The 42,900-nt window shown below is 71.4% G+C and carries 37 protein-coding genes; 12 read left to right on the top strand and 25 right to left on the bottom strand.

From position 1 onward, the window contains the following. Nucleotides 1-166 precede the first annotated feature (166 nt). Nucleotides 167-1,399, top strand: a complete 1,233-nt coding sequence (gene mgt, locus KUF83_RS15430; RefSeq protein WP_217455244.1) for a macrolide-inactivating glycosyltransferase — start codon at nucleotides 167-169, stop codon at nucleotides 1,397-1,399. Between the two features lie 251 nt (nucleotides 1,400-1,650). Continuing rightward, nucleotides 1,651-2,706: a CDP-alcohol phosphatidyltransferase family protein gene (locus KUF83_RS15425; RefSeq protein ID WP_217455243.1), complete on the top strand. Its 1,056-nt coding sequence runs from the start codon at nucleotides 1,651-1,653 to the stop codon at nucleotides 2,704-2,706. Between the two features lie 114 nt (nucleotides 2,707-2,820). Here KUF83_RS15425 and KUF83_RS15420 read toward each other — a convergent pair whose 3' ends face one another. Beyond that, nucleotides 2,821-5,100 (bottom strand): MMPL family transporter, encoded by a 2,280-nt coding sequence (locus tag KUF83_RS15420; protein ID WP_217455242.1) that lies wholly within the window; start codon nucleotides 5,098-5,100, stop codon nucleotides 2,821-2,823. A gap of 409 nt (nucleotides 5,101-5,509) precedes the next feature. On the opposite strand from KUF83_RS15420, the gene KUF83_RS15415 reads away from it, so the two are divergent. Both KUF83_RS15415 and KUF83_RS15410 read left to right on the top strand, forming a co-directional pair. Further along, the gene (locus tag KUF83_RS15415) at nucleotides 5,510-6,067 is read left to right on the top strand and encodes a DUF1697 domain-containing protein (protein WP_217455241.1); all 558 of its coding nucleotides are present in this window, start codon (nucleotides 5,510-5,512) and stop codon (nucleotides 6,065-6,067) included. Then, entirely contained in the window at nucleotides 6,060-6,455 is a 396-nt protein-coding gene (locus KUF83_RS15410; protein WP_217455240.1) for a DUF4440 domain-containing protein, read from the top strand. Before KUF83_RS15415 ends, KUF83_RS15410 begins: the two co-directional genes overlap by 8 nt. Here KUF83_RS15410 and KUF83_RS15405 read toward each other — a convergent pair. After that, the gene (locus KUF83_RS15405) at nucleotides 6,427-7,353 is read right to left on the bottom strand and encodes a transglutaminase domain-containing protein (RefSeq protein WP_217455239.1); all 927 of its coding nucleotides are present in this window, start codon (nucleotides 7,351-7,353) and stop codon (nucleotides 6,427-6,429) included. The two genes, KUF83_RS15410 and KUF83_RS15405, sit on opposite strands and share 29 nt — an antisense overlap. Nucleotides 7,354-7,517: 164 nt before the next feature. Here KUF83_RS15405 and KUF83_RS15400 point away from each other — a divergent pair, with 164 nt between their 5' ends. Continuing rightward, on the top strand, nucleotides 7,518-8,555 hold the full coding sequence (locus tag KUF83_RS15400) for a ketopantoate reductase family protein (RefSeq protein ID WP_217455238.1): 1,038 nt from the start codon (nucleotides 7,518-7,520) through the stop codon (nucleotides 8,553-8,555). A 10-nt stretch (nucleotides 8,556-8,565) separates the two neighbouring features. Beyond that, nucleotides 8,566-9,180 (top strand): TIGR03086 family metal-binding protein, encoded by a 615-nt coding sequence (locus tag KUF83_RS15395; protein ID WP_217455237.1) that lies wholly within the window; start codon nucleotides 8,566-8,568, stop codon nucleotides 9,178-9,180. A gap of 264 nt (nucleotides 9,181-9,444) precedes the next feature. Here KUF83_RS15395 and KUF83_RS15390 read toward each other — a convergent pair whose 3' ends face one another. The 20 genes from KUF83_RS15390 to KUF83_RS15295 form a co-directional block, all read right to left on the bottom strand. Beyond that, nucleotides 9,445-10,185, bottom strand: a complete 741-nt coding sequence (locus KUF83_RS15390; RefSeq protein WP_217455236.1) for a sirohydrochlorin chelatase — start codon at nucleotides 10,183-10,185, stop codon at nucleotides 9,445-9,447. Between the two features lie 6 nt (nucleotides 10,186-10,191). Further along, complete coding sequence (locus KUF83_RS15385; RefSeq protein WP_217455235.1) at nucleotides 10,192-11,082, bottom strand: ABC transporter permease; 891 nt, start codon at nucleotides 11,080-11,082, stop codon at nucleotides 10,192-10,194. After that, the gene (locus KUF83_RS15380; RefSeq protein ID WP_217455234.1) at nucleotides 11,069-11,857 is read right to left on the bottom strand and encodes an ABC transporter ATP-binding protein; all 789 of its coding nucleotides are present in this window, start codon (nucleotides 11,855-11,857) and stop codon (nucleotides 11,069-11,071) included. The genes KUF83_RS15385 and KUF83_RS15380 overlap by 14 nt, the downstream gene beginning before the upstream one ends. A gap of 36 nt (nucleotides 11,858-11,893) precedes the next feature. Continuing rightward, nucleotides 11,894-12,997, bottom strand: a complete 1,104-nt coding sequence (locus tag KUF83_RS15375) for an ABC transporter substrate-binding protein (RefSeq protein ID WP_217455233.1) — start codon at nucleotides 12,995-12,997, stop codon at nucleotides 11,894-11,896. Nucleotides 12,998-13,229: 232 nt separating this feature from the next. Beyond that, a complete protein-coding gene (locus KUF83_RS15365) occupies nucleotides 13,230-14,585 on the bottom strand; it encodes a sulfate adenylyltransferase subunit 1 (RefSeq protein ID WP_217455231.1) in 1,356 nt (451 codons plus the stop codon). A 2-nt stretch (nucleotides 14,586-14,587) separates the two neighbouring features. Next, nucleotides 14,588-15,529: a sulfate adenylyltransferase subunit CysD gene (gene cysD, locus KUF83_RS15360; protein WP_217455230.1), complete on the bottom strand. Its 942-nt coding sequence runs from the start codon at nucleotides 15,527-15,529 to the stop codon at nucleotides 14,588-14,590. After that, nucleotides 15,526-16,077, bottom strand: a complete 552-nt coding sequence (gene cysC, locus KUF83_RS15355; RefSeq protein ID WP_217455248.1) for an adenylyl-sulfate kinase — start codon at nucleotides 16,075-16,077, stop codon at nucleotides 15,526-15,528. Before cysC ends, cysD begins: the two co-directional genes overlap by 4 nt. Before the next feature lie 44 nt (nucleotides 16,078-16,121). Continuing rightward, nucleotides 16,122-16,871, bottom strand: coding sequence for a phosphoadenylyl-sulfate reductase (locus KUF83_RS15350; RefSeq protein ID WP_217455229.1), 750 nt, complete (start codon nucleotides 16,869-16,871; stop codon nucleotides 16,122-16,124). Further along, nucleotides 16,868-17,047 (bottom strand): hypothetical protein, encoded by a 180-nt coding sequence (locus tag KUF83_RS15345; RefSeq protein ID WP_217455228.1) that lies wholly within the window; start codon nucleotides 17,045-17,047, stop codon nucleotides 16,868-16,870. Before KUF83_RS15345 ends, KUF83_RS15350 begins: the two co-directional genes overlap by 4 nt. Then, nucleotides 17,044-18,741 (bottom strand): nitrite/sulfite reductase, encoded by a 1,698-nt coding sequence (locus tag KUF83_RS15340; protein ID WP_217455227.1) that lies wholly within the window; start codon nucleotides 18,739-18,741, stop codon nucleotides 17,044-17,046. The genes KUF83_RS15345 and KUF83_RS15340 overlap by 4 nt, the downstream gene beginning before the upstream one ends. 150 nt (nucleotides 18,742-18,891) lie before the next feature. After that, nucleotides 18,892-18,975, bottom strand: coding sequence for a putative leader peptide (locus KUF83_RS42975; protein ID WP_351391960.1), 84 nt, complete (start codon nucleotides 18,973-18,975; stop codon nucleotides 18,892-18,894). Nucleotides 18,976-19,104: 129 nt separating this feature from the next. Continuing rightward, a complete protein-coding gene (locus KUF83_RS15335) occupies nucleotides 19,105-19,674 on the bottom strand; it encodes a GNAT family N-acetyltransferase (protein ID WP_217455226.1) in 570 nt (189 codons plus the stop codon). Between the two features lie 94 nt (nucleotides 19,675-19,768). Next, complete coding sequence (locus tag KUF83_RS15330; RefSeq protein WP_217455225.1) at nucleotides 19,769-21,175, bottom strand: hypothetical protein; 1,407 nt, start codon at nucleotides 21,173-21,175, stop codon at nucleotides 19,769-19,771. A 216-nt stretch (nucleotides 21,176-21,391) separates the two neighbouring features. Then, complete coding sequence (locus tag KUF83_RS15325) at nucleotides 21,392-22,708, bottom strand: GAF domain-containing protein (protein ID WP_217455247.1); 1,317 nt, start codon at nucleotides 22,706-22,708, stop codon at nucleotides 21,392-21,394. Nucleotides 22,709-23,100: 392 nt separating this feature from the next. After that, nucleotides 23,101-24,735: an acyl-CoA dehydrogenase family protein gene (locus tag KUF83_RS15320; RefSeq protein WP_217455224.1), complete on the bottom strand. Its 1,635-nt coding sequence runs from the start codon at nucleotides 24,733-24,735 to the stop codon at nucleotides 23,101-23,103. Between the two features lie 79 nt (nucleotides 24,736-24,814). Then, nucleotides 24,815-25,801 carry a 2,3-diaminopropionate biosynthesis protein SbnA gene (sbnA, locus tag KUF83_RS15315; protein ID WP_217455223.1) on the bottom strand — a complete coding sequence of 329 codons (987 nt, stop codon included), beginning with the start codon at nucleotides 25,799-25,801 and terminating at the stop codon, nucleotides 24,815-24,817. 60 nt (nucleotides 25,802-25,861) lie between these two features. Further along, nucleotides 25,862-26,929, bottom strand: coding sequence for a 2,3-diaminopropionate biosynthesis protein SbnB (gene sbnB / locus KUF83_RS15310; RefSeq protein WP_217455222.1), 1,068 nt, complete (start codon nucleotides 26,927-26,929; stop codon nucleotides 25,862-25,864). Then, nucleotides 26,926-27,939, bottom strand: coding sequence for a TauD/TfdA family dioxygenase (locus tag KUF83_RS15305; protein WP_217455221.1), 1,014 nt, complete (start codon nucleotides 27,937-27,939; stop codon nucleotides 26,926-26,928). The genes sbnB and KUF83_RS15305 overlap by 4 nt, the downstream gene beginning before the upstream one ends. 104 nt (nucleotides 27,940-28,043) lie before the next feature. Next, nucleotides 28,044-30,404 (bottom strand): amino acid adenylation domain-containing protein, encoded by a 2,361-nt coding sequence (locus KUF83_RS15300; protein ID WP_217455220.1) that lies wholly within the window; start codon nucleotides 30,402-30,404, stop codon nucleotides 28,044-28,046. Nucleotides 30,405-30,443: 39 nt separating this feature from the next. Then, on the bottom strand, nucleotides 30,444-32,939 hold the full coding sequence (locus tag KUF83_RS15295; protein ID WP_374106069.1) for a Pls/PosA family non-ribosomal peptide synthetase: 2,496 nt from the start codon (nucleotides 32,937-32,939) through the stop codon (nucleotides 30,444-30,446). Between the two features lie 781 nt (nucleotides 32,940-33,720). On the opposite strand from KUF83_RS15295, the gene KUF83_RS15290 reads away from it, so the two are divergent. Next, nucleotides 33,721-34,881: a YihY/virulence factor BrkB family protein gene (locus tag KUF83_RS15290; RefSeq protein WP_217455219.1), complete on the top strand. Its 1,161-nt coding sequence runs from the start codon at nucleotides 33,721-33,723 to the stop codon at nucleotides 34,879-34,881. A 183-nt stretch (nucleotides 34,882-35,064) separates the two neighbouring features. Here KUF83_RS15290 and KUF83_RS15285 read toward each other — a convergent pair whose 3' ends face one another. Continuing rightward, nucleotides 35,065-35,901: an NAD(P)H-binding protein gene (locus tag KUF83_RS15285; RefSeq protein WP_217455218.1), complete on the bottom strand. Its 837-nt coding sequence runs from the start codon at nucleotides 35,899-35,901 to the stop codon at nucleotides 35,065-35,067. Nucleotides 35,902-35,981: 80 nt separating this feature from the next. Here KUF83_RS15285 and KUF83_RS15280 point away from each other — a divergent pair, with 80 nt between their 5' ends. Both KUF83_RS15280 and KUF83_RS15275 read left to right on the top strand, forming a co-directional pair. After that, nucleotides 35,982-36,917 (top strand): AraC family transcriptional regulator, encoded by a 936-nt coding sequence (locus KUF83_RS15280; RefSeq protein ID WP_217455217.1) that lies wholly within the window; start codon nucleotides 35,982-35,984, stop codon nucleotides 36,915-36,917. A 10-nt stretch (nucleotides 36,918-36,927) separates the two neighbouring features. After that, nucleotides 36,928-37,650 carry a helix-turn-helix transcriptional regulator gene (locus KUF83_RS15275; protein WP_308403011.1) on the top strand — a complete coding sequence of 241 codons (723 nt, stop codon included), beginning with the start codon at nucleotides 36,928-36,930 and terminating at the stop codon, nucleotides 37,648-37,650. Nucleotides 37,651-37,654: 4 nt separating this feature from the next. Here the strand turns inward: KUF83_RS15275 and KUF83_RS15270 are convergent, their stop codons facing one another. Continuing rightward, nucleotides 37,655-38,056 (bottom strand): VOC family protein, encoded by a 402-nt coding sequence (locus KUF83_RS15270; RefSeq protein WP_217455216.1) that lies wholly within the window; start codon nucleotides 38,054-38,056, stop codon nucleotides 37,655-37,657. 85 nt (nucleotides 38,057-38,141) lie between these two features. Between KUF83_RS15270 and KUF83_RS15265 the strand changes: the two genes are divergently transcribed. Together KUF83_RS15265 and KUF83_RS15260 are read left to right on the top strand one after the other, a co-directional pair. Continuing rightward, the gene (locus tag KUF83_RS15265; RefSeq protein WP_217455215.1) at nucleotides 38,142-38,828 is read left to right on the top strand and encodes a hypothetical protein; all 687 of its coding nucleotides are present in this window, start codon (nucleotides 38,142-38,144) and stop codon (nucleotides 38,826-38,828) included. Between the two features lie 106 nt (nucleotides 38,829-38,934). After that, nucleotides 38,935-39,642: a ThuA domain-containing protein gene (locus tag KUF83_RS15260; protein ID WP_217455214.1), complete on the top strand. Its 708-nt coding sequence runs from the start codon at nucleotides 38,935-38,937 to the stop codon at nucleotides 39,640-39,642. A gap of 79 nt (nucleotides 39,643-39,721) precedes the next feature. Here KUF83_RS15260 and KUF83_RS15255 read toward each other — a convergent pair whose 3' ends face one another. Then, entirely contained in the window at nucleotides 39,722-40,753 is a 1,032-nt protein-coding gene (locus tag KUF83_RS15255; protein WP_217455213.1) for a LacI family DNA-binding transcriptional regulator, read from the bottom strand. A 414-nt stretch (nucleotides 40,754-41,167) separates the two neighbouring features. Between KUF83_RS15255 and KUF83_RS15250 the strand changes: the two genes are divergently transcribed. After that, nucleotides 41,168-42,727 carry a carboxylesterase/lipase family protein gene (locus KUF83_RS15250; RefSeq protein ID WP_217455212.1) on the top strand — a complete coding sequence of 520 codons (1,560 nt, stop codon included), beginning with the start codon at nucleotides 41,168-41,170 and terminating at the stop codon, nucleotides 42,725-42,727. Nucleotides 42,728-42,900 lie beyond the last annotated feature (173 nt).

The following is a 42,900-nucleotide window of genomic DNA, read 5'->3' as shown; positions in this document are numbered from 1 at the left end:
GCGCCCCTTAAAAGATTGCGCCGTTCCCCGCGCCCCTTAAAGGACTGCGCAGTTCCCCGCGCCCCCAAAAGATTGCGCCGTTCCCCGCGGCCCCGGAAGGCCGCGCCGTTCCCCGCGCCCCTGAAATCGGTTGTACGAGACGTCTCGTCTTGTTTATGGTCGGGGTATGACCACCTCACGCCCCACGCACATCGCCATGTTCTCCATCGCCGCCCACGGGCATGTGAACCCGAGCCTCGAGGTGATCCGGGAGCTTGTCGCCCGTGGGCACCGGGTCACGTACGCGATTCCGCCGGTCTTCGCCGACAAGGTCGCGCAGACGGGCGCCGAGCCGAAGCTGTGGAAGTCGATCCTGCCCTCGCCCGACGACGACCCCGACGCCTGGGGAACCACCCCCCTGGACAACGTGGAACCCTTCCTGGAGGACGCCGTCCAGGCACTTCCGCAGCTCATCGAGGCGTACGAGGGTGACGAGCCGGACCTCGTGCTGCACGACATCACCTCGTACCCGGCCCAGGTCCTCGCCCACCGCTGGGGCGTCCCGGCCGTCTCGCTCTCGCCGAACCTCGTCGCCTGGGACGGTTACGAGCAGGAGGTCGCCGAGCCCATGTGGGCGGAGCCGAAGAAGACCGAGCGGGGCAGGGCGTACTACGCCCGCTTCCAGGCCTGGCTCGACGAGAACGGGGTTCCCGAGGACCCCGACTCCTTCGGTGGCCGCCCCGCCCGCTCCCTGGTCCTCATCCCGAAGGCCCTCCAGCCCCACGCGGACCGGGTCGACGAGTCCGTGCACACCTTCGTCGGCGCCTGCCAGGGCGACCGCGCCGCCCAGGGGGAGTGGCGGCGGCCCGCCGGCGCCGAGCGTGTCCTCCTCGTGTCCCTGGGCTCCTCCTTCACCAAGCGGCCCGACTTCTACCGTGCGTGTGTGCGGGCCTTCGGTGACCTGCCGGGCTGGCACTTGGTGCTCCAGATCGGCAAGCACGTCGATGCGGCCGAGCTCGGCAGCATCCCGGACAACGTGGAAGTGCACGACTGGGTACCGCAGCTGTCGGTCCTCAGGCAGGCCGACGCCTTCGTCACCCATGCCGGAGCCGGCGGCAGCCAGGAGGGCATGGCGACCGCCACCCCGATGGTCTGCGTGCCCCAGGCGGTCGACCAGTTCGGCAACGCGGACATGCTCCAGGCGCTCGGCGTCGCCCGCCACCTGCCCATGGAGGAAGCGACGGCCGACACCCTGCGCGAGGCCGTGCTCGCCGTCGCCGACGACCCCGGAATCGCGGAAAGGCTCAGGACGATCCAGGCGGAGATGGCGGCCGAGGGCGGTACATCCCGTGCGGCGGATCTGATCGAGGCGGAAATTCCCCGGGGGCGCGACCGGAGCTCGGAGGGCCGGATCGGGTGACCGTCAGCGAACCCGGAATTCCCGCGAGTCACGGTTGCGCGGGATTGGTGAAGCCATGGCGCACTTTGGATAACGGGACGGTCATTCGGTAACGCTCGGATAACGCGGGATCTGCCCGACCGGGGCATGGACCGGGTTGCAGGGGAAGACCGTTACCCCCCATGGAAGGTTGCACGCGCTCCTTCTTGTTCCTTGCCTGAACACCTTTCTAGCGTGAGGTGAACTCGTTTCGAACTTTGGGAAGTTGACCTATGCGCCGTGACATACCGCCCCTCGCCGAGGTGCGCCGCATCACCGAGAAGAAGCGCGACGCATGGTGGACCGTGCTGCTGGTCGATCCGGTCGCCACCCCGCTGGTGAGGCTGACGGCCAGGTACACGAGGATCACGCCGAACCAGATCACCTGGGGAGCGTTCCTGCTCGGCCTGGTCTCGGCGGCGTGCTTCGCGTTCGGCGACTGGCGGTGGTTGATCGCCGGCGCGTTCGTCTACCACCTGAGCTTCGTCCTCGACTGCATGGACGGGAAGGTCGCCCGCCTCACCGGCCAGGGCTCCGTCTTCGGCGCCTGGCTGGACTTCGTCTTCGACCGCATCCGGGTGGCGGTGTGCGGGGTCGCGCTGATGGCCGGACAGTACGACCGCACCGGCGAGACGATCTACATCTGGCTGGCCGCGGCCGTCGTCGGCCTCGACACACTGCGGTACATCAACGGTCTGGAGATCTTCAAGATCCGCTACACCATGCGGAAGCAGATCAAGGCGCGGGTGCGGGAGGCCCGGCGCGCGGAGAATTCCGCGGAACTCGCCTTCATGGAGGACCTGCTGCGCAACAACCCCGAGGCGGACATCGAACAGGACCTGCGTAAGGCGGCGACACCCCCCGCGGCGGTTTCCGAGGTTGTTTCCGAGGCGGTTTCCGGGTCCGGGCCCGCACCTTCCGCCGAACTCTCCGCCGATGGCCGGCCGGAGACGCAGGAGCAGGCACTGGACCAGGCGCAGGATCAGGCGCAGGCCCGCGTGATCGACCTCCACGAGGAGTTCCGGCACCGCTTCCCGGTCTATCTCCGCGCTCGTTCCTTCCTCCTGCGCCACCGAATCCGTACGCACCTCGTGAGCGGAATCGAATTCCAGATGGGCGTCTTCATCGTCGGCCCGTTGTTCGACGTGGTCATCGAGGCGACCGTGATCTCCGGATCGCTGCTTCTCCTCTTCGAACTCGCCATCATCTACAAGCTGTTGCTCTCCACCCGCGACTTCACCCGCACGATCGACTCCTTCGAGCGCGACGAGGTGGCCACCGCGGCCTGAGCGACCGCGGCGACCGCCGGCGAGCGGCGGGCGGTGCCGAACGCGTGCGGAAACGGCGGCGTGGCCGGGGCTGGTGCCCCGGCCACGCCGCCGCTCGGGATGGTGACGAGGTCGTCAGACGCGGACCTTCTCACCCGCGACCGCCGGCGGCGGAAGGGCGGAGGCGGCTTCGGGCGACTCGTCGTGGCTGAGGTCCGGCAGCCGGTTCAGCCACTTCGGGAAGTACCAGTTGCGCTCGCCGAGGAGGGCCATGACCGCCGGGAGAAGCACACCGCGGATGATCGTCGCGTCGATCAGGACCGCCGCCGCGAGGCCGACGCCCATCTGCTTCATGGACTGCATCGACAGCGTGCCGAAGATCGCGAAGACGGCGACCATGATGACGGCGGCGCTGGTGATGACACCGGCCGTCGTGACCACCCCGTGCTGGATGGCGTCCCGCGTCGTCAGCCCCCGCAGCCGCGCCTCACGGATCCGGGAGACCACGAACACGTGGTAGTCCATCGAGAGCCCGAACAGGATCACGAAGAGGAACAGCGGCAGCCAGGTGATGATGGCGCCCACGCCCTCGGCGCCCACCAGCGACGCGCCCCAGCCGTGCTGGAAGACGGCGACCAGGATGCCGTAGGCGGCCCCGACGGACAGGAGGTTGAGGACGATCGAAGTGATCGCGATCGTCAGCGAGCGGAACGACAGGAGCATCAGCAGGAAGGCGAAGAGCACGACGAAGACGAAGACCGGGGCCACCGCGCTGCCGAGCTGGTCGTTGAAGTCCTTCGAGCCCGCCACCTGACCGGTCACCGGGGCCTCGACCCCGTCGACCTTGCCGAGCGTCGCGGGACGGACCTCGTCGCGGATGATCTCCAGGCTCTTCTCCGCCTTGTCGAGGTTCGAGCCGCCCACCAGCGGTACGTACACGAAGGCGATGTTCTGCGCGTCGTGGACCTTGACCTCGACCGGGCCGCGTGAGGCACCCGAACTGACCGCCTGCTCACGGAAGTCGGCGAGCGCGGACTTCACCTCGGCGGAGTTGATGTCGTCGGCGCTGACGACCACCTCGGCCGGGTCGGAACCGCCGGGGAAGGCCTCGTTCAGCCGGTCGTACGTCGCCACGATCGGCAGCGAGTCGCCGAACTCCTGGTCCAGTGTGAGGTTCTGGGTCTTCATGCCGAGCGCGGGGGCCGCGATGGCCACCAGTGCGCCCGCCGCCACGACCAGCGAGATCGCCGGCTTGGCCAGCACCACGCGCAGCACGCTCGTCCAGAAGCGGCTGCCGTTGTCGGACCCGCCGTTGCCGGAACCGTTCGCGGACTTGCGGCGCTTGTCCGGGTGCAGGAACGGGATGCGGCCCGTCTCGACCCGCTTGCCGAGCAGTGAGAGCACCGCGGGCAGCACCGTCACGGAGCCGACCATGGCGACCGCCACGACCATCAGCGAGGCCAGGCCCATCGCCTTGAAGGTGGCGATCCCGGTGAACAGCATGCCCGCCATCGCCACGCACACCGTGACGCCGGAGACGATGATGGCGCGGCCGCTGGTCGCCGCGGCGATCCGCAGGGCGGTCTCGTGGTCCCGGCCCGCCGCGCGTTCCTCGCGCTCGCGCCGCAGATAGAACAGGCAGTAGTCGACGCCGACCGCAAGGCCCACGAGCAGCATCACGGAACTCGACGTGTCGTCCATCGGCTGGATGTGGCTGACGATCATCATCAGGCCCATGGTGGCCACGATCGCGGTGATCGCGAGCAGCACCGGCACGAGCGCCGCGACCAGCGCGCCGAACGCGACCAGCAGGATGCCGAGGGCCACCGGCACGGCGGAGAACTCGGCCTGCTTGAAGTCGTCGCCGAACGCGTCGTCGAACGTCTTGTTCATACTGGCGCCGCCGATCTCCTCGATCCGCAGCGCCTCATGGTCCTTCTGGACCTCCTCGACGGCCTTCAGCACGGGCTCCACCCGCTCGCCCGCCGTGTCCGCGTCGCCGCGCATGTCGAACTGCACCAGCGCGCTGCGGCCGTCCTTGGAGATCGTCTCCGTCTCGTACGGCGAGGTCACGGCGGTCACCTTGCCGGTGGCCTCGACCGCCTTCATCACGGCGTCGACGGCGGCACGGAACTCCGTGTCGGTCGCCTTGAGGCCGGTGTCCCTGCCCTGGAGGAGCACGGACTCCCCGGCCGGCTCGTCGATCCCCGCCTTCTCCGCGATGGCCGCGGCCTGGCTCGTCTCTCCCGTGAGCTGCTCGCTGTCCTTGAGCTCGACCGTGCCCGCCGCCGAGCCGAGCCCCATCGCCAGAACGACGAACAGCACCCAGATCCCGACGGCCGCCCAGCGGTGCCGGACGCTCCAGCCGCCGGCCCGGGCTGCTATGCCCCGTACCCGCGTGTCTCCGTTCCCCATGACGGGCTTGCCCCCTCGTGTTCGGCCCCGGCCCCCTGCCGGCACCTTCAGTTACGAAGGTATGGCGCGGATAAGGACCTCTCGTCGTGCTGCCCGGTGAGGTGTGGGGCGCCCGGCTCCTCCCCTCGGACCCCGCGGCATCAGCACTGAGGAGGATGAAAGCCCCTTACATGTAAAGCCCGGTCTTGGGGGTGGCGGTCAGGGGTGTCCGATCTGTCGGCGCGGATCCCGTTTGTTATTACGAAAGCTTGTTGAACAAGTCACAGCTGTGCGCGGGTGTTGATTCCACGGGCGCCGATCAGTCATGGTTTCGAGCCAACCGGCCGGTTACCGGCGTCGCCCGGCGGTCGGTGCCGGCGGCCGTCGTGCCCACCCCCACGGGGCGCGAAGGCCGCCTTATGGTGTGCGGATGACTGCGGGAACGACGACGTACGCGGCGCTGCTGCGCGGGATCAACGTGGGTGGCAGCCGGAAGGTGCCGATGGCCGAGCTGCGCACGCTCCTGGAAGGCCTCGGGCACGGGGACGTGCGCACGTACCTCCAGAGCGGGAACGCGGTGTTCTCCAGCGACCACGGCGACGAGGACTCGCTCGCCGGCGAGCTGTCGCGGGCGCTGGCCGAGCACTTCGGGTTCACGGTCGACGTGCTGGTGCGCGACCACGCGTACCTGCGGGCCGTCCTCGACGCCTGCCCGTTCCCGGCCGCCGAACTGGAGGCCAAACAACTGCACGCCACGTACCTCTCGGCGCGGGCCGACCCCGAGCGGTTCGCGCCGATCGACCAACAGGCCTTCCTGCCCGAGGAGTTCCGGCTCGGCGACCGCGTGGTGTATCTGTACGCCCCGGACGGGCTCGGCCGGTCCAGGCTGGCGGAGAGCCTCGCGAAGCCCCGGCTGACGAAGGGGCTCGTCGCCACCACGCGCAACTGGAACACCGTCGTCAAACTCGTGGAGCTGACCGGTGACTGACCACGACCCCGCGGTCGAAGCGGCCATCAAGGGCGAACTGCGCCTCCTCGACCCGGAGACCAGACGTTCACCCGCACGCGTCGGCGCGCTGCTGCACCCCGGGTTCCACGAGTTCGGCGTCTCCGGCCGGCACTGGGACCGTGCCGCGATCATCGACGACCTCGCCACGACGGCCGAGCCGGGGTCCACCCCCGCCGTCGCCTCCCGGATGGAGGGCGTCCGCCTCTCCCGGGACGTCGTCCACCTCACCTTCGACACGGAGAGCAACGGCCGTCACGCACACCGGAGTTCACTGTGGCGGAGGTCGGACGGGGAAGCCGGCGAGGCGTGGCTTCTGTACTTCCACCAGGGGACGCCGTTCAGCCCCGAGGACTCCCGGGAAGGCTGACCTTCCGGACGCCGAGGTACGTCGTGTGCGAAGTGATCTCGGCCGGGACGGCGAGACGGGGATCCGCGTACAGGCGCCGGATCTCCGAGGCCGACACGGTCGCCGTGGCCGAAACCGGGGCCGAAGCTGTGGTCGCCACGGCGGCCGTGACCCCGGCGGCCTCGTCGAGCAGCGCGAGATCGTCCACGGTCACCTCCGCCTCGTCCTTCGCCGCCAGACCCCACGCGTCCCATGGCAGCACCTCCACCCCGTTGAGGGCCGCGAGGTCGCGTACGACGTTGCCGCGCACGAACCACAGCCCCCGCAGGTGCTCCTCGGGCAGGGCGATCCCGAAGGTGTCCGGATCCGCGTCGCCCGCCCGGCAGGCCAGCCAGCCCGCACCGGCGACGAGGAACCGGTCCCGAGGGACGTCCAGCGGATCGAAGGGCACGTCGTACGCCCCGTCGGCGACCTGGGCGTCGGCGAGCCGCCAACCCCCGTCCCGAGGACGGTATTCGGTGACCCAGTGGTCCTCGTGGAACGACCCGTCGCCGAAGTACGTGGCGAAGCCGCACCGCACCCGGGCGGCCGTGCCAGTCGCCCGCAGGAACGCGCAGAGCAGCAGGGCGAAGTCCCGGCACGTGCCGGCGAACCGCTCGCCGAGCTCCCGGTGCACGGTGAGCGGCGCCGGCCCGCGCTCGCGCAGAACACGCAGTATCCCGCCGACGTACCGGGCCTCGGCGTCCTCGCGCCGCCGTTCCTCGGGCACGGCGTACCCGAAGCGCCCGCCCTCCTCCCGGTGGATGAGCAAGTTCCGCACGAGGACGGCCAGCTCACGCGGACCGGCGGGCAGATCGGCCGGTACGGCACCGGGGTCGCTGTACCGGCTCTGCCGGAGAGGGAAGTCGTAGGAGTCCATGCCCGGGAGCCTCGGCCCTGCCCCAGGGACAAGGTCAACCCATGGCGCGGAGACGGGCCTTGACCCGCTGCCGGGGGGCGGCGCCCGGGAGGCCGCGCCGGGCGGACGTGAGCCGGCCCGGTACCTCCGAGGGGCCTGCCGCACGACTGTGGCAGGCTCGGGGCATGCGCTACATCATCATCGGAGCGGGCGCCGTGGGCGGCGCCGTCGGCGGACGTCTCGCCGAGTCGGGACACGACGTGGTACTCGTCGCGCGCGGCGCGCAGTACGAGGCACTGCGGGAGCGGGGACTGCGCCTCGTGACGCCCGACGGGCCGCGGACCCACCGGGTGCCCACCGTCGACGGGCCGGAGCCCCTCGGTGAACTGCGCGCCGACGACGTCCTCGTGCTCGCCGTCAAGACACAGGACAGCGGGGCGGCGCTGGAGGCCTGGGGTCCCGTACCCGTGGCGGGCGGCGGCACGGCGGCCGAGCGGCTGCCGCTGGTCTGCGCGCAGAACGGGGTGGAGAGCCAGCGGCTCGCGCTGCGCCGCTTCCGACGGGTGTACGGAATGTGCGTGTGGCTGCCCGCCACCTTCGTCGAGCCGGGCGTGGTGTCGGCGGCAGGCACGCCCCTGACCGGCATCCTGCACCTCGGGCGCTTTCCGCACGGCACGGACGACACCGCGCGGGCCATCGCCGCCGACCTCGCGGCGTCCCGCTTCGAGGCGCCGGTCGTGGCCGACGTGACGCGCTGGCAGTACGCCAAGCTGCTCGCCAACCTCGCCAACGCGATCGAGGCCGTCAGCGGGGTGATGGACAGCGAGGAGGCCCTCGCGCTCAACGGCCGCGTGCGCGCGGAGGGCGAGGCCGTGCTCACCGCCGCGGGCATCGCCCACACCTCGAAGGAGGAGCAGAAGGAGGCCCGCGCCGACAAGATGCGCCTCGTACCCCTCGACGGCGTGGAGCGCGGGGCCGGGTCGTCCTGGCAGTCGCTCGACCGGGGCACCGGCACCATCGAGGCCGACTACCTCAACGGGGAGATCGCCCTGCTGGGCCGGCTGCACGGCGTGCCGACCCCGCTCAACGACCTGCTGCAACGGCTCGCGAACGACTTCGCACGGCAACGGCGGGCGGCGGGTTCGCTGCCCGTGGCCGAGCTGGTCGAGCTGGCCGACGAGGCTGTCGCGTTTGTTCAAGAAGGCACCCGGCGGCGTCCCTAGCGTGGAGCGCATGAACAAGCAGCAAGCGCCCTACACACTGGTCACCCTGCACCCGGTCATGGCGGAATGCGCGGCCGAGGCGGCCCGTGTCGCCCGTGGGGTCGCGGCCGAGCGGCTCGCCGACCCCACGCACTGCCCGGACTGGGACGTCCGGGACCTGGTCAACCACTGGGTCCTCTACACCTCCCACGGGCTGGAGCACCGGGCGCTGCGCAAGCCGCTCCCGGACGACCTCACCTCCCGTGACTTCACCGCCGACCCCGGCTGGGCGTCGGCGTACGCCGCGCAGCTCGACCGGGCCGTCGCGGCATGGTCGGATCCGGCGGCGTGGGAGGGGGAGGTGGATCTCGGCGGGGGATCCCTGCCGGCCGGCGAGCTCGCCTCCATGGTCGTGAAGGAGATGGCGGTGCACGGCTGGGACGTGGCCGTCACCACCGGTCAGGAGTACCGGATCTCCGACGCGGCCGCGCGGGTGGTCCTCGATGTCGTCGTCACGCACGGCGATCTGTACCGGCAGTACGACGGCTTCGCGGCTGCCGTGCCGGTGGCCGACGACGCGCCGGTCCTCGACCGTGCGCTCGCCCTCAGCGGCCGGACTCCGCGCGCCGCCGGGTCCCCGGGCTGAGGCGAACATTCCCGCCCCGCCGATACGCCGGAAGACTGGAAGCCGGGTCCGGCCGAGGACGGAAAACCCACCTCGGCCGAGGACGGAAAACCCAGCCCGGCCGAGGACGGAACGCTCAGCCCGGCTGAGGGCGGGAAGCCCAGCCCGGCTGAGGGCGGAAAACCCACCTCGGCCGAGGACGGAAAACCCGGCCCGGCCGAGGACGGAACGCTCAGCGCGGCCGAGGACGGGAAGCCCAGCGCGGCCGAGGGCGGGAGGAAGAACTCAGGCGCCGACGGCGGCGGTCAGCGCCGGGGCTCCGGCCTCGTCGTAGCGGGAGAGCAGCACCCGTGCCACCTCGGGCGCCGCCCCGAGCACGTCCGCGAGGACGTCCGCCTCGGCGGCCCCGCGCGCGATCCGGTCCGGCAGAAAGCCGGGAGCGAGGACGTACGGGGCGACCGCCACCCGTGCACAGCCCAGCGAGCGCAGCTCCCGTACCGCGTCCTCCGTCCGGGGAAGGGATGCGGAGGCGAACGCAGGCCGCACGGCGCACCAACCGGTACGCCGCCACTCCCGCGCGATTTCTGCGATCACTGCGATCGCCTCCGGGTCGGTGGACCCCGCCGAGGCCAGTACGACCCCGGTCGAGGACTTGTCGGCGGGCGACAACCCCGCCTCGTACAGCCGCCGTTCGAGCGCGGCCGTCAGCAGCGGCGACGGGCCGAGCACCTCGGCCTGCCGGATCCGCAGCCGGGCGGGTGCCTCGTGCAGCACCGCCGGGATGTCCGCCTTGGCGTGGAAGGCACGGGTCAGCAGCAGGGGAAGCGCCACCACGTCCCGTACGCCCTGTGCCGCCAGCGACTTCAACACCGCCGGAACCGAAGGGAGGTTGAAGTCCAGGAAGCCGGTCTCCACGCGCAGCCCGGGCCGCCGCGCCCGCACCCGGCGTACCAGGGCGTGCACGGTCGCGGCATGGCGCGGATCGCGGCTGCCGTGGGCGATGACGAGAAGGACCGGTCCTGGCATGGGAGTTCAGCTCTTCACGAGGAGACCGCGGCTGCGCAGGACCCACCGCTCCAGCGGGCTGAAGATCAGCAGGTCGATGGCGATACCGACGATCAGGATGAGGAGGATGGCGAGGAACACCATGGGCATGCTGTTCGCCGTGCGGCCGTTCTCCAGCAGCTGTCCCAGGCCGACGCCCAGGTCGGGCGAGGACGCGATGATCTCGGCGGCCATCAGCGAGCGCCACGAGAACGCCCAGCCCTGCTTCAGGCCCGCGAGATAGCCGGGCAGAGCGGCCGGAACCACGATGTGCCACGTGCCGCGCAGGCCCGTCGCACCCATCGTGCGGCCCGCCCGCAGGAACAGCGGCGGCACCTGGTCGACACCGGAGACGAGCCCGTTGGCGATGGACGGGACCGCGCCGAGCAGGATGACGGCGTACATCATCGAGTCGTTCAGCCCGAGCCACAGGACCGCCGGCGGCACCCACGCCACCGACGGCAGGGACTGGAGTCCGGAGAGGATCGGGCCGATGGCCGCGCGCACGAACTTCACCCGGGCGACCAGCAGCCCCAGGGGCGTGCCGATGGCGAGCGCCATCAGGAAGCCCATCAGGCCACGGGAGACGCTGGTCCAGATGTACTCGAGGAGCGTTCCCTCCAGCCATGCTTCCCGGACCTCGTCCCAGACGGCGGAGGGAGCCGGCAGCTTGTAGCTGTCGGTGACCTTCGCCCACACCAGGACCTGCCAGACGACCAGGACCAGCGCCACGGCGACGATCGGGGGGAAGATCTTCTCCACGAACGTCCTGCGGAACGGAGTACGCTGGGTCTGGACCGTCTCCAGGGCGTCGAGACCCGCTTCGAGTCCGGCGAGATCGCTGCCGTCCTTGACGGTGCTCGTCTCAGTGCTGGCCATGACGGCGGATCTCCCCACGCAGTTGTTCGGTGATCTCGACGGACAGTTCCGCGACCGCGGAGTCCTCGATGCGGCGCGGCTGAGGGATGTCGACCGCCCACTCCCGCGCGATACGTCCCGGGCGGGAGGACAGCAGCACCACGCGCTCGGCGAGCCGCACCGCCTCACGCACGTTGTGCGTCACGAACAGCACCGACACGTTCGTCTCGCGCCAGATGCGCGTCAGTTCGTCGTGCAGCACGTCACGCGTGATGGCGTCGAGAGCGGCGAACGGCTCGTCCATCAGCAGCAGCTTGCTGTCCTGCGCGAGCGCCCGCGCCAGCGCGACCCGCTGGCGCATACCGCCGGACAGCTCGTGCACCCGCTTGCCGTACGCGCCCTTCAGCCGGACGAGCTCCAGGAGCTCTTCCGCCTTCTCGCGGCGCTCGGCCTTCGGCACGCCCCGCAGTTTCAGGGCGAGTTCGATGTTCTTGCCCGCGGTCAGCCACGGGAAGAGGGCGTGCTCCTGGAACATCAGGGCCGGACGGCCGTCGGTGCTGATGCCGCCCGCGGACGGCTTGTCGAGCCCGGCGACCAGGTTGAGCAGGGTCGACTTGCCACACCCGGAGGCTCCCAGGAGGGTGACGAACTCGCCGGGCGCGACATCGAGCGTGATGTCGTCCAGGACGAGCTGCTGCCCGGCCGGGCCGGCGAAGGACTTCGAGACGTGCTCGATGCGGGCGGCGTACTCCACCGACGTACCGGCGTCGGCGGCCTTGGCGAGGGCTGTTGCCATGGTCGTCACCTCCTGGGAACTCATGGGTGTCCGGGCTTACTTGACGCCGAGACCGGCGTCGTCGACCGTGCTCTTGCCCTCGGCCTTGAGGACCTTGTTCAGCGGCCCGAGATCGTAGATGCCGTCCAGCTTCGGCTTTTCCAGCAGGCCCGCCTTCACCGCGTGCTCGGCCTCGGTGTTGAGGGTCGAGGCCAGCGGGTCGTCGATGAACTGGATCGACTTCCACGCGGGGTCGAGCACGTTGGCGGGCAGCGCCTTGTCGGTCAGCTGCTCGAGCTTGGTGTTGGCGGCGGCCTTCGCCTTGTCGGGGTTGGCGTTGATCCACGCGTTGGTCTTCACCGAGCCGCGCAGCACGGCCTCGACGACGTCCGGGTGCTCCTTGAGGAACTTCTGCGACACGATGATGTTCGTGATCACGAACTTCTTGTCCGGCCACAGGTCGGCCTCGTCGAGCAGCACCTTGCCGCCCTCCGCGACCAGCTTGGAAGCGGTCGGCTCAGGCACCCAGGCACCGTCGATGGAGCCCGACTTGTAGGCGTCCGGCGTGATCTTGTTGTCCGTGCGGACGACGGACACGTCGCCCTTGCCGCTCTCCGCCTGGACCTTCCAGCCCTGCTCGGAGATCCAGTTGAGGAACGCCACGTCCTGCGTGTTGCCCAGCTGCGGGGTGGCGATCTTCTTGCCCTTGACGTCCTTGAGGGACTTGATCTTCTTCGGGTTGACCACGAGCTTCACACCGCCGGAGGCGGAGCCGCTGATGATCCGCAGGCCCTTGCCGTCGGTGGTGGAGTAGCCGTTGATGGCGGGGGAGGGGCCGATCCAGCCGATGTCGATCGAACCGGAGTTGAGCGCCTCGATCTCCGACGGACCCGCGTTGAACTGGGAGTAGGTGGCCTTCGTGCCCCCCAGCTCCTTCTGCAGCAGCCCCTCCTGGTCGCCCACGAGCGCGGTGGCGTGCGTCAGGTTCGGGAAGTAGCCGATCCGGACGGTGTCGGCGGAGAGCTTCTTGCCCTCGGCGGCGACCTTCGAGGTGTCGTCCTTGGCGTCGGAGCCGTAGCCGCAGGCGGCGAGGGTCAGGAGAGGCAGCGCGGCGATGGCCGCCAAGGTGCGCCGGGAGGCGGTGGATCGGCTGGCAGGCACGGGAGGGGTTCCTCTCGTCGGCCCGGCGGTCACGCCTTCTTCAGGTCGTGGCCGGGAGGTCGGCAGGTCTTCGTCGTATCCGCGACGGCGGGCGGGGGGACGGGGCGCGCAGGCAGTGCGCGTACGTCAGCACGCACATCGCGCGACTCCGCCCTGCCCGCTGCCGAGGGCGCCGCTGCCGACGCGGCCGCCCTCCTTCGCGAACGTGGAGTAGAAGTCGGAGGAGGTCATGTCAGAAGTCCCACCCGTCGTCGTCCGCCTCGGCCTTGACCGGCTCCGGAGAGGCGAAGGACTCACCGACCATGCCCGCGGTGAGCGTGGTGCCGTCGGAGGGGTCGATCAGGATGAACGAACCGGTGCGCCGGGAGTCGGCGTACGAGTCCACCGGCAGCGGCTCGGCGGTACGGATCTTGACGCGGCCGATGTCGTTGGCGACCAGGTGCCCCGGGTGCGGGTGCAGGGACAGGTCGTCGAGGGTCAGCCGCGAGGGAATGTCCTTGACGATCGCCTTGACCGTGCGCGTGCCGTGCTTGAGCAGCACACGGTGGCCGATGGTCAGCGGCGCGTCGGCGACGTGGCAGACGGTCGCCTCGATGTCCTGCGTGGTCGCGGGCGCGTCCTTGCTCGGCACGATCAGGTCACCGCGCGAGATGTCGATGTCGTCCTCCAGGAGGACCGTCACCGACTGCGTCGTCCAGGCCAGGTCGACCGACTCACCCAGCAGGTCGATCTTGGCGATGCGGGACGCGCGGCCGGAGGGCAGCACGGTGACCGGCTCGCCGACGTGGAACGCGCCGGCCGCGATCTGGCCCGCGTACCCGCGGTAGTCCGGGTGCTCGGCGGTCTGCGGACGGATCACGTACTGCACGGGCAGCCGCGCGTGGCAGGTCGCGAGGTCGTGGCTGACCGGGAGGGTCTCCAGGTGCTCCAGGAAGGTCGGGCCGCCGTACCAGTCCATGTTCGCCGACGGGTCCACGACGTTGTCCCCGGCGAGCGCGGAGATGGGGATCGCGGTGATCTCGGGGACGCCCAGTTCGGAGGCGTACGCCGTGAACTCCTCGGCGATCGCCGCGAAGACGGGCTCCTGGTAGTCGACGAGGTCCATCTTGTTGACGGCCAGCACCACGTGCGGGACGCGCAGGAGCGCGGCGATGGCGGCGTGCCGTCGGGTCTGCTCGACGACACCGTTGCGGGCGTCCACGAGGACCACCGTCAGCTCGGCCGTGGAGGCACCCGTCACCATGTTGCGGGTGTACTGCACGTGTCCGGGCGTGTCGGCGAGGATGAACCGGCGCTTGGCCGTGGCGAAGTAGCGGTACGCCACGTCGATGGTGATGCCCTGCTCGCGCTCGGCGCGCAGGCCGTCGGTGAGTAGCGCGAGGTCCGGGGTGTCCTGACCGCGGCCCAGCGACGCGCGCTCCACGGCCTCCAGCTGGTCGGTGAGGACCGACTTGGAGTCGTGCAGCAGACGGCCGACGAGTGTCGACTTGCCGTCGTCGACGGAACCGGCGGTCGCGAAGCGCAGCAGGGTCGTCGAGGACAACTGCTCGACCGACAGCGGCTCGGTGGGTTCGGTGGTGCTGGTCATCTCTAGAAGTACCCCTCGCGCTTGCGGTCTTCCATCGCGGCCTCTGACACCTTGTCGTCGGCGCGGGTGGCGCCCCGCTCGGTGAGCCGGGAGGCGGCGATCTCGGTGATCACGGCGTCCAGCGTGGTGGCGTCCGAGTCGACGGCGCCCGTGCAGGACATGTCGCCCACGGTCCGGTAGCGGACGAGGCGGGTCTCGACCGACTCGCTCCCCTTCGGGCCGCCCCACTCGCCGGCCGTCAGCCACATGCCGGCACGCTGGAACACCTCACGCTCGTGCGCGAAGTAGATCTCCGGGAGCTCGATGCCCTCGCGGGCGATGTACTGCCACACGTCCAGCTCGGTCCAGTTGGACAGCGGGAACACCCGGACGTGCTCGCCGGGCGCGTGCCGGCCGTTGTAGAGGTTCCACAGCTCGGGCCGCTGACGGCGCGGGTCCCACTGCGAGAACTCGTCCCGCAGCGAGAACACCCGCTCCTTGGCCCGGGCCTTCTCCTCGTCCCGGCGCCCGCCGCCGAACACCGCGTCGAACCGCTCGGCCTGGATCTTCTCCGTGAGCGGCACCGTCTGCAGCGGGTTGCGGGTGCCGTCCGGGCGCTCCTTGAGGGCGCCGCGGTCGATGTACTCCTGCACGGAGGCCACGTGCAGCCGCAGCCCGTGCTTCTTCACCGTGCGGTCGCGGTACTCCAGGACCTCCGGGAAGTTGTGCCCGGTGTCGACGTGCAGCAGCGAGAAGGGCACCGCCGCCGGGGCGAACGCCTTCAGCGCCAGGTGCAGCATGACGATGGAGTCCTTGCCGCCGGAGAAGAGGATCACCGGCCGCTCGAACTCGCCCGCCACCTCGCGGAAGATGTGCACCGCCTCGGACTCCAGAGCGTCCAGGTGGCTGAGCGCGTACGGGCTGCCGGTCTCCCCGGAGGAGACGCCTGCGACGGTCGTCGTCATGCGAGACCCCTCTCTGCGAGCAGCGCGTGCAGCGCCGCCGCGGACTCCTGCACGGACTGGGTGTGCGACTCGATGCGCAGGTCGGGCGACTCGGGCTCCTCGTAGGGGTCGTCGACCCCGGTGAGCCCCGAGATCTCGCCCGCCGCCTGCTTGGCGTACAGGCCCTTCACGTCCCGCTCGCTGCACACCTCGACGGGCGTCGCGACATGCACCTCGATGTACGCCGCGCCGCTCTTGTGGTGGAGCTCCCGGACCGCCTCACGGCTGTCCGCGTAGGGAGCGATCACCGGGACGAGCGTCTTGACGCCGTTGCGGGCCAGGAGGTCGGCGACGAAGCCGATGCGCGAGACGTTCGTGTGCCGGTCCTCGCGGCTGAAGCCGAGGCCCGCCGTCAGGAACGTACGGATCTCGTCGCCGTCGAGCACCTCGACGCGGTGGCCCTCCTCGCGCAGCCGTCCTGCCAGCTCGTACGCGATGGTGGTCTTGCCGGCGCTCGGCAGACCCGTGAGCCAGATGGTGGCTCCGGTCACTTGGTTCTCCTGGTTCATCGAAGTCGGCGAGCTCGTCGGGTTCGTCGCGGTCGCGGTCATGGTCAGCCGTGCAGCCCGCACTCGGTCTTCGCGCTGCCCGACCAGCGGCCGGAGCGCGCGTCCTCGCCCTCCAGCACCCGGCGGGTGCAGGGGGCGCAGCCGACGGACGGGTAGCCGTCCATGAGCAGCGGGTTGGTGAGGACCCCGTGTTCGCTCACGTACGCGTCCACGTCGTCCTGAGTCCACCGGGCGATCGGCGAGATCTTGACCTTGCGGCGCTTCTCGTCCCAGCCGACGACCGGGGTGTTCGCCCGGGTCGGGGACTCGTCGCGGCGCAGGCCCGTGGCCCAGGCGCGGTACGCGGTGAGTCCCTCTTCGAGGGGCTTGACCTTCCGCAGCGCGCAGCACAGGTCGGGATTGCGGTCGTGCAGCTTCGGCCCGTACTCGGCGTCCTGCTCGGCGACGGTCTGCCGCGGAGTGAGGGTGATGACGTTGACGTCCATCACGGCCTCGACCGCGTCCCGGGTGCCGATGGTCTCGGGGAAGTGGTAGCCCGTGTCGAGGAACACGACGTCCACGCCGGGGAAGGCGCGGGACGCGAGGTGGGCGACCACCGCGTCCTCCATCGAGGAGGTCACACAGAACTGCTTGCCGAAGGTGTCGGCGGCCCACCGGAGGATCTCCAGGGCGGAGGCGTCCTCCAGGTCACGGCCGGCCTGCTCGGCGAGTGCCTTGAACTCGGCGTCCCGGCCGCCTTCGAGGCCGGTCCGGTCCTTGCTGTCGGTATCGGCATCGGTCCGAACGGTCGTCATATCTCGTCCCCTCCACCGTCGTTGCGCTGAAGCCCCCGGGCCAGCAGCCCGAGGAACTTCAGTTGGAAGGCCCGACTGCAGGCACCGCATTCCCACGCGCCGTGTCCCTGCTCACCGGGACGCAGGTCCTCGTCGCCGCAGTAGGGGCAGTAGAAGGGCGCCGCACGCTCGCTCATGTCAGCGACCCCTCGTCGGCACGCGTGGCCCACGCGGCGAAGCGCTCGCCGTCCTCGCGCTGCTCCTCGAAGCGCTTGAGGACGCGCTCGACGTAGTCCGGCAGTTCGTCGGCGGTGACCTTCAGACCGCGGACCTTGCGGCCGAAGCCGGCCTCCAGTCCGAGCGCGCCGCCGAGGTGCACCTGGTAACCCTCGACCTGCTCGCCGGCGTCGTTCAGCATCAACTGGCCCTTGAGACCGATGTCCGCGACCTGGATACGGGCGCAGGCGTTCGGGCAGCCGTTGATGTTGATGGTGAGGGGCTCGTCGAACTCCGGGATGCGACGCTCGAGTTCGTCGATCAGCGAGGCACCGCGGGCCTTGGTCTCGACGATGGCGAGCTTGCAGTACTCGATGCCGGTGCAGGCCATCGTGCCGCGGCGGAACGGGGAGGGCCTGGCGGTCAGGTCCAGTGCCTCCAGCGCCTCGACGAGCGACTCGACCTGCGGCTCCTCGACGTCGAGCACGATCATCTTCTGCTCGACGGTGGTGCGCACCCGGCCCGAGCCGTGCGCCTCGGCGAGTTCGGCGATCTTCGTGAGCGTGGCACCGTCCACCCGGCCCACCCGCGGGGCGAACCCGACGTAGAAGCGGCCGTCCTGCTGCCGGTGCACACCGACGTGGTCGCGCCAGCGCTGTACGGGCTGGGCGGGGGCCGGACCGTCGACCAGCTCTCGCTTGAGGTACTCGTCCTGAAGGATCTGGCGGAACTTCTCCGGACCCCAGTCGGCGACCAGGAACTTGAGGCGGGCCCTCGTGCGGAGCCGCCGGTAGCCGTAGTCGCGGAAGATACCGATCACGCCTGCCCAGACCTCGGGGACCTCGTCGAGGGGCACCCAGGCGCCGAGACGTACACCGATCTTGGGGTTCGTGGACAGCCCGCCACCGACCCACAGGTCGAAGCCGGGGCCGTGCTCGGGGTGCTCGACGCCGACGAACGCGACGTCGTTGATCTCGTGGGCGACGTCGAGGAGCGGCGAGCCGGAGATCGCCGTCTTGAACTTGCGGGGCAGGTTGGAGAACTCCTTGCTGCCGATGAACCTGCTGCTGATCTCGTCGATGGCCGGGGTGCCGTCGATGATCTCGTCCTCGGCGATGCCGGCGACGGGCGAGCCGAGGATGACGCGGGGGGTGTCACCGCAGGCCTCCGTCGTGGACAGCCCGACGGCCTCCAGACGGTTCCAGATCTCCGGGACGTCCTCGATGCGGATCCAGTGGTACTGGACGTTCTGCCGGTCGGTGAGGTCGGCGGTCCCGCGCGCGAACTCCTGCGAGATCTCGCCGATGACGCGCAGCTGCTGGGTGGTGAGGCGTCCGCCGTCGATCCGCACCCGCAGCATGAAGTACTTGTCGTCCAGCTCCTCCGGCTCCAGGACCGCGGTCTTGCCGCCGTCGATCCCGGGCTTGCGCTGGGTGTAGAGGCCCCACCAGCGCATCCGGCCGCGCAGGTCGTTGGGGTCGATCGAGTCGAAGCCCCGCTTGGAGTAGATCGTCTCAATGCGTGTCCGCACGTTGAGACCGTCGTCGTCCTTCTTGAACTGCTCGTTGCCGTTGAGCGGGGTGTAGTGGCCCACGGCCCACTGACCCTCGCCGCGGTGACGGCTCACCTTGCGGCGGGGCGCGGCGGCAGCGGGATCTTGTGGCGTGGCGGCCATGGTTTCTACGTCCTTCGAAACAGGCGGGACAGTGGCTCTGACCTGCGCATACGGGCGCATGCGGGCATACGTGCGCGTCTTTGCGCAAGTCGAGACAAGGGGAATGTCAGCGGTGCTGGGCAGGGGGCCGGTAGGCCCGGATGCCGAAGGTCAGCGGACCGGACAGATGGCGCTGGACATGCGGCCGAGGTCGACGTGCCGCCGACTCACCAAGGCAATTCCAGTTCCAGGCATGACGGAAGCGTGTCACGGCGATCTGGACACAGTCCAGCTTCGTCCATGATGCGGACACCCTTGTCCCGAGATGTGAGACAAGGGTGGTGTCGGTCACAAGGATCGGCCCCGGGGCCGAGTCGTGCCAGGTCAGCCTACGTGGGCCCCGGGCCAGGGGCCGGGCGCCGCCAGATCCGGCTCCTCCTCCACCTTGGTGTCGAAGAGCTTGAAGCCACGGCGCAGGTAGTTGTCCATCGCGTGCTCCCCGTCCTTGCTGCACGTGTGCAGCCAGACGCGCTTGGTCTGCGCCCGCCCCGGCCAGCGGTCGGCCAGGTCCCAGGCCCGCGCGACACCGTGCGACAGGAGGTGCCCGCCGATGCGCCGGCCCCGGAAGGCCGGGATCAGCCCGAAGTAGACGATCTCGACGACGCCGTCGTCCTGCGGGTCCAGCTGTACGTACCCGGCGGGCGTCCCGCGGTCGTACGCGACCCAGGTCTCCGCGCCCGGCCGGTCCAGCTCCTCCTGCCACCGCGCGTACGTCCAGGCGAGCCGGTCCGTCCAGCGGATGTCCCCGCCCACGGAGGCGTACAGGAAGCGGCTGAACTCGGGGGAGGGGACCTCGGCGCGGACGACCGTGACGTCACCCTCGGGGGCGGCGGCGGGCAGCAGGTCGGCCGGGGAGGTCTGCTCCAGGGACCACGTGGTCACAGCGATGCTCATGCGGCTCAGCGAACCACGGAGGCGGGCTCGTCTCCAAAGCGGGAGCGCCCGCGGGGGACGCTCCCGGTTGACGCCCTGCGCCGGGTCGCGATGGTCACTGCACCGAACTGTCGACGGCCGACAGCGGGACCGCGTACAGCACGCGCTCCGGGATCACCGGCGGCTTCCACTCGTTGTCCTTGTTCGCCGCCCACTCGGTGAGCGTCCACAGCTCGCCGGTCTCCTGCCAGTACGACAGCGACTCGGTGTGCTGCCCCCAGCAGGCGTACGACGTGCCGCCGGACCCGCACTGCGCGGCCTTGGCGACGCTCTCGTTCTGGCGCCAGAGCGTGCCGTGCTTGTCGCGACTGCCCGGGGCGTAGCCGGTGTACCAGTTGGCCTCGCTCGCCCCGCTCGGTTTGTGGGAGAGCACGCCCTGGAGCCCGACGGCCTTGGTCTCGTACGCCTCGTCGGCGTTCACGATGTCACTGGCGTTGCTGCCGAGCAGGCCCGTGCGGTCGCTCGCGGTGCTGTAGTAGTAGCGCCAGACGCGGGCCGGTTCCGTGCCGCCCGAACTGAACCACTCGTTCGCGACCAGGCTGTCCGGTGTCGAGGTGCGGTCCAGGGAGACCGACGCGAAACAGGGGCGGGCGTTGTCGTTGCCCGCGCTGCACGCCCCGCCGGTGAGGTTGTACGAGCCGATCGCCGGCATCACGTACTGGTAGCCGCGCGCCGACCAGCCGCCGCTCACCTTGCCGACCTCGGTGCTGTTGACGTCCGCCCGGAGGATGCGGTTCATGTCGAAGACGAACAGGGCGTTGTCGTGGTCGGCGCCGTTCTTCGCGGTGACGATCAGCTTGTCCTGGTACCAGACCATGCCGCCGACGTGGGAGCGGACGGCTCCGAAGTCCTTGCCGCCGGACAGCGGGGCGACCAGCAGGACCCAGCGGTACCTGAGGTTCTTCGGGTCGTTCGCGTCGATGAAGGCGATCCGGGCGAGGCCCTTGTCGGCGGCCGGTTCGCCCGCCTTGTGGTCGTTGTGCGTCCAGCCGGCCAGGATGACCCGGTCGGAGCCCCACCTGCCGTCGTTGTCGGCGTCCCCGGAGGTGGTGACGGACTGGGGCAGCCACTTCTGCGTCGTGGCGTCCCCGCTGTCCCAGCAGTAGGCGCGGGTGGCGGCCGGTTCGACGGGCAGGGCCGCCGCCTCGGTGCCGGCGCAGTCGGCCTTGTTCCGCATCGGGTGGTTGGCGCTCTTGAGGACGGCGCCCACACCGACGTTCCCGCCCATGCCGCTCTGCAGCGTGTCGAGCGTCGACCCGGCGACCAGGTTCTCGTGCAACTGGAGCTTGTTGATCTCGGACGACGAGGTGAGCGGGGTCAGCGGTCCCGGATTGTCGCTCCCCGCGGCCTGCGAGGTGCTGATGATGGTGGCGGCGGCGGTGAGGGCGAGGGCGGCTCCGGAGAGGGTGGCCCGCAGGACACGCCCCTTGTTCCGGCGGCGGTGTCTGCCTCGATACGTCATTGGTCCTCCCGTCGTCGGCCAACTGCCTCCTGTGATCCGGCGGTTGGGCCGGAGGCGGCGGATGTGGGGGGCCGTGGGATGGATGGTACGGCAGAGGGTGGCGAGCCGGGTCGAATACCCCGTAATAGGTAAGGAACGCGCCTGTCGATCAAAGGGGGCCGAAGGGGCCGTGCGGTGGAGCCGAGCACGTCAGGGCCCCGCGCCGCCGTGGGGCGCTCACCCCGCGCGGTGGGCCGTTCGGTCCCCCTGTGGCGGCCAGGTTGCCGCGGCCGCGGCGCGGGACCTGAGCACCCCCGGAGCCGTCGAGTACGGGAGCGGGCCGAGCGGGGCGTCCGGCAGGACCACCCGCACCTCCGCCTCCTCGCAGAAACGATACGGCCGGTGTTCCAGCACGGCCCCGAGGTACCGGCGTACGCGGGACATCTCGGCCCGTACGGTCACCGTTCGTGCCGGGTCGCCGAACATGTCGTCGGCCAGGCCCGCGGCACTGCGGCCGGTGCGGTGCAGGGCCAGCAGGTAGAGCAGTTCGGCGTGACGCGGGCTCAGTTCGTGGGTCCAGGTGCCCGCTCCGCCCGCCACGGTCACCGACCAGCGGCGCGGCTGCGTCAGGTCCAGCTCGACGCGGGTGGCGCCGCGCGGTGCGGACCCCTCGTCCGAGGCCCGCACGAGCCAGCCGCCGGGCAGCGGCTCCACCGAGCACGGGCCGAGCGAGGGCAGCCAGATCAGGTCGGTGCCGATGGTCCCGGGCAGCGCGAGCCGGTCCAGGTAGGGCATACCGGTGATCGCGGCCGTCCAGCCGTTCCGGTCGACGGCCAGCGCGCGGCCGTCGATCCGGGCGAGGACCGGCGCGGCCACCGAGCGCAGCCGGTCCAGCGAGGCGAGATGCCGCTCCCGCAGGCGTGCCTCCGCGAGCTTGGCCACCGAGTCGACCCACGCGAGGGTCGCCGGGTGCATCGTCTCCCAGGGCCCACTGACGTCCACGACGCCGATCAGCCGCCCGTCCCGCGGATCGGTGATCGGCGCACCCGTGCACGTCCAGGTGGCGTGCGTGCGTACGAAGTGTTCGGCGGCGAACACCTGGACGGGGCGGCGGACTACCGCGGGAGTGCCGACGCCGTTGGTGCCGACCACGTTCTCGCCCCAGTCCGCGCCCAGTTCGAAACCGAATCCGTCTGCCTTGCGCAGGACCGGACGGCTGCCCTCGCGCCACAGCACCCGGCCCTCGCCGTCCGCCACGACCATGATGTGGTGGGCGACGTCCGCGACCGACAGCAGCCCCTCGCGCAGCACCGGCAGCACGTGCCGCAGCGGGGAGTCGCGCCGGCGCCGCTCGACCTCGTCGCGGCCGAGCAGCCCGGCGCGGAAGTCGTGGTCGGGGTCGACACCGCTGCGGAGCATGCGCCCCCAGGACTCGCCGATGACCGGCCGGGGACCGAGTGGCGCCGGCTGGCCGGACAGTGTCGCGTCGCGCACCTCGTCGAGTACGCGCGCCGCCCTTGCCGCGTCGACGGCGGCCAGCCGCGTGACGTCCATCGGCGAATGCGCCACTGTGTCCTCCCGAGGGGCCTGAGCGGACAACCGGTCCCGGGCCTCGCGGCCAGGGGACCCAAGGCCCGTACCGACGGCACGTCTGCCGGTGCCGTCCGTCCGTTCATAGTGCCGTCTGTCCGTCGCGGAGGGCGACACTCCGGACACGAGGCGGAGATTTCACGCAGGGTGGGGAGAGGTTGCAACCCCCTGCAACTCTGGTGAACGGGCGCCGTCCGGCCAAGACTTGACGCGACGCCGCCGTGCGCGGCGTGCGTGCTCCGCTCAACGGGGCCGGGCACCGGGGGTGGTGCCGTGTCGGCGCAGCACCACCCCCGTGCCGTAAGCCTGTTGGCCGCACGGTCCACGGGCGTGACGGGCACTCAGGAGACGGGCACTCAGGAGACGGGGCGGGCCCGCTCCACGATCGCGGCCAGGTCGAGCGTGTGCGGCAGCGTCCCCAGCGACGACCCCCAGTCCCCGCCGAGCCGTGACGCACAGAACGCGTCGGCGACCTCCGGCGGCGCGAAGCGGACCAGCAGCGACCCCTGCAGCACCACGGCGATCCGCTCGACCAGACGCCGGGCGCGCCCCTCGACGCCGCCCAGATCGGCCAGTTCGGTCAGCAGGTTCTTGATCGCGCCGTCCAGGCGGTGATCGGCGCCGCGGGCCCGGCCGACCTCCTGGAGATACGCGTTCAGCGCCTCCGGCTCCCGCTGGAGAGCCCGCAGCACGTCGAGGGCCTGGATGTTGCCCGCGCCCTCCCACACGGAGTTGAGCGGCGACTCGCGCAGCAGCCGCGGCATGCCGGACTCCTCCACGTACCCGTTGCCGCCCAGGCACTCCAGGGCCTCCGCCGCCACCGGGGTGCACCGCTTGGTCACCCAGTACTTCGCCGCCGGCACCGCGAGCCGCAGGAAGGCCCGCTCCTGCTCGCCGCCGTCGTCGTACGCGGCGGCCAGCCGCAGCGCGAGTGTCGTCGCCGCCTCGGACTCCAGGGCCAGGTCCGCCAGTACGTTCCTCATCAGCGGCTTGTCGACCAGCCTGCCGCCGAACGCCTCGCGGTACGTGCAGTGGTGCACGGCCTGGGCGACGGCCTGACGCATCAGCCCCGCCGAGCCGAGCACACAGTCCAGCCGGGTCGCCGCGACCATCCCGATGATGGTGCGCACCCCCCGCCCCTCGTCGCCCACCCGGCGCGCCCAGGTCCCGTCGAACTCGACCTCGGCCGACGCGTTCGACCGGTTGCCCAGTTTGTCCTTGAGCCGCTGGATCAGGAACACGTTGCGGGTGCCGTCCTCCAGGATCCGCGGCACCAGGAAACACGTCGGACCGCCCGGAGCCTGCGCCAGCACCAGGAAACCGTCCGACATCGGCGCCGAGCAGAACCACTTGTGGCCCGTCAGCTCGTACGTCCCGTCCTGGGCCAGGGGCCGCGCCGCCGTCGTGTTCGCCCGGACGTCGCTGCCGCCCTGCTTCTCCGTCATGGCCATCCCGAAGAGCACCCCGGCCTTCCGGGCGGCCGGCCGCGGGTCCTGGTCGTAGACCAGGGACGTCAGCCGGGGCTCCCACTCGGCGGCGAGCGCCGGGTCGGCGCGCAGCGCGGGCACCGCCGCGTGCGTCATCGACAGCGGGCAGCCGTTGCCCGCCTCGACCTGGCTCCAGACCACGAAGCCGGCCGCGCGCCGCACATGCCCGCCGGGCCGCGTCCACGCCGCCGTCAGACCGGCCGACACGCCCTTGCCGAGGAGCCGGTGCCACGACGGGTGGAACTCGACCTGGTCGAGGCGCTCCCCGTAGCGGTCGTGGGTGCGCAGCCTCGGCGGGTTCTCGTTGGCCAGCTCCCCCCACTTCTGGACCTGCGCGGATCCGGAGGTCCGGCCGAGCGCCGACAGCTCGTCGCGCGCCTCGTCGAGCAGCGGGCCCTCGAGGTGCCGGTCGACCGCCTCCACGAGGGCCCGGTCGGCACGGAAGAGGTCGTACGAGACCAGCGGCGGAGCCTGGTTGGTCACGGTGTGGGTGCGGGCTGCCATGTCAGCGAACCTACCCGCGGTGCGGCGATCGTCACCAAACTCCCGCGGCACCTCCCGTGCGCCAGGGCCCGCCCCCTGGTCAGGCCGGGCGCGAGAGCGCGGCCAGCGTGTCGGAGCCGAGCGTGTCCTCGCCGCGGACGCCCGCCGCCCAGCCCGGGCTGTGCACGGTGTCGAGGTAGCGCTCGCCGAGGTCGGGGGCGATCGCCACCGACGTGAGGTCCCGGCGTCCGTGCCGGGCCATCCAGGTGGACGCCCCGCTCACCACCGTGCCGGTGGAGCCGCCGAACAGGAACCCCCGGGCGGCCAGCCGGCGGCAGACGCGCACGGTGTCCGGCTCCTCCACGTGCACCACGTCGTCCACGTACGACGCGTCGAGCAGCGGCGGCCGGATGCCCATGCCGAGGCCGGGGATCTTCCGGGGGCTCGGGGGCCCGCCGAAGGTCACCGAGCCGACGCTGTCCACCGCGACGATCCGCACCCGGCGCCGCCACTGCCAGAACCAGCGCGCGCAGCCCATCAGGGTGCCGGTCGTCCCGGCCCCGACGAACAGCACGTCCAGGTGCGGGAAGCGGCGGGCGATGGCCGGCGCCGTGGTGCGGTAGTGCGCCCGCCAGTTGCCCTCGTTGGCGTACTGGTTGAGCCAGACGTATCGGTCGTCCGAGGCGCACACCGCGCGCACGTACGCGATCCGGGCGCCCAGGAGGCCGCCGTGCAGGGCGGGTTCGCCCACCACGTGGACCATGCTGCCCAGTGCCTCCATCATTCTGCGGGTCGCCGGATTGCAGCGCGCGTCGGTCACGCACAGGAACCCGTAACCGCGGCTCGCGGCGATCACGCTCAGGGCCACCCCGAGGTTCCCGGACGACGACTCGACCAGGACCGAACCCGGCCGCAGGACGCCGTCGCGCTCGGCGGCGTCCACCATCTCGGTCGCTGCCTTCATCTTGATCGATCCCGCGAAATTGAACCCCTCGCACTTCAGGAAGAGCGGCAGCCCCAGCGTCGCCCGCAGGTCGACGTAGAGCTCGTCCTCGTTGAACTCCGAAGGATCGGAAATGACGGGCATGATGTCCCCCCTCTTTCATGCGGCGCCGTGCCGCTTCCCGTGCGGCACGGCGCCCGCCGGTCAGCCGTACCGGCGTAGCTCGTGGAAGAAACCGTCGATGACGTGCGGCTCGCCCCGCCGGGCCACCTCGTCGTGGACGAACTTGCCGACCGCGAGGTCCAGGACCCCGAGGCCGAAGGGCGAGAAGACCACCGTCCGGTCCGCCGGGACGCTCACCCGCCCGGACAGCACGTCGTCCAGCGTGCCGTCGATGAAGTCCCGCCCGCCGGTGAGGCGTTCGGCCAGGTGCGGTGAGGTCTCCGCCTTCAGGCAGTGCTCGACGTCGTCCACGAAGTTGGCCGAGTCGAGCAGGATTTCGGGCGCCAGGTCGCGCAGCGACACGTGCAGCACCAGCGGGGCGTGGGCGAACCAGCCGGGGTCGTGGAGGTGCGGTTCACCCGCGACGGTGGCGAAGACCAGCAGGTCACTGGAGCGCACCAGCGACTCGGCACCGTCGTGCACGGTGATCCGGCCCTTGGCGCCCGTCCGTTCCAGATAGCCGCGGAAGCCGGCCGCGCTGTCCTGGTGCAGGTCGTACACCCCGGTCTCCTCGAACGACCAGCCGGTGGCGGCCAGATGGGTGTGGATGTAGCGGGCGATCAGACCCGTGCCGACGAACCCGACGCGCACCGGCCGGGTGCGGCCGCGGCTGAGCCGGTCGGCGGCCAGGGCCGCGGAGGCGGCCGTCCGGGTGGCGCTGATGATCGAGCTCTCCAGACAGGCGAACGGATAGCCCGTGTCGTGGTCGTTGAGGATCAGCACGGCCGAGGCGCGCGGCAGGCCGCTCGCCGTGTTCCCGGGGAAGCTGGAGACCCATTTCAGGCCGTCCACCCCCACCTGCCCGCCGATCGAGGCGGGCAGCGCGATGATCCGGGACGACGGGCGGTCCGGGAAGCGCAGGAAGTACGAGGGCGGGTTCACCGAGTCGCCCGCTCCGTGCAGCCGGTACACGGCCTCCACGAGGTCCACGATCTCCGGCTCCCGTCCCTCCAGGGCCTGTTGGACCTGGGTTCCGGAGATGACGGAGAACGGGGGAGCCGTGAGCGCCCCGGGTGCCGCGGTGGGCTGTGCCGTCGCGTCGGTGGTCATGCGGTCCTCGCTTCGGTCGTGGTCGTCAGCGGGGTGCAGTCGGTCAGCCGGACCGGGTCGGCCAGTGCGGCGAGCACCTCGCGCGGGCCCTCGAAGGGCTCCCTGCCGTGCGCGGTGCGGATGTTGTCGACGAGCATCAGGTCACCGGAGTGCCACGGCTCGCGCACGGTGTGGGCCTCGTACACCTCGTTGATCAGCCTCACGACGTCCTCGCCGATCGGATCGCCGTTGCCGTGGCGGGTGTTGAAGGGCAGTCCGTCCGGGCCGTAGACGTCCACCAGGTACTCCCGGACCTCGGGGTCCATCGTCCACTCGTTGAGGAAGGCGATCTGGTTGAACCAGCAGGGCCGTCCCGTGACGGGATGGCGGACCACCGCGCCGCGGCGCTGCCGGGTGCGCAGGGAGCCGTCGCCCTGCCAGGCGAAGTCGATCGCGTGGGTACGGCAGTAGCGCTCGACGGCGGCGCGGTCCTCGGTGCCGAAGGCCTCGGTGAGCGTCGCCCCTATCTCGTCGTTGTACGTCCGGGTCAGCAGCCACCCCTCCCGCGCGAACCGTTCCGTGAGCCGGGCGGGCAGCGCGTCGAGCACGGCGTGCCCGTCGGCGACCGCGGTGGCTCCGCCGCCGGCCGGCGCGTCGAGGCACGCGAACAGCATGAGTCCGGGGAACTCCAGCGCGTAGCTCAGCTCGTGATGCATGCACATCTGCTGGTTCGGCGGCCACTTGGAGGAGGAGTACACCCCGTCCGCGTACGTGCGCCGGGGCGCGAAGGACTCCAGGTCGGGCATCAGGCCGGTGGCCAGCCGCCGGAAGACGGCCGCGGTCGACTCCGGGTCGCGCAGGCCGAGCCCGCGGACCAGGACGCAGCCGTGCTCGGCGACCACGGCGCGCAGCGCGTCGCGGTGTCCGGCCGCCCAGCCCGCCGTGTCCCCCGCCGCGTCGGTGCGCAGGATCGGAGGGCTTGCGGGACGCAGGTCGACGTCGCGCAGCAGCGTCGCGGATGAGTACGTCATCGTGTGGTTCCTCTCGGTCTTGCCGTGTTCAGGCCGTGCGGGGGTGTGCGGATGGTCTTCGGTCGGCTGCCGGGCCGGGTTTTCGCCCCGGCCCGCGGCCCGGCTCAGGAGGGCTCCAGGCCCGGGCCGTCGAGCAGCCCCGCCAGGTCCGCGAGGACCGGGTGGCGGGTGACGTCCTTGAGGGTGATCGCCCGGTCCAGGGCGACCGCCAGCTTCACCGCCGCGAGCGAGGTGCCGCCGCGGTCGAAGAAGTGGTCCCGGGGGCCGAGCCGGTCCCGGGGGATGCCCAGCACCTCGGCCCAGGCGGCCGCCATGCGCCGCTCGTTCGCCGTGGCGGGGGCGTGCGGCCGGTCTTCGGCGGGGGAGCCGCTCCCGGCGGCGCCGGTCTCCTCGGCGAGCGCGGTCAGGGCCTTGCGGTCGGTCTTGCCGTTGGCGGTCAGAGGCAGGCCTTCGCGCCAGTGGACGGCCGAGGGGACCATGTACGCGGGCAGCGACGCGGCCAGCCGCTCCCGCACGGCCCCCGAGCGGAGCGGCTCCGGCCCGGTGCAGAACGCCACCAGCCGGGTGCCTCCCACGACCACCACGGCGCCGTCCCGGACCCCGGGCACCCGCAGCAGGGCGTTCTCGATCTCGCCGATCTCGATGCGGAAGCCGCGGATCTTCACCTGGCTGTCCCGGCGGCCGAGGAACTCCAGCTTGCCGTCGGGCAGCCACCGACCGTGGTCCCCGCTGCGGTAGAGCCGCTCGCCCGGCCGGTACGGGTCGCCGGTGAACGCCGCCTTCGTGCGCTCCGGGTCGTTGACGTACCCCCGGCCGACACAGACCCCGGAGAAGACGATCTCGCCGGGCGCGCCGAGCGGTACGGGACGCAGGTCCTCGTCGACGACGTACACGCGCACGTTGGCGACCGGCCGCCCGAGCGGCACCCGGTCCTGGTCCGGCACCCGCGACATGACCTCGTGGTTGGTGTCGTCGGAGGTCTCCGTCAGCCCGTACGCGTTGACCAGCCGGATCGCCGGCTCGGCCGCGAACCAGCGCTGTACGAGTTCCTTCTTCACCGCCTCCCCGGTGACCGACACGCAGTGCAGGTCCGGCAGTTCGCGCGGCCGCTGCTCCAACTCGGCGAGGACCGCTTCGAGATAGGACGGGACGACCTGGAGGACGTTGACCCGGCCCGCCGCGATCGTGTCCACGAACCGCGGGACGTCCAGGATCACCTCCTGTGCGACCAGCAGGGTCCGGCCGCCGACCAGGAGCGCGCAGACCAGCTGCCACAGCGAGATGTCGAAGCACTGGGGCGCGGTCTGCGCGACCACCTGCCCCTCGCCGACGCCGAGGTCGTCGAGCTTGGCGTGGACGTGGTTGAGGAAGCCCGCGTGCTCGCACATCGCGCCCTTGGGCTCGCCGGTGGAGCCGGAGGTGAAGTAGATGTAGGCGAGGCGGTCCGCCGCGACGGGGACACCGAGGTCGTCGTCGGGGTGGTCCTCCGCGTAGGCGGTGTCGACGTGCAGTGTGCGGGCGCCGGTGCCGGACCGGTCCAGCGTGGCGGTGCTGCCGTGTTCGGTGAGGACGAGTTCGCAGTCGGCGCGCTCCAGCGTCGCCCTGATGCGGTCGGCCGGGAAGTGCGGCTCGACGGGCAGATAGACGCCGCCCGCCTTGAGGACCGCGAGGACGGCCGCCATCCAGTCCAGGTCGCGTTCCATGACCACGGCGACGACCCCTTCGGGGCGCAGCCCGCGGGCGAGCAGCGCCCGGCCGAGCCGGTTGGCGCGCGAGTTGAGCTCCCGGTAGGTCCACTGCCGGTCTCCCTGGACCGCGGCGACGGCGTCCGGGTGGGCGGCGGCCCGCTCCTCGAAGAGCTCGTGGACCCGGCGGTCCGGCAGCTCGCGGTGCGGCCCGGCCAGCCCGTCGAGCTGGAACCGGAGTTCGTCGCCGCTCAGCAGGGTCTGCCGGTCGTGCTCGGCGTCGGGGTCGGCGGTGAGCAGGGCGAGCGCGGTGAGGTGGTAGCCGGCGATCCGGGCGGCGGCGTCGGCGTCGAGGACGTCGGTGCGGTAGCGCAGCCGCAGGGTGTGGTCCTCGACGCGCACGTGCAGCACGGTGTCCTCGGGGACGTCGCCGCCGTGCGGATCGAGCACGGCCGCGAAGGGGACCGGTCCGCCGCCCGTCTCCCGCACGGGCGGGGCGCCGGCCGGCCCGTCGGCGGCCTCCCGCGCCGCCAGGTCCGCCCGGGCCAGCAGGTCGCGCCACGTGCCGGGGCCGACGGCCAGCCGGCGGAGCAGCGGCGGTACGCCCTTCGCGGCGACGTAACCGGTGACGACCTCGCGTTCACCGGACAGGGCCGCGAGGACCTTGGCATGTGCGGCCAGGAGTGCGGACGGCTCCCTCACCAGGCCGTCGGGCAGCGGTACTTCGTACTCGGCGATGCCCGGTTCCGGAGCGAGCGTCCACCTCGGGATCGTGTCCATGGTTCTTCCCCCCTGTGTTTCGTGTGTGCTGTGCGTCCGTCAGCCGCGCCGCAGCGCGACCGCCGGATTCCCGCCCCAGTGCGCCCCCGCCGGTACCTCCTCGCCCTTCATCAGGAAGGAGTCGGCGGCGAGCACGGCGGCGTCCCCCACCGACGCGCCGTAGTGGACGAGCGCGCCGACGCCGATGGTGACGCCGTCGCCGATCTCGATGTGGTCGGACTTGAAGGTGCCGTCCTCCTGGGAGTGCGACTGCACCTTGGAGTGCGCGCCGAGCGTGGCGTCGCTCCCGATGGCGGTGAGCGTGCGCTCCGTGATGGAACAGCCGTCGTCGAAGACCCTGCGGCCGATACGGACCCCGAGCAGGCGCCAGACCAGGTTCTTGAACGGGGTGCCGTTGTAGACGCTGATGTGCCGGTCGGGGATCTTCCACAGCCGCTCCTGACGCCAGAAGAGCGGGTCGTAGATGGAGTGCAGCTGCGGCTCCAGCGGCCGGAACCGGCACAGCAGCCGCTCCACCAGCACGTAGTAGCCGGTGGTGAACAGCAGGCCGGCCATCATGGACGCGCCGATCAGCAGGCCGCCGACGGTGCCGTGCTCCCCGTACAGGTCGAAGGCGGCGAAGCCGAGCACGGTGAGCGCGAACCAGTCCAGCCACCGGATGAACAGGAACAGGGCGACCGTGCGGAGGTTGTGCCGGTTCTTCGCGCCGAGGCGGCGGCTCAGTTCGTCGCCCTCGCGGAGGTGGTCGAAGCGGGTGTCGCGCTCGACCGTCCGCGGGATCTCGAAGGGCGGTGAGCCCAGCAGGCCGACCCCCTCACGGATCTCGCCGTCCAGCGGAACCATGACCTTCGTGGCGAGCAGGCAGTTCTCGCCCGTGCGGCCCCCCACCGGATAGGCGATGTGGTTGCCGAGGAAGTTGTGCGGCCCGATCACCGTGCGCGAGACGCGGAACGACGTACCGGAGAACTCGGCGTTCATGATCGACAGTCCGTCGGCGACCATCGTGCCGCGGCCCACGGAGGACAGGTACGGCGTCTCGTGCGCCACCTCCGTACCGAAGTTCGAGCCGGTCTGCTCGACGTGCGAGAGGTCGTACCCGATGGCCCGCAGATAGTGGACGACGTACGAGCTGTCTCCGCACAGCCACAGGAAGAACTTGGCGTTGGTCAGGCGCGCCACGGCACGCTGGGCCGAGTAGTGGAGGCCGTAGAGCGGATAGACCCGGTCCGGTCGGACAACCAGGTCGAGCAGCCTCGGCAGTACGGTCACGGTGGCGAAGCCCACCAGGATGAAACCCACGAACAGGGCGAGCGACAGGCCGAGCGCCTCGACGCAGAACCGTCCCGTCGTGACGTGCCGGGCGTCCCGGTCGAGCAGCACGTCCAGTGCGGGCGCCAGCGTCAGCAGCATGTACGTGCCCCCGATGAGGAGCGGTACGCCGACGAGGAGTGTCTGGAGCACGGTGGCCAGGCCGTAGCCCACCCGGCGCGCGGTGCCGCACTCGGCCGCGGGCACCCGTACGTGGTCCACGTCCGTGCGCCGGGCCGGGGAGCCGTGCCAGCGCTGCCCGGCGGGCACCGCCGCGCCGTCGTACAACGCGGACGAGTGGCCGAGCTGCGATCCGTCGCCCATGGACGTGCCGATGTCGAGGACCGTCTTCTCGCCGACGAACACGTCCCGGCCGAGGGTGACCGGGCCGGTGCGTATCCGCCCCGCGTGGGCCTGGTAGCACAGGAAGTAGGAGTCCTTGCGGATCACGGTGCCCGCGCCGACGGTGAACAGGTCCGTGCAGACCGGGACGGACGGCGAAAGGATCGTGACGCCCTTCCCGATGTGCGCGCCCAGAGCCCGCAGATAGAGGACGTAGAGCGGATTGCCGACGAACAGGACCATCGGATTGGCGCGCAGCAGTGCCTTGACGGTCCAGAAGCGCAGGTACGCCAGGCTCCAGACCGGGAATTCGGTGGCGGTCCACCGGCCGACGAGCACCCACTTGGCCACGACCGGCACGGTGCACAGCCCGACGAAGAGGGCACCGCCGAAGCCGGCCGACCGCAGGTAGACGTCCAGGACTCCGTCCGCGCCGGAGACCCACTCGTACCCCCGCACGGTGACCAGTCCGGAGAGCAGGCAGTACGCCGCGAAGACCAGGAACTGGAGTGCCCCGCACAGGACGTACCGTGCGGTGCCGGCCCGCACCGGGGGCGCGGCCGGTTCGGGCGCGGTCTCGGGGAGCTGGGCCGGGACCTCGGCGAGCGCCGCCGCCAGGCCGCGGATCGTCGGATGGCCGTAGACGTCCCGCATCGACACCGGCGGCAGGCCGGGCCGCTTCCTGACCCGGGCGCAGAAGTGCGCCATCACCAGCGAATTGGCCCCGAGGTCGTCGAAGAAGTGGCTGTCGACCGGCACTTCGTCGACCCGGACGACGCCGGCGAGCACCTCGGCGAGGACGTGTTCGGTGCTGTCCACCGGGGCGCGGGCGGCCGGGGCGCCGACCGGAGCGGCTGTCGTGACCTCGCCGGAATTTCCCACCACTTGATCTCCTTGCGATGATTGCCGTTCATGCGGACTGTTCGGAGTGTTCGAAGCTCCGGTGGGGAATACGAAGAAAACGCGCTCGCAGTTTCAAGGCGCAGCCGAAATGGCGACGCGCGATGCGTGGATGAACAGAGTGGTTCCGGCGTGCCCTGAGGAAATTCGGTGCCGGAAGAGGGAATGGTGCCCATGTGCGAGAGGAGAGAAACGAGAAGAAGTTGTTTCCGGAGTGAGTGAAGTGGCCGCGTCGAATGGTGCAGTGCAGCACGGCATGATCCGCGTGGTTCCCACGCGGATCACGGGTTTCGCGGCTGTGTTGGGCCCTGGTCAGGGCCTTCTGAGTCCCCCGTGTCGTGGTGCCACCGAGCCCTTCTCGCGGCGCCCAGCGTAATGCAATCCGAATTGTTTCGGTGTGCTCATGAACGGGTCAAGGGCGTTTCGGTCAATGGCTGCTTATCGCTGTTTGGCTCCTTGTGGACCCTCATGTCGAAGCGGGTCGTCCGTCCGTACCACCGGGGAACTCACTTTATGGGCGGTGTATGTGCCGCCGCCTCTTCCGCTTCTGGAACACCCATGATTCGGCCAACGAGGGCATGACAGAAAAAGGGTTCGATTTCTCTTTACGATTAATGTCGGGTTGCCACTGCTTTTCTGTCGTGTGACGGAACCGGAGGGCGAACACGCCGGAACGCGAGGGGTGTCGTGCGGTCCGTGAGCACGTCCGCCCCGGCCGGGGCACCGGGGGATGAGTGCACCCGCGCCTGGCGGATACCTTTAGGACGTGCAGCCAGCAACAAGTGAACCCCCTCAGAGGACGTCCGGCCGTCTCCATCGGGCCCGTGCCCTCTACCGGAACGTCTCCAAGCGCAGGACCGCCTGGCTGCTGATCAAGGACACCGTGAACTCGTGCATCGAGTACCGGATCCTCGGGCTCGCGGCGGAGGCGGCGTTCTTCACGCTGCTGTCCGTGCCGCCGCTGCTGCTCAGCATGCTCGGCCTGCTGGTCTACGTCGACGACTGGACCGGCACCGACACCATCGTCAGCGTGGAGAGCAACCTCCTGGAGGCGTCCCGCACGATCCTGACCGACAAGGGCGTCACGCAGATCGCCGAGCCCGTCCTCCACGACGTGATGGAGGGCGGCCGCCCCGACGTCATCTCCCTGGGCTTCCTGTTCGCCCTGTGGTCGGGCTCGCGCGCGGTGAACGTCTTCATCGACACGATCACCGTGATGTACGGCCTCGACGGGGTGCGGGGCATCGTCAAGACCCGGCTGGTGGCCTTCCTGCTGTTCATCGCGGCGCTGCTGATCGGCTCCGTCGCGCTGCCGCTGATGGTCGCGGGCCCCGACGCGGTGGTGAACATCGTGCCGTGGTCGACGACCGTCGTGCAGGTGTTGTACTGGCCCGTCGTCATCGTCCTGTCCATCGTCTTCCTGACGACGCTCTACCACGTGTCCGTCCCCGTGCGCTCGCCGTGGATCGAGGACGTGCCCGGTGCCCTCATGGCACTCGGCATGTGGGTGCTGGGCAGCTTCCTCCTGCGCATCTACCTGACGAACACCGTCGAGGGCCCCACGATCTACGGCTCGCTCGCCGCGCCCGTCGCCGTACTGCTGTGGATCGGCGTCTCCGCCTTCGCCGTCCTGGTGGGCGCCGCCGTCAACGCCGCCATCGACCGTGTCTGGCCGGCCGCCGCCACCGCCGCCGCCCGTGCCGTCAACGAGCGGCTGCGCGCCGAGCAGGCCGCCGACCTCGTGGCCCGCGCCGCCGCGGCCCGGGCCGCCCACGCCGAGGAGGACGACCCCGACGACCCGGACATGCCCTCCGAGTTCCCGGAGCGCTGGTCCCGCTTCCTGCCCCCGGAGGACGTGTCCTCCCGGCTGCGGACCCACGCCAAGAGCACCCCGAAGAACGGCGACGAGACACCCCCGCCGCAGTGACGGGGGCGCCCGGTCCCGGGTGCCCGGCACGGCCGTCGCGCTGACGGAACCCGGCACACACACCCGGCACACATGCGGCACCCTGTGTGCGGCCGGAACGCCGTCGTCCCGGACACGGGACACCCCCGCCGCGGCCACCGCGACGAGGGTGTCAGGCACATCCCGGCGGTACGCCGCCGCGCGTCAGACCTTCCACACACCGGCCGCCGCGTGCTCCCGTGCGAACTCCGCGAAGTCACGGGGTGCGCGGCCGAGGACCTGGCGCACCACGTCCGTGGTCTGCGCGTTGTGGCCGTCGAGCAGTCCGTCGAAGACCTCCTCCATGAACGCCACCTCCTCGGCGGGCAGCCCGAACCCGGCCAGGATGGCGCCGTACTCCTTGGTGGACACCGGCGCGTACCGGATCTCCCGGCCCGCCGCGGCGGAGATCTCCGCCATGGCCTCGCGGAAGGTCAGCAGCCGCGCCCCCGTGATCTCCAGCGTCCGCCCCACGTACGAGGAGTCGGTCAGCGCCTTCACCACGACGTCCGCGAGGTCGCGCGCGTCGATGAACGGCACCGGCACCTCGCCCGCCGGGAACACGAACTCGCCGCCGCGCACCCCCTCCAGCAGCAGGCCCTCGCTGAAGTTCTGGAAGAACCAGTCGGCCTGCACGACGGTCCACTCGGCCTCCGACTCACGCAGGGCCCGCTCGGTCGGCTCCGCCTGGCGCTCCCCGCGCGCCGACAACAGCACCAGGCGGCGTACGCCGAGATCCTGGGCCCGCCGGGCGAAGGCGGCGATGTTCCCGGCCGCCCCCGGCGCGCCGATGTCCGGCGTGTACGCCAGATACGCCGCGTCGGCGCCGCGCAGCGCCTCGTCCCACGTCGAGGTGTCGTACCAGTCGAAGCGCACGTCACCGCTGCGCGAAGCGGCCCGCACGCCGAGTCCCGCGGCCTTCGCCGCCTCAGCCACCTGACGCCCCGTCTTGCCCGAGGCCCCCGTCACCAACACCGTCTCGTTCCGCGTGTTCTGCGTCATGGATCCAGTCAACGGCCGCGCGCCGCAAGGGAACATCCTGGAACCTCTCGTTCCCATAAGCGCGCGTCTACTCTGAGGTCATGGACGTGCTCTCAGGCCTTCTGGAGGGTCCGCGCGCGCGGGGCGCCTTCATGATCAGGGCGTGCTTCGAACCGCCCTGGTCGATCCGCATCGAGGACCGCGCCCCACTCACCGTCATGCTCATGATCCGCGGCGAGTCCTGGATCACGCCCGACTCGGGCGCACCGGTGCGGCTGCGGGCCGGTGACCTCGCCATCGCGCGTGGCCCCGATCCGTACACCTGCGCCGACGACCCCGCCACCCCGCCGATCGCGGTCATCCTGCCAGGCCAGGAGTGCACGTATCCGGACGGGCGTTCGATGCAGGGCTCGATGGACCTCGGCGTGCGCACCTGGGGCGAGCGGCTCGACGGCTCCATGGTGATGCTGATCGGGACGTACCCGGCGCAGGGCGAGGTCGGCGGGCGGCTGCTCGACGCCCTGCCACCGGTGCTGACGCTCACCTCCGACGTGTGGCAGTGCCCGCTGACCCCCCTGCTCACCGAGGAGATCGTGCGCGACGAGCCCGGCCAGGAGGTGGTCCTCGACCGGCTGCTCGACCTGCTGGTCATCGCCGCGCTGAGGGCCTGGTTCTCCCGTCCGGAGGCCGAGGCGCCCGCCTGGTACGAGGCGCTCGCCGATCCCGTCGTCGGCCGCGTCCTACGACTCCTGCAGGACGACCCGGCGCACCCCTGGACGGTGGCGTCCCTCGCCGCGAAGGCCGGTGTCTCGCGGGCCGCGCTCGCCCGCCGCTTCAGCGAACTCGTCGGCGAACCCCCGATGACGTATCTGACCGGCTGGCGTCTCGCCCTCGCCGCGGACCGGCTGCGGGACACCGGGGACACCCTGGAGGCGATCGCCCGCCAGGTCGGCTACGGCAGCGCCTTCGCCCTGTCCAGCGCCTTCAAGCGGGTGTACGGGGTCAGTCCGCAGGAGCACCGGACGAGGGCAGCGTAGCGTTCTGCCTGTGGCCGAGCCGTACGTGGAGATCCCGCCGACGCCGTACCGGGAACGGGCGTCGCGGCTGGCAGGTGCGGTCGTGTGGACCCGTACCGCCGTGCCGGGCGACGCCGCTCCGGTGCTGCCCGACGGGTGCATGGACCTGCTGTGGACCGAGGGCCGGCTGTTCGTCGCGGGCCCCGACACCCGCGCGTACCGGGGTGACCCGTCGGGCGGCCCGAAGCGCTACGCGGGCGTCCGGTTCTTCCCCGGAACCGCGCCCTCCTACCTCGGCGCACCCGCCCATGAACTGCGCGACCGGCGCGTCGACCTCGCCGATCTGTGGAGCGGGGCCGAGGTGCGGCGGCTGACGGAGCGGGTCGACGCGGCGGCGGACCCGTCGGCGGCACTGGAAGCGGTGGCTCTGGGCCGCGCGCTCGAGGCCGGACCGCCCGATCCGCGGCTGCGGGCCGTGGTGGCCGCCCTGTCGGAGGGCCGCTCCGTCGCCGCCACCGCCGAGGAGCTCGGATGGAGCGAACGGCAACTGCACCGGCGGGCACTGGTGGCGTTCGGGTACGGGCCGAAGACCCTGGCCCGGGTCCTGCGTCTGCAGCGGGCCCTGGCGCTGGCCCGGAGCGGACTGCCACAGGCGGACACGGCCGCTCGTGCGGGGTACGCCGACCAGGCTCATCTGGCCCGTGACGTCCGGGACCTGGCCGGGGTCCCGCTGGGCGAGCTGCTGCGCCGCTGAGCTCCTACGCGGCGCCGTCCAGCCGGGCGAACAGGTCCACCCCGTTGCCGTCCGGGTCGAGGACGACCGCGTACCGCATGCCCCAGGGGGCGTCGAAGGGCTTCAGTTCCGTCTCGTGACCGGCGGCCACCATCGCCTCGTACGTGGCGTCGACGTCCGCGGGGCTGTCGCACACGAAGGCCAGTCCGATCCGGCCCCCGCCCGTCGGCGGCCGCCATTCGGGATGGAAGGAACGGATCGTGTCCTCCGTGTCGAGCGCGAGGCGCAGCCCGCCGGGCAGCTCCGCCTCGACGTGCGGCGCGCTCTCGGCCCCCTCGGGGAACTCGAGTCCGAGCCGGCGGTAGAAGGCGAGCGACGCGGTCATGTCGGAGACGATGAGACCGATGAGATCGAATCGTGGAGTCATGGATTCACCGTAGTGACGACGGCGGAGCCGGGTCTTGAAGGAATCGGACGCCCGCTTCGAACATCCATACGGCAGGATGGCGTCCATGATCCGTGCCGTGCGTGCTCTGCCGCTGCCGCTGTTGCTTCTGTCCCTGCTGCTCGTGTCCTGCGGTACGGAGAAGACAGGGGCGGGGGCAGGGGCCGGTGCCGAATCGAGTACGGGAAGCGTCGCCGACCCCGTCGAACTCGAAGCCCGGGCCCGGGCGTTGGGGATCGCGCCGGAGCACGTCTACGTCACCGGGGCGCCCGGGTTCGCCGTGGCCCGGCAGTCGGTGGGGGTGTACGGCGGTGACGGGTTCTCTGCCGCGTATGTGTCGCAGGAGGCCCGCGCCACCTTCGAGATGTTCGTGGACCGCGGCACGATGACGGCGAAGAACTGCCCGACGGTACAAGTGAGTCAGGGATCGGGGGGATCGGTGGCCTCGGGAGGATCGCGGGACGAGGTCACCTGTGAACGCGACGGGGACGCCTGGTACCGGAAGGCCGGAGGCCGGCACGAGTACGCCGTGCCGCGCGACGGCCATGTGATCCGGCTCGTCGGTGACGTGAAGGGGCTGGATCGCGCCGTCCTGCGCGGGGCCGCGGAGGCGGCACACCATCCGGACGCCGCGGAGCTGGCCGACCTCCTGCCGCCGGCGCCCGAGGGTGCCGCGACCGAACCGGTCGAGCGCGGCGATCTGCCGCCGGCGGGCGACGGGGCGCCCAACAACGAGGTGGGCGCTTCGGGTTGAGTCCCAGGAGCACCGAAGAAGCCCGTCGGCGGGCCTCGCTGATCGAAAATTTCGGACCTCGGCCGTCGCCGTGAACCGCCCGGTCCGCGCATTAGAGTCGGCGCTCATGGCAGCGCAGCACCTCGCACCCCGCGTCCTCGTCCACACCCGCACCACGGACTACCGCCACGAGTCCATCCCGGACGGTGTCGCCGCCGTACGGTCACTCGGTGCCGAGCACGGTTTCACCGTCCACGCGACGGAGGACCCCGCCTTCTTCGACGCGCCGGTCGGCCCGTACGCGGCAGTCGTCTTCCTCTCCACGAGCGGTGACGTCCTGACGCCCGCCGGCCGGGAGCACCTCGCCGCGTACGTCGAGACGGGCGGCGGCTTCGTCGGGGTCCACGCGGCCGCCTGCACGGAGTACGACTGGCCCTACTACGGCGAACTGCTCGGGGCCCGCTTCGCCCGTCACCCCGCGTACCAGCCGGGCCGGGCCGTCGTGGAGGACCACGATCATCCCGCCACCCGGCACCTGCCCGCCGTCTGGGAGTTCACCGACGAGTGGTACGACTTCCGCACCAATCCGAGAGGCGCGGTGCGCGTGCTCGTCTCGGCCGACGAGACCTCGTACGAAGGGGGCGGAATGGGGGAGGACCATCCGCTCGCCTGGTGCCGCGAACAGGGTGCCGGCCGCGTCTTCTACACGGCGCTGGGCCATGCCGCCGAGGCGTACCAGGACCCGGACTTCCGCCGGCACCTGCTGGGCGGAATCACCTGGGCGACGGGCGGCGAACAGGGCACCCTCGGGGACGCGGGGCGGGGTACCCGGTGACGGGTCGCGGGCGGCCAGTGCGTCCCGCACATCCCCCACATCCCGCACACCCCGCACATCCCGTCCCGGACCGGCAGCATCAGCGCGGTGCGGCCGTGCTCGCCCGCACGACCAGCCGCGTCGACAACTCCGTCCGCGTTCCTTCGGGCTGCTCCCCGGCCATCATCCGCACGAGCAGGCGCATCGCCGTCGCCGCCATCTCGGACAGCGGCTGACGGACGGTCGTCAGGGCGGGCGAGGCCCAGTGCGCCTCGGGCAGATCGTCGAAGCCGACCACGCTCACGTCGTCCGGTACGGACAACCCCCGCTCGGCGAGTGCCCGATAGGCGCCGAGGGCCATCCGGTCCGAGCAGACGAAGACGGCCGTGGGCGGCTCCGGCAGATCGAGGAGCTCCAGCATCCTGCGGTGCGCGGCACTCTCGTCGAAGCTGCCGTAGCGCAGGTACTCGGGCCGGTGGCGCAGCCCTGCCGCCGCGAGCGCCGACCGGTAGCCGGCAACGCGCGCGCTGCTGCACATCTTGCGGCGGTAGCCCGCGATGACGGCGACGCGTTCGTGGCCGAGTGACAGCAGGTGCTCGGTGGCGGTGACCCCGCCCTGCCAGTTGGCCGCGCCGACCGAGACGACACCAGGCGGCGGTTCCAGCACCGGGTCGATCAGCACGTAGGGGATGCGGTGCTGCTCCAGCCAGGCGTACTGGGACGCGGTCAGCTCGGCGAGGTTGAACAGCACTCCGGAGGAGCCGCGTGCGGAGAGCTTGTCCAGCCAGCCGCGCTCCGGACGGCCGCCCCGGGTCCGGGTCAGACCCGCCGAGACCACCACCTCCAGGCCCGCGTCGTGCGCCGCCTCCTCCACCCCGTGCAGGACGGCGCCCGACCAGGAGCTGTCCAGCGAGTGCACGACGAGATCGACCAGGCCCGGTGACTTCAGCGCGTCGAACCGGGGTCTGCGCACATACCCCAGCCGGTCGAGCGCCTCCGTGACCCTGCGGCGGGTCTCCGGTGCCACGTCCTCACGGCCGTTGACCACCTTCGAGGCCGTGGGCACGGACACCCCCGCCTCGCGGGCCACGACCGCGAGGGTCGGCCCCGCCACGCTCCCGGTACGCACCATGGAAGCCCACCTCTCCGGCCCCGTCCCGAGGGCCCGCGAAAGTTTCGGGTAGAAAGCGCTTCCTAGATTAGGGGCGCCCGAACTCGCCGTGGAAGAGCGGGTACTCAGTGGAATTCCACAACGCCGAAACTTTCGAAATGCCGAACACTCGGGTCGTGGGCGGCTCGCACGTGTCGCCCCGCCCCGGCGGAAGGCCCGCGGCACGCTGGATTCCGGCCCTCTGGAGCTGCGGGACAGGTGGGTTTCGTGATCCGCTGGAGGAGTGGCCTCCCGTACCGGACGGGCCATGCACGGGGGATCGCCCCCCTTCCCGGGGCTGTCCACCGTGGTCCGGGCGGCCGTCGCCGACGTCGGTTTCGGCCACGGCGTCACCCTGGTCCGGTCGCGTTCCCGTCGAGTCGAGGAGAGGGTCGAATGGCCGAGGGTCCTGTGGTCGGCACCCCCTACGGTGCCGTGCGAGGCCGGTACGAGAACGGTCTCGCCGTCTTCCGGGGCATCCCCTACGCGGCCCCGCCCTTCGGCCCCCGCCGCTTTCTGCCGCCCGTCCCGCCCGAACCCTGGACCGGTGTGCGCGACGCGGGCGCCTTCGGGCCGACGCCGCCCAAGCCGCCGTACTCGGAGGCCTTCGCGAAGCTGCTCTCCGACCCGGCCGTGCCGGGCGACGACTGCCTGAACCTGAACGTGTGGACGCCGGAGCCGGGCCCGGGCGCCCGGCTCCCGGTCATGGTGTGGATCCACGGAGGGGCACTGACCCGGGGCTCGTCGGCGATGCCCGTCTACGACGGCCGGTCCTTCGCCCGCGACGGTGTGGTGTTCGTGTCCCTCAACTACCGCCTGGGAGTGGAGGGGTTCGGGCTCTTCCCGGACGCCCCCGCGAACCCCGGCCTGCGCGACCAGCTCGCCGCGCTGGAGTGGGTACGGGACGCGATCTCCGGCTTCGGCGGAGATCCGGACCGGGTGACCGTCTTCGGCGAGTCCGCCGGAGCGATCAGTATCGGGGCGCTGCTGGCGAGCCCGCGCGCCCAGGGCCTGTTCCGGCGGGCCGCGCTGCAGAGCGGGCCGCCGGAGGCGACGGACCGGGAGAAGGTACGGCGCGTGGTCCGGCGCATGGCCGCCCGGCTGAAGGTCCCGGCCACCGCCCGGGCGTTCGCCGCGGTGGACCGCGCCGCCCTCGCCGGAGCCCAGGCCGAGGCCTCCCGCCGGGCGAGCCCGGTACTCGGCGGCCCCTCCTTCGGCATCGTCGTCGACGGCGACCTGGTACCGCGCGACCCCTTGGAGGCGCTGCTCGACGGCGGCGTCGCACAGGACGTGGAGCTGCTCCTGGGCTGGACCAGCGAGGAGTACCGGCTGTGGCTCGCGCCGACCGGTCTGCTGGAGCGCGTCGACCGGCTCGGGCCGCTCGCGCTGGCCGGGGCGATGGCCCGCTGCCGCTGCAGCCCCGAGGTGCCGCGCGGCTACCGGCTGGCCCACCCCCGGGCGAGCACCGGTGACCTGGTGGGGCAGATGGTCACCGACTTCCTGCTGCGCGTTCCGCTGCACCGGCTCGCCGACGCCCGTCGGGCGCCGGCGTACGTCTACGAGTTCGCCTGGCCGTCGAACGTGCCGGGCCTCGGCGCCTGCCACGCGCTGGAGCTGGGCTTCGTCTTCGACACCGTGGGCGTGCCCGAGGCCGCCAGGCTCGCGGGGTCGGGGGCGCCGCAGGACCTCGCGGACGCGATGCACTCGGCGTGGGTGCGGTTCGCCGTCGACGGGGATCCGGGGTGGGCGGCATGGGACGACACGCATCCGGTACGGGTGTTCGGGGCGGGGGAGCCGGAGGTAGTGCGGGGGCCGCGGGACCGGGAAGTCGGCCTGTGGGAGGCCGAGTTCGCCGCCGCGGGGATCGGGGACGCCGCTGTGGCGCCGGCGCCGGGGGTGGTGCCGCGGGCGGTGGTGCGGCGACTGCGGAGGCCCCGGGGGGTGCGGAAGGTGTGACAGGTGCGGGTGGGGTGTGGCTGGTGGCGCAGTTCCCCGCGCCCCTCAAAGGGGCGCGGGGAACTGCGCAATCTTTCAGGGGCGCGGGGAACGGCGCGACCAGCCACCGACAGCCCGCGGACCACGACGGCGGGCGGCCCGCTCGGCAGCGCGCAGGCGCCGGTGCGCCGGGC

The organism is Streptomyces sp. BV286 (assembly GCF_019090165.1).
In the GTDB taxonomy this organism is placed as follows: domain Bacteria; phylum Actinomycetota; class Actinomycetes; order Streptomycetales; family Streptomycetaceae; genus Streptomyces.
Note: the sequence above shows the minus strand (reverse complement) of the source record. Positions and strands in the feature narration are given on the sequence as shown.

Coding starts and splice junctions, on each gene's coding strand:
- mgt (WP_217455244.1), top strand. CDS start 167: ATGACCACCTCACGCCCCACGCACATCGCCATGTTCTCCATCGCCGCC.
- KUF83_RS15425 (WP_217455243.1), top strand. CDS start 1,651: ATGCGCCGTGACATACCGCCCCTCGCCGAGGTGCGCCGCATCACCGAG.
- KUF83_RS15420 (WP_217455242.1), bottom strand. CDS start 5,100: ATGGGGAACGGAGACACGCGGGTACGGGGCATAGCAGCCCGGGCCGGC.
- KUF83_RS15415 (WP_217455241.1), top strand. CDS start 5,510: ATGACTGCGGGAACGACGACGTACGCGGCGCTGCTGCGCGGGATCAAC.
- KUF83_RS15405 (WP_217455239.1), bottom strand. CDS start 7,353: ATGGACTCCTACGACTTCCCTCTCCGGCAGAGCCGGTACAGCGACCCC.
- KUF83_RS15400 (WP_217455238.1), top strand. CDS start 7,518: ATGCGCTACATCATCATCGGAGCGGGCGCCGTGGGCGGCGCCGTCGGC.
- KUF83_RS15395 (WP_217455237.1), top strand. CDS start 8,566: ATGAACAAGCAGCAAGCGCCCTACACACTGGTCACCCTGCACCCGGTC.
- KUF83_RS15390 (WP_217455236.1), bottom strand. CDS start 10,185: ATGCCAGGACCGGTCCTTCTCGTCATCGCCCACGGCAGCCGCGATCCG.
- KUF83_RS15385 (WP_217455235.1), bottom strand. CDS start 11,082: ATGGCCAGCACTGAGACGAGCACCGTCAAGGACGGCAGCGATCTCGCC.
- KUF83_RS15380 (WP_217455234.1), bottom strand. CDS start 11,857: ATGGCAACAGCCCTCGCCAAGGCCGCCGACGCCGGTACGTCGGTGGAG.
- KUF83_RS15365 (WP_217455231.1), bottom strand. CDS start 14,585: ATGACCAGCACCACCGAACCCACCGAGCCGCTGTCGGTCGAGCAGTTG.
- cysD (WP_217455230.1), bottom strand. CDS start 15,529: ATGACGACGACCGTCGCAGGCGTCTCCTCCGGGGAGACCGGCAGCCCG.
- cysC (WP_217455248.1), bottom strand. CDS start 16,077: ATGAACCAGGAGAACCAAGTGACCGGAGCCACCATCTGGCTCACGGGT.
- KUF83_RS15350 (WP_217455229.1), bottom strand. CDS start 16,871: ATGACGACCGTTCGGACCGATGCCGATACCGACAGCAAGGACCGGACC.
- KUF83_RS15345 (WP_217455228.1), bottom strand. CDS start 17,047: ATGAGCGAGCGTGCGGCGCCCTTCTACTGCCCCTACTGCGGCGACGAG.
- KUF83_RS15340 (WP_217455227.1), bottom strand. CDS start 18,741: ATGGCCGCCACGCCACAAGATCCCGCTGCCGCCGCGCCCCGCCGCAAG.
- KUF83_RS42975 (WP_351391960.1), bottom strand. CDS start 18,975: ATGCCTGGAACTGGAATTGCCTTGGTGAGTCGGCGGCACGTCGACCTC.
- KUF83_RS15335 (WP_217455226.1), bottom strand. CDS start 19,674: ATGAGCATCGCTGTGACCACGTGGTCCCTGGAGCAGACCTCCCCGGCC.
- KUF83_RS15330 (WP_217455225.1), bottom strand. CDS start 21,175: ATGACGTATCGAGGCAGACACCGCCGCCGGAACAAGGGGCGTGTCCTG.
- KUF83_RS15325 (WP_217455247.1), bottom strand. CDS start 22,708: ATGGACGTCACGCGGCTGGCCGCCGTCGACGCGGCAAGGGCGGCGCGC.
- KUF83_RS15320 (WP_217455224.1), bottom strand. CDS start 24,735: ATGGCAGCCCGCACCCACACCGTGACCAACCAGGCTCCGCCGCTGGTC.
- sbnA (WP_217455223.1), bottom strand. CDS start 25,801: ATGCCCGTCATTTCCGATCCTTCGGAGTTCAACGAGGACGAGCTCTAC.
- sbnB (WP_217455222.1), bottom strand. CDS start 26,929: ATGACCACCGACGCGACGGCACAGCCCACCGCGGCACCCGGGGCGCTC.
- KUF83_RS15305 (WP_217455221.1), bottom strand. CDS start 27,939: ATGACGTACTCATCCGCGACGCTGCTGCGCGACGTCGACCTGCGTCCC.
- KUF83_RS15300 (WP_217455220.1), bottom strand. CDS start 30,404: ATGGACACGATCCCGAGGTGGACGCTCGCTCCGGAACCGGGCATCGCC.
- KUF83_RS15285 (WP_217455218.1), bottom strand. CDS start 35,901: ATGACGCAGAACACGCGGAACGAGACGGTGTTGGTGACGGGGGCCTCG.
- KUF83_RS15280 (WP_217455217.1), top strand. CDS start 35,982: ATGGACGTGCTCTCAGGCCTTCTGGAGGGTCCGCGCGCGCGGGGCGCC.
- KUF83_RS15270 (WP_217455216.1), bottom strand. CDS start 38,056: ATGACTCCACGATTCGATCTCATCGGTCTCATCGTCTCCGACATGACC.
- KUF83_RS15265 (WP_217455215.1), top strand. CDS start 38,142: ATGATCCGTGCCGTGCGTGCTCTGCCGCTGCCGCTGTTGCTTCTGTCC.
- KUF83_RS15260 (WP_217455214.1), top strand. CDS start 38,935: ATGGCAGCGCAGCACCTCGCACCCCGCGTCCTCGTCCACACCCGCACC.
- KUF83_RS15255 (WP_217455213.1), bottom strand. CDS start 40,753: ATGGTGCGTACCGGGAGCGTGGCGGGGCCGACCCTCGCGGTCGTGGCC.
- KUF83_RS15250 (WP_217455212.1), top strand. CDS start 41,168: ATGGCCGAGGGTCCTGTGGTCGGCACCCCCTACGGTGCCGTGCGAGGC.